This window comes from Helicobacter acinonychis (genome assembly GCF_900461455.1).
Classification (GTDB): domain Bacteria; phylum Campylobacterota; class Campylobacteria; order Campylobacterales; family Helicobacteraceae; genus Helicobacter; species Helicobacter acinonychis.
On record NZ_UGIA01000002.1, the window covers coordinates 1 to 50872 of the forward strand.

Annotated in this window: 30 protein-coding genes, 1 tRNA gene and 12 pseudogenes; 25 read left to right on the forward strand and 18 right to left on the reverse strand. The window is 38.6% G+C overall.

Annotated features, from left to right (window positions below):
• From DYI00_RS07500 to DYI00_RS07520, 5 genes and pseudogenes are all read left to right on the forward strand, one after another.
• Positions 1–515, forward strand: a pseudogene (locus DYI00_RS07500) (FAD-dependent oxidoreductase); the annotation flags it as partial.
• Between the two features lies 1 nt (position 516).
• On the forward strand, positions 517–705 hold the full coding sequence (locus tag DYI00_RS07505; RefSeq protein ID WP_011578327.1) for a DUF5408 family protein: 189 nt from the start codon (positions 517–519) through the stop codon (positions 703–705).
• A 278-nt stretch (positions 706–983) separates the two neighbouring features.
• Entirely contained in the window at positions 984–1409 is a 426-nt protein-coding gene (gene rplM / locus DYI00_RS07510; RefSeq protein WP_104687693.1) for a 50S ribosomal protein L13, read from the forward strand.
• A complete protein-coding gene (rpsI, locus tag DYI00_RS07515) occupies positions 1406–1795 on the forward strand; it encodes a 30S ribosomal protein S9 (RefSeq protein ID WP_011578329.1) in 390 nt (129 codons plus the stop codon). Before rplM ends, rpsI begins: the two co-directional genes overlap by 4 nt.
• 144 nt (positions 1796–1939) lie before the next feature.
• Positions 1940–3961: pseudogene (locus DYI00_RS07520) on the forward strand (methyl-accepting chemotaxis protein).
• Between the two features lie 263 nt (positions 3962–4224).
• Here DYI00_RS07520 and DYI00_RS07525 read toward each other — a convergent pair.
• From DYI00_RS07525 to rpsT, 3 genes are all read right to left on the reverse strand, one after another.
• On the reverse strand, positions 4225–6048 hold the full coding sequence (locus DYI00_RS07525; RefSeq protein WP_104709251.1) for a dentin sialophosphopreproprotein: 1824 nt from the start codon (positions 6046–6048) through the stop codon (positions 4225–4227).
• A gap of 110 nt (positions 6049–6158) precedes the next feature.
• Entirely contained in the window at positions 6159–7217 is a 1059-nt protein-coding gene (prfA, locus tag DYI00_RS07530; RefSeq protein ID WP_011578332.1) for a peptide chain release factor 1, read from the reverse strand.
• Between the two features lie 118 nt (positions 7218–7335).
• Positions 7336–7605 (reverse strand): 30S ribosomal protein S20, encoded by a 270-nt coding sequence (gene rpsT / locus DYI00_RS07535; protein ID WP_001273618.1) that lies wholly within the window; start codon positions 7603–7605, stop codon positions 7336–7338.
• Between the two features lie 90 nt (positions 7606–7695).
• Here rpsT and glmM point away from each other — a divergent pair, with 90 nt between their 5' ends.
• The 10 genes from glmM to DYI00_RS07585 all read left to right on the forward strand — a co-directional run bounded on the left by glmM (position 7696) and on the right by DYI00_RS07585 (position 15785).
• On the forward strand, positions 7696–9033 hold the full coding sequence (gene glmM, locus DYI00_RS07540) for a phosphoglucosamine mutase (protein ID WP_011578333.1): 1338 nt from the start codon (positions 7696–7698) through the stop codon (positions 9031–9033).
• Positions 9027–9500 carry a signal peptidase II gene (gene lspA / locus DYI00_RS07545; RefSeq protein ID WP_011578334.1) on the forward strand — a complete coding sequence of 158 codons (474 nt, stop codon included), beginning with the start codon at positions 9027–9029 and terminating at the stop codon, positions 9498–9500. The genes glmM and lspA overlap by 7 nt, the downstream gene beginning before the upstream one ends.
• 18 nt (positions 9501–9518) lie before the next feature.
• Positions 9519–9594: transfer RNA gene (locus DYI00_RS07550), tRNA-Val, on the forward strand.
• Positions 9595–9835: 241 nt separating this feature from the next.
• A complete protein-coding gene (gene ureA / locus DYI00_RS07555) occupies positions 9836–10552 on the forward strand; it encodes an urease subunit alpha (RefSeq protein WP_011578335.1) in 717 nt (238 codons plus the stop codon).
• Between the two features lie 3 nt (positions 10553–10555).
• Complete coding sequence (gene ureB / locus DYI00_RS07560) at positions 10556–12265, forward strand: urease subunit beta (protein WP_011578336.1); 1710 nt, start codon at positions 10556–10558, stop codon at positions 12263–12265.
• A gap of 223 nt (positions 12266–12488) precedes the next feature.
• Positions 12489–13076 (forward strand): AmiS/UreI family transporter, encoded by a 588-nt coding sequence (locus tag DYI00_RS07565; protein WP_104687699.1) that lies wholly within the window; start codon positions 12489–12491, stop codon positions 13074–13076.
• Between the two features lies 1 nt (position 13077).
• Positions 13078–13590 carry an urease accessory protein UreE gene (ureE, locus tag DYI00_RS07570; protein WP_011578338.1) on the forward strand — a complete coding sequence of 171 codons (513 nt, stop codon included), beginning with the start codon at positions 13078–13080 and terminating at the stop codon, positions 13588–13590.
• A 24-nt stretch (positions 13591–13614) separates the two neighbouring features.
• A complete protein-coding gene (locus tag DYI00_RS07575; RefSeq protein WP_011578339.1) occupies positions 13615–14364 on the forward strand; it encodes an urease accessory protein UreF in 750 nt (249 codons plus the stop codon).
• Between the two features lie 30 nt (positions 14365–14394).
• Positions 14395–14994, forward strand: coding sequence for an urease accessory protein UreG (gene ureG / locus DYI00_RS07580; RefSeq protein WP_104687700.1), 600 nt, complete (start codon positions 14395–14397; stop codon positions 14992–14994).
• The gene (locus DYI00_RS07585; protein WP_104687701.1) at positions 14994–15785 is read left to right on the forward strand and encodes an urease accessory protein UreD; all 792 of its coding nucleotides are present in this window, start codon (positions 14994–14996) and stop codon (positions 15783–15785) included. The genes ureG and DYI00_RS07585 overlap by 1 nt, the downstream gene beginning before the upstream one ends.
• 35 nt (positions 15786–15820) lie before the next feature.
• Here the strand turns inward: DYI00_RS07585 and DYI00_RS08615 are convergent.
• Positions 15821–17438 (reverse strand): annotated as a pseudogene (locus DYI00_RS08615) (FtsK/SpoIIIE domain-containing protein).
• Between the two features lie 22 nt (positions 17439–17460).
• Here DYI00_RS08615 and DYI00_RS08790 point away from each other — a divergent pair.
• Together DYI00_RS08790 and DYI00_RS07600 are read left to right on the forward strand one after the other, a co-directional pair.
• Positions 17461–17589 (forward strand): glycosyltransferase family 8 protein, encoded by a 129-nt coding sequence (locus DYI00_RS08790; RefSeq protein WP_324761479.1) that lies wholly within the window; start codon positions 17461–17463, stop codon positions 17587–17589.
• A gap of 13 nt (positions 17590–17602) precedes the next feature.
• Positions 17603–18676 carry a glycosyltransferase family 8 protein gene (locus DYI00_RS07600; protein WP_370447430.1) on the forward strand — a complete coding sequence of 358 codons (1074 nt, stop codon included), beginning with the start codon at positions 17603–17605 and terminating at the stop codon, positions 18674–18676.
• Between the two features lie 16 nt (positions 18677–18692).
• Here DYI00_RS07600 and DYI00_RS07605 read toward each other — a convergent pair whose 3' ends face one another.
• The 3 genes and pseudogenes from DYI00_RS07605 to DYI00_RS07615 all read right to left on the reverse strand — a co-directional run bounded on the left by DYI00_RS07605 (position 18693) and on the right by DYI00_RS07615 (position 20873).
• Positions 18693–18995 carry an SMI1/KNR4 family protein gene (locus DYI00_RS07605; RefSeq protein ID WP_104709328.1) on the reverse strand — a complete coding sequence of 101 codons (303 nt, stop codon included), beginning with the start codon at positions 18993–18995 and terminating at the stop codon, positions 18693–18695.
• Positions 18979–19447, reverse strand: a pseudogene (locus tag DYI00_RS07610) (HNH endonuclease); the annotation flags it as partial. The pseudogene DYI00_RS07610 and the gene DYI00_RS07605, both read right to left, overlap by 17 nt.
• Before the next feature lie 143 nt (positions 19448–19590).
• Positions 19591–20873 (reverse strand): annotated as a pseudogene (locus DYI00_RS07615) (RNA-guided endonuclease InsQ/TnpB family protein).
• Positions 20874–20924: 51 nt separating this feature from the next.
• Between DYI00_RS07615 and DYI00_RS07620 the strand changes: the two are divergent.
• Positions 20925–21144: pseudogene (locus tag DYI00_RS07620) on the forward strand (transposase).
• A 238-nt stretch (positions 21145–21382) separates the two neighbouring features.
• Here DYI00_RS07620 and DYI00_RS07630 read toward each other — a convergent pair.
• From DYI00_RS07630 to DYI00_RS07645, 3 genes and pseudogenes are all read right to left on the reverse strand, one after another.
• Positions 21383–21945, reverse strand: a pseudogene (locus DYI00_RS07630) (hypothetical protein).
• Positions 21939–22175: pseudogene (locus tag DYI00_RS08620) on the reverse strand (hypothetical protein); the annotation flags it as partial. The pseudogenes DYI00_RS08620 and DYI00_RS07630, both read right to left, overlap by 7 nt.
• Positions 22176–22901: 726 nt before the next feature.
• Positions 22902–23123: a hypothetical protein gene (locus DYI00_RS07645; RefSeq protein ID WP_011578357.1), complete on the reverse strand. Its 222-nt coding sequence runs from the start codon at positions 23121–23123 to the stop codon at positions 22902–22904.
• Positions 23124–23437: 314 nt separating this feature from the next.
• Here DYI00_RS07645 and DYI00_RS07650 point away from each other — a divergent pair, with 314 nt between their 5' ends.
• The 3 genes from DYI00_RS07650 (at position 23438) to DYI00_RS07660 (ending at position 29798) form a co-directional block, all read left to right on the forward strand.
• A complete protein-coding gene (locus DYI00_RS07650; protein ID WP_011578358.1) occupies positions 23438–26995 on the forward strand; it encodes a bifunctional proline dehydrogenase/L-glutamate gamma-semialdehyde dehydrogenase in 3558 nt (1185 codons plus the stop codon).
• A 26-nt stretch (positions 26996–27021) separates the two neighbouring features.
• A complete protein-coding gene (gene putP, locus DYI00_RS07655) occupies positions 27022–28518 on the forward strand; it encodes a sodium/proline symporter PutP (protein ID WP_011578359.1) in 1497 nt (498 codons plus the stop codon).
• 62 nt (positions 28519–28580) lie between these two features.
• Positions 28581–29798, forward strand: a complete 1218-nt coding sequence (locus tag DYI00_RS07660) for a glycosyltransferase family 8 protein (RefSeq protein WP_011578347.1) — start codon at positions 28581–28583, stop codon at positions 29796–29798.
• Between the two features lie 56 nt (positions 29799–29854).
• Here the strand turns inward: DYI00_RS07660 and DYI00_RS07665 are convergent.
• A pseudogene (locus DYI00_RS07665) lies at positions 29855–31095 on the reverse strand (Mrp/NBP35 family ATP-binding protein).
• Positions 31096–31098: 3 nt separating this feature from the next.
• Here DYI00_RS07665 and DYI00_RS07670 point away from each other — a divergent pair.
• Positions 31099–34224: pseudogene (locus DYI00_RS07670) on the forward strand (AAA family ATPase).
• A gap of 39 nt (positions 34225–34263) precedes the next feature.
• Positions 34264–34647, forward strand: a complete 384-nt coding sequence (locus DYI00_RS07675; RefSeq protein WP_011578364.1) for a hypothetical protein — start codon at positions 34264–34266, stop codon at positions 34645–34647.
• A 6-nt stretch (positions 34648–34653) separates the two neighbouring features.
• Here DYI00_RS07675 and asd read toward each other — a convergent pair whose 3' ends face one another.
• Both asd and hisS read right to left on the reverse strand, forming a co-directional pair.
• Positions 34654–35694: an aspartate-semialdehyde dehydrogenase gene (gene asd / locus DYI00_RS07680; protein ID WP_011578365.1), complete on the reverse strand. Its 1041-nt coding sequence runs from the start codon at positions 35692–35694 to the stop codon at positions 34654–34656.
• Positions 35681–37009, reverse strand: a complete 1329-nt coding sequence (hisS, locus tag DYI00_RS07685; RefSeq protein WP_011578366.1) for a histidine--tRNA ligase — start codon at positions 37007–37009, stop codon at positions 35681–35683. Before hisS ends, asd begins: the two co-directional genes overlap by 14 nt.
• 61 nt (positions 37010–37070) lie before the next feature.
• Here hisS and waaF point away from each other — a divergent pair, with 61 nt between their 5' ends.
• Positions 37071–38120 carry a lipopolysaccharide heptosyltransferase II gene (gene waaF, locus DYI00_RS07690; protein ID WP_011578367.1) on the forward strand — a complete coding sequence of 350 codons (1050 nt, stop codon included), beginning with the start codon at positions 37071–37073 and terminating at the stop codon, positions 38118–38120.
• A gap of 145 nt (positions 38121–38265) precedes the next feature.
• Here the strand turns inward: waaF and DYI00_RS07695 are convergent, their stop codons facing one another.
• Entirely contained in the window at positions 38266–38646 is a 381-nt protein-coding gene (locus DYI00_RS07695) for a flagellar protein (protein ID WP_115365296.1), read from the reverse strand.
• Between the two features lie 240 nt (positions 38647–38886).
• Between DYI00_RS07695 and DYI00_RS07700 the strand changes: the two are divergent.
• Positions 38887–39878 (forward strand): annotated as a pseudogene (locus DYI00_RS07700) (aldo/keto reductase).
• Between the two features lie 495 nt (positions 39879–40373).
• Here DYI00_RS07700 and fusA read toward each other — a convergent pair.
• From fusA to DYI00_RS09045, 4 genes and pseudogenes are all read right to left on the reverse strand, one after another.
• Entirely contained in the window at positions 40374–42452 is a 2079-nt protein-coding gene (fusA, locus tag DYI00_RS07705; protein WP_011578372.1) for an elongation factor G, read from the reverse strand.
• Positions 42453–42463: 11 nt separating this feature from the next.
• On the reverse strand, positions 42464–42931 hold the full coding sequence (gene rpsG, locus DYI00_RS07710; RefSeq protein WP_001254357.1) for a 30S ribosomal protein S7: 468 nt from the start codon (positions 42929–42931) through the stop codon (positions 42464–42466).
• Between the two features lie 12 nt (positions 42932–42943).
• Entirely contained in the window at positions 42944–43336 is a 393-nt protein-coding gene (gene rpsL / locus DYI00_RS07715) for a 30S ribosomal protein S12 (protein ID WP_001142324.1), read from the reverse strand.
• 87 nt (positions 43337–43423) lie between these two features.
• Positions 43424–50872: pseudogene (locus DYI00_RS09045) on the reverse strand (DNA-directed RNA polymerase subunit beta/beta'); the annotation flags it as partial.

The window sequence follows — 50872 nt, forward strand, 5'->3', positions numbered from 1 at the left end:
AAAGGCAAAACGCGAATCGGACCCACCGCTTTAGCGATGCCTAAATTAGAGCGCAACAAATGTTGGCTTAAGGGCATTAGTCTGGAATTATTGAAAATGGATTTGAATAAAGATGTGTTTAAGATTGCATTTGATTTGATGAGCGATAAAGAAATCCGTAATTATGTGCTTAAAAACATGGTTTTTGAATTGCCTGTTATTGGTAAAAGGGAGTTTTTAAAAGACGCTCAAAAAAATCATCCCCTCTCTTAGCCTAGAAGATTTGGAATACGCCCATGGTTTTGGCGAAGTGCGCCCACAAGTTTTAGACAAAACCAAGCGAAAACTAGAATTAGGCGAAAAAAAAGATTTGCACCCATAAAGGCATTACTTTTAACATGACCCCTTCTCCAGGCGCGACAAGTTGCTTACAAAACGCCCTTGTGGATTCCCAAGAAATCGTTGCGTATTTGGGCGAAAGCTTTGAATTAGAACGATTTTATAAAGATTTATCTCCAGAAGAGTTGGAAAGTTAAAATGCAAGAAGGACAAGAAGCCCAAGAAATCGCTAGAAAAGCCGTTAAAATTGTCTTTTTTTTAGGGCTTGTGGTGGTGCTTTTGATGATGATAAACCTTTACATGCTTATCAATCAAATCAATGCGAGCGCTCAAATGAGCCAAAAAATCAAAAAAATAGAAGAAAGACTCAATCAAGGGCAACAATAGGGGCTTTGGTTTATTAAGCAGTAACGAAAGTTTTGTTTTAAAATAGGGTTTTTTAAATTTAATTTTTATAGTAAAAACTCATTCCCTTAAGGGGTATTTTGAAATAATTCTCCCTACAACCCCCAACTAAAAACCCCCTAACCCAAGAAGACCGCTTAAGAAACTATCACTTGTTATGCAAACTCTTTATTATACTCAACTTTAAACTTTCCTTAAATTCAGCAATATTTAAGTTTATTTTCTTATAATAGTCGCTTTAATTTTATCAAAGGATTCTTATGACAAAGACTGCTAAAGTCAGTGACATCGTTCGTGATTGGGTCGTTTTGGACGCTAAGGACAAAGTTTTTGGCCGCTTGATCACTGAAATCGCCGTGCTTTTAAGAGGGAAACACCGCCCTTTTTACACCCCAAATGTGGATTGTGGGGATTTTGTAGTCGTTATCAATGCCAATAAGGTTAAATTTTCAGGCATGAAATTAGAAGATAAAGAGTATTTCACCCATTCAGGCTATTTTGGCAGCACCAAGAGTAAAACTCTCCAAGAAATGCTAGAAAAAACCCCTGAAAAGCTCTACCATTTAGCCGTTAGGGGCATGCTCCCTAAAACGAAATTAGGGAAAGCGATGATTAAAAAACTCAAAGTTTATTGTGATGATAAGCACCCTCACACCGCACAAACTAGCAAAAAGGACGCTAAATGAGAAAAATCTATGCTACCGGTAAAAGAAAAACGGCTATCGCTAAAGTGTGGCTCACTCCGGGTAAAGGCGAATTGAGTATCAATGAGCAAAGCCTAAACCAATGGTTAGGTGGGCATGAAGCCATTAAAATGAAAGTCATGCAACCCTTACTTTTAACCAAACAAGAGCAATCCGTGGATATTAAAGCGGTGGTTTTTGGTGGAGGGTATTCTGCACAAGCGGAAGCCTTAAGGCATGGCATTTCTAAAGCCTTGAACGCTTATGATATTGTTTTTAGAGCCATTTTAAAACCTAAAGGCTTGCTCACTAGGGATTCAAGGGTGGTCGAGCGCAAAAAATATGGTAAAAGAAAGGCCAGAAGAAGCCCGCAATTCTCTAAAAGATAATTTCTTTTACTCCCCTTTTTGGGGGGGCTTTGGCTCTCTCTTATTTTATTTATTTTATTCTTTTCTCTTTTCTCATTTTATTAAAGTTTCAAAATAATGTATAATGATCATTCGTTATTGAATCAGTTGTAAAAGGCAAGGGCGATGAAATCTACAAAAATTGGTTTTAAAATTGTCATAATGGTGTGTGCGGTTGTTGTTGCTATTAGTGCTATTATGGGCGTTATTATCAACTACAAGGTTGAAAGCGTGTTGCAACACCAAGCCACGGAATTGTTGCAAAAAGAAGCCCGACTGACTGGTTTTAAAATTCAAGGCATTATGAAGCGCATTTTTATTGGCGTTAATACCCTTGAAAAATTTCTAAGCGATGAAAACGGCTCTGTCAATGACGCTCTAAAAAGGCGCTTGCTCTCTGAATTTTTACTCGCAAACCCTCATGTGCTATTGATTAGCGCTATTTATACGAAGGACAATGAGCGGGTCATCACTGCGATGAATACCCGTTCAAAAATCCTTTATCCTAGCATCGCACTCAATCCAAACATGACCAATCAAGCCAAATCGCTCAAAGAGGCGACCCACTCAGACCCCTATTATAAAGAGATCAACGGCGATAAAATCTATGGCATGGATATTACTCTTCCTTTAATGGATAAAAATCAAAATTCTATGGGCGCGTTAAACCTCTTTTTAAACATTGATGCCTTTTATACAGATATAGTAGGCACAAGTAAAAGTAACACCTTTTTAATGGGGAAAGACGGTAGGCTTTTAATCAACCCCAATCATGAGATCCAAAGTAAAATTTTGAGCGCTATCAATCCGGATAAACGAGTGGCTAAAGCCGTAGAATATTATGACAAAAACGAAGCAGGCACTTTGAGTTACCATTCATTGAGCGGGAATACAGAAACCTTTTTAGCCATACAGCCCTTTGATTTTTTTGAAGAAAAAGGGGATAACAGCCATCATTGGCGTTGGGCTATTGGGAAATACATCAATAAGTCTTTAGTGTTTGAAGAAGCGACAAACACCAGATACATTATTATCACCACTTTGATTTTAGGCGTGTTGGTATTAGCTTTTTTAGTCTTTGTCATTATTTCCAATCTTGTCACCAAACGCATCAATGTGGTCAATAACACCCTAAATGATTTTTTCAACCTGCTCAATAACCCTAAAAATAATCATGCCATAAGCTTAACACCCCCAAACGCCTATGATGAAATCGGTCATATGCAAGCTTCTATCAATGAAAATATCCTTAAAACTCAAGAAAGCATTCAAGCCGATAATGAAGCGATTCAAAACAGCCTTGAAGTGGCTAATTTTGTGGAAAGTGGGGATTTCACCCAAGAAATCGCATGCGTGCCTAAAAACAAAGACTTGCAAGCCTTAAGAAACACGATTAATAGCATTATTCAGTATTTTCGCAACCAAATTGGCGCTAACATAGAAGCTTTAAATAACGCCCTAGAGCATTATAAAAATTTGGATTTTACCCACCATATCCAAGACCCTAAAGCCAACATGGAAAAAGCGCTCAACACTTTAGGGCAAGAAATTTCTAGCATGCTTAAAGCTTCTTTAGGGTTTGCTAACACGCTCAATAATGAATCCAAAGACTTAAAAACTTGCGTGGATAATTTGACCAAAACCGCCCACAAGCAAGAAAGAAGCTTGCAAAACACCACTAAATCCTTAGAAGAAATCACTAATATCATTACAACGATTGATTCTAAAAGCCAAGAGATGATCTCTCAAGGCGAAGACATTAAAAGCGTGGTGGATATGATTAGAGACATCGCCGATCAAACGAATTTATTAGCCCTAAATGCTGCTATTGAAGCCGCAAGAGCCGGCGAGCATGGGAGAGGCTTTGCGGTGGTGGCTGATGAAGTGCGAAAGCTCGCTGAAAGGACGCAAAAATCGCTCAGTGAAATTGAAGCGAATATTAATATTCTTGTTCAAAGCATCGCCGATAACGCTGAATCCATTAAAATGCAAAAATAAGGGCGTGGAAAATATCCACCGCTCCATAACGCCTTGCAACAAGATGTGCAAGATAATTTGACTATCGCTAACCATTCTTTACAAGTCAGCGATAAAATTGATGGGATCTCCCAAGATATTTTAGAAGATGTGGGTAAAAAGAAGTTTTAATTCCAAAAATGGTGGGTTAAGCTTTATTTTATCGTTTTAGATTTATTTTATTATCAAAATCACAAGAGAATATCATTTTAAATTTTATGATAAAAATCATAAGAGAATAAAGGGGCGTTTTAAAACTTCTCCCCCTACAGCCCCTTTTTAAAATCCCCCTAACTCCAAAAACCTCTTTTAAAGCGGTTATCGCTTGGATTCAAATCAAGCCCTTTTATAAGATTATAAAAAACGCTTTTTCTAGCGTTTTTTAAATTTTGTTATCAATTCCCCATATCGCCCATATCGCCCATGTCACCCATATCATCGCTACCACCCATATCATCGCTACCACCCATATCATCGCTACCACCCATATCATCGCTACCACCCATATCATCGCTACCACCCATATCATCGTTGTCCCCCATATCACCAGAATCGCCATTACCCATGTCGTTTGTGCCACTCATGTCGTCATTCATGTCATCGTTCATGTTGCTTGAATCGTCGTTGGTATCATTGGAGCTATCGTTCATGTTATTCGAATCATCAGCGTTATTATCGTTCATGTTATTCGAATCATCAGCGTTATTATCGTTCATGTCGTTCGCATCAGTGTTATTGGTATCGTCGGTATTATCCATGCCGTTGGTGTTTTTATCGTCGGTGTCGTTAGCGTTGCTGTTATCGTTAGCATCAATGTTAGTGTTATCATCTTTATTGTCAGTGTCGCTCCCCTTTGTGTCAGCGGCGCCATCGGTTTTAATATCCGTGGGGTTGTTAGGGTTTATGAGCGCGTTATTTCCCTTGTCTTTGTCATCATCTGTGTGCATATTGTCTGCATCATTGATGGGCGTTTGAATGGGGTTATTCGCCAAATCGTCTGCATTGTCTCTATCATCGCCATCAATTTTCAAACTCCCATCTAAATAGTTTCCTACCACATCGCTGCTATGGCTTAATTGTTGCACACTGTCTAGCGCTTTATCCACTTGAGCTTGTTGCTCGCTTGAAAGCCCTTTTTGAGAGTCTTTTAAGCTGCTATCTAGTTGATTAAGGTTATTATCCAGCTTGTCTCTAACTTCCATAGCTTTATTAACAACTGCATCAATCTTGCTAGGGCTCGCCCCATCTTGCTTCATTTCTCTGATTTGCCCCACTAAATGGTCCAGCTCTTTGGCTTGAGAAGTGATCGCATTGACGCTTTTAGCGGGCATGGCATTAGTTTTAAAAAGCGCGTTGTCTTTGAGCGTATGGCCATTGTCTAAATTGATTAGGGCATGGTTTAAGCGGTTGGTTTGAATATCTTTACTGAATTTAGGATCACGATAAAAGCTCATGAGATCGGTTGGTTGTTGGGATTTATCATCAGTAGGTGCATTCAACTGGTTGTCATCCTCATGCTCCAAGCTTTCTTCGTTGTCTATTGCATACATGTAATCTTCTAACATCAAGTAATCTTGAACCTGTGCCATGAAAAACATGCTAGGGTAAAAGCCATACAATCCATCAAAAAATCCCCCATACAAACCGCCATACATGCCATACATACCCATCCCATACATGCCATAATAAGGGTTATAGTAATTCATGGGGTTGTAGTAATCATTCTTGTAATAAGGACTTTGGACTTTTTGGCTTTCTTGTTGCTTTTTGAGATACGCCGTGACCACACTCAAATTAGCGAGCATTTTTTGAGCCGTTTTTTGATCTTTTAAAGAAACGCCTAAAGGGATATAAATACCGGTGCGGTAACTGTAAAAAGAATCCCTAGCGATGATCTTAAGGTAGTATTGCAAATCTTTTTGCAATTTTAAAGCCTGTTTTAAACGTGCATGCATTCCTAAAGTCCCCAATAAATTAGAGCCAAAACGCATTTTTTCCACCAATGCACTGAATTTTTTCGCATCGCCATTAGCCGCATTAATATAATTTAAAGCGGTAGCCCCCCACTCTTTAGTGTTGCTTTGATACCCCCCAATATCCACCGCTTTAGAGACTAAATCCCCTTTTAATTGCGCATCTTTTAAATCAAACAACGCCTTATTCACGCTTATAGCGTTTAGGCTAATGGTTATCATCAAAAATATTTTTATAATCTTCATCTATAACCTTAAAATATCTCTTATGAGCATTATAGACTATTTTTAGAAACCTAAACGGGATTTTAAAAAAATGGGTTTTTTAACTTTATTTGATTATCTTAGTGGGGATTTTATTCAAACTGGCTTTGAGCATGAGCGATTAAAGGGTTGATCACTTCATCTAAATTCCCTGAAAGCATGATTTCTTCTAAACTATATAAAGTTAAATTGATTCTATGCTCGCTCAAGCGGTTTTGCGGGTAATTGTAGGTACGGATCCTTTCGCTCCTATCCCCACTGCCGACTTGCTCTTTTCTGTCTTTAGCGTTAGCGAGTTGTTGCTCTTCAATTTGTTTTTCATAAAGGCGTGCTTTTAAGATTTTTAGGGCTTTGTCCTTGTTTTTATGCTGCGATTTTTCATCTTGCATGCTCACGCTGATATTAGTGGGGAGATGCGTGATGCGAACCGCAGAGTCTGTGGTATTGACGCATTGCCCCCCATGCCCACCAGCACGAAACACTTCAATCTTTAAATCGCTAGGATTGATAGAAATTTCCACATCATCTACTTCAGGCATGATCGCTACCGTGATAGCGGAAGTGTGGATACGCCCTTGAGATTCTGTCTCAGGGACTCTTTGGACTCTGTGCGTGCCTGCTTCAAATTTGAGCCTTGAATACACGCCCTTGCCCTTAATCAAAGCGATGATTTCTTTATAGCCCCCTACGCTATTTTCACTAGAGCTCACAATCTCTACTTTCCACTTTTTCAAATCTGCATAACGGCAATACGCCTTAAACAAATCCCCTACAAAAATGCCCGCTTCATCGCCCCCTGTACCAGCTCTTAATTCTAAATAGATATTTTTATCGTCATTAGGATCTTTGGGGATAAGGAGTTGCTTAATCGTAGTTTCTAGCTCGCTTTTTTTAATTTCTAAAATTTTCAATTCTTCTTTGGCGAGTTCGCTCAATTCTTTGTCTTCTAAAAGCTCTTTATTTTCTTTGATATTTTCTAAAACGCTCAAATACTCTTTACTCGCCACTGAAATTTCTTCAATAGAGCTTTGCTCTTTGCTCAATTCAGTGAGTTTTTTAATATCATTAATTACTTCAGCACTAGAGAGTAAGGCTGTGAGTTCGTCGTATCGTTTGAGAATGGAAGAAAGCTTTTCGGCTAGAATGGACATGCAAGACTACCTATAAAATTAAAAAAAAAGATGCAACAACCTAAAAAACGCAAAACTTAAAAAGAAGCCCAATAATAAAATTTCATTATGAGCTAAAGGAGTTAAACCACCCTTCAAACTAAGCGAGAGCGATTTTTTTCACTGAAGCGTTAAGCCTTGAAACTTTCCTAGAAGCGGTGTTTTTCTTTAAAATACCCTTGCTGACAAATTTATGCAACTCCTTATTAGCGATCTTCAAACGCTCTTGAGCTTTTTCGACATCATTGACAGCGACCGCTTCACGCACGGCTTTAATGATATTTTTAATTTTGGTTTTATAGAACCTATTTCTTTCGGTTCTTTTAATGGTCTGTCTGATTCGTTTTTCTGCGGACTTATGATTTGCCATAGCCTTGTTTTAATCCCTTTGTAATGTAAAATTTGGCATAATCCTATCTAAAAATTGATTAAAAATAGTTTAAAAGGTCTTTTAATAACGATGAAAATTTTTGGAACTGATGGCGTGAGAGGTAGAGCAGGGGTGAAACTCACCCCCATGTTTGTGATGCGTTTAGGGATTGCTGCAGGATTGTATTTTAAAAAACATTCTAAAACCGATAAAATTTTAATTGGTAAAGACACTAGAAAAAGCGGCTACATGGTAGAAAACGCTCTAGTGAGTGCACTCACTTCCATAGGCTATAATGTGATCCAAATAGGACCTATGCCTACCCCTGCAATTGCGTTTTTAACTGAAGACATGCGCTGTGATGCAGGCATTATGATAAGCGCGAGCCATAACCCTTTTGAAGACAATGGTATTAAGTTTTTCAATTCTTATGGCTATAAACTTAAAGAAGAAGAAGAAAGAGCGATTGAAGAAATCTTTCATAATGAAGAGTTATTGCATTCTAGTTATAAAGTAGGCGAGAGCGTTGGCAACGCTAAAAGGATAGACGATGTCATAGGGCGTTATATCGTGCATTTAAAACACTCTTTCCCTAAACATTTAAACTTACAGAGTTTAAGGATCGTGTTAGATACGGCTAATGGCGCAGCTTATAAGGTGGCTCCGGTCGTCTTTAGCGAGCTTGGGGCTGATGTGTTAGTGATCAATGATGAGCCTAATGGGTGTAATATCAATGAGCAATGCGGAGCTTTACACCCTAACCAATTGAGCCAAGAAGTGAAAAAATACCGCGCGGATCTAGGCTTTGCTTTTGATGGCGATGCTGACAGGCTAGTGGTGGTGGATAATTTAGGGAATATCGTGCATGGGGACAAGCTTTTAGGGGTGTTAGGGGTTTATCAAAAATCTAAAAACGCCCTTTCTTCTCAAGCGATTGTCGCTACTAATATGAGTAATTTAGCCCTTAAAGAATATTTAAAATCCCAAGATTTAGAATTAAAGCATTGCACGATTGGGGATAAATTTGTGAGCGAATGCATGCAATTGAATAAAGCCAATTTTGGAGGCGAGCAAAGCGGGCATATTATTTTTAGCGATTACGCTAAAACCGGCGATGGCTTGGTGTGTGCCTTGCAAGTGAGTGCATTAGTGTTAGAAAGCAAACTTGCAAGCTCTGTCGCTCTAAACCCCTTTGAATTATACCCCCAAAGCTTGGTGAATTTGGATATTCAAAAAAAGCTTCCTTTAGAAAGCTTGAAAGGTTATAGCGCTCTTTTAAAAGAATTAGACAAACTAGAGATCCGCCATTTAATCCGTTATAGCGGCACTGAAAACAAACTGCGAATCCTTTTAGAAGCTAAAGATGAAAAATTACTAGAATTAAAAATGCAAGAATTAAAAGAGTTTTTTGAAGGGCATTTGTGCTAAAAACCACCCAAACAAGCCTGTTTATTTTTATAGGGGTTTTTCTCCTTATTTTTGGCACAGATCAAGCGATCAAATACGCTATTTTAGAGGGGTTTCGCTATGAGAGTTCTATTATAGATATTGTTTTAGTGTTCAATAAGGGCGTGGCATTTTCGCTGCTTAGTTTTTTAGAGGGGAGTTTAAAATACTTGCAAATCCTTTTAATTTTAGGGCTTTTTATCTTTTTAATGCGCCAAATTGAGCTTTTTAAAGCCCATACGATAGAGTTTGGCATGGTGTTTGGTGCTGGGGTTTCTAATATTTTGGATAGGTTTGTGCATGGGGGCGTTGTGGATTATGTGTATTATCATTATGGATTTGATTTTGCTATTTTTAATTTCGCCGATGTGATGATAGATGTGGGCGTGGGCGTTTTATTAATAAGACAATTCTTTTTTAAGCAAAAACAAAACAAAATTAAGGCATAATCGCCCTTTTTAACAAAAGGTCGCGTAGCTCAGTTGGTAGAGCACTACCTTGACATGGTAGTGGTCGCTGGTTCAAGTCCAGTCGTGGCCACCATTATTACATTACTCCAATTTTAATTCTCATTTTGCAAATTTTTGATTGCCTCTAAAATGATATTCAAAAATCGTTAAACACGCTAAAATAACGCCCTTAAAAGATAACACTAATTTGTTACAAATAACATTCAATGATAATCACTTTTGTTAATCTTAGTTAATTGAAAATGGCTACAATCACTCCAACCTTGATGCTTATGTCTTCAAGGAAAACACTTTAAGAATGAGGAGAAGGAGAGATGAAACTCACCCCAAAAGAGTTAGACAAGTTGATGCTCCATTATGCTGGAGAGTTGGCTAAAAAACGCAAAGAAAGAGGTATTAAGCTCAACTATGTAGAAGCGGTAGCTTTGATTAGTGCTCATGTTATGGAAGAAGCGAGAGCTGGTAAAAAAAGTGCGGCTGAATTGATGCAAGAAGGGCGCACTCTTTTAAAACCCGATGATGTGATGGATGGTGTGGCAAGCATGATCCATGAAGTGGGAATTGAAGCGATGTTTCCTGATGGGACAAAACTCGTAACTGTGCACACCCCTATTGAATCCAAAGGTAAGTTAGTGCCTGGTGAATTGTTCTTAAAAAATGAAGACATCACTATCAACGAAGGCAAACAAGCCATTAGCGTGAAAGTTAAAAATGTGGGCGATAGACCCGTTCAAATCGGCTCTCACTTCCATTTCTTTGAAGTGAATAGATGCTTAGACTTTGACAGAGAAAAAGCTTTCGGTAAGCGATTAGATATTGCGAGTGGGACAGCGGTAAGGTTTGAGCCTGGCGAAGAAAAATCCGTAGAATTGATTGACATTGGCGGCAACAGAAGGATCTTTGGATTTAACGCATTGGTTGATAGGCAAGCAGACAATGAAAGCAAAAAAATTGCTTTACACAGAGCGAAAGAGCGTGGTTTTCACGGCGCTAAAAGCGATGACAACTATGTAAAAACCATTAAGGAGTAAGACATGAAAAAGATTAACAGAAAAGAATACGCATCTATGTATGGTCCTACCACAGGCGATAGAGTGAGATTGGGCGATACAGATTTAATCGCTGAAGTAGAACATGACTACACCATTTATGGCGAAGAGCTTAAATTTGGTGGCGGTAAAACTTTAAGAGAAGGCATGAGTCAATCTAACAACCCTAGCAAGGAAGAATTGGATTTGATCATCACTAACGCTTTGATCATTGACTACACCGGTATTTATAAAGCGGATATTGGCATTAAAGATGGCAAAATCGCTGGTATTGGTAAAGGCGGTAACAAAGACATGCAAGATGGCGTTAAAAACAATCTTAGCGTGGGTCCTGCTACTGAAGCGCTAGCCGGTGAAGGCTTGATCGTAACTGCTGGTGGGATTGACACACACATCCACTTCATTTCACCCCAACAAATCCCTACAGCTTTTGCAAGCGGTGTAACCACAATGATTGGTGGAGGAACTGGGCCTGCTGATGGCACTAACGCAACCACTATCACTCCAGGTAGAAGAAATTTAAAATGGATGCTTAGAGCGGCTGAAGAATATTCTATGAATTTAGGTTTCTTAGGTAAAGGTAACGCTTCTAATGACGCAAGCTTGACCGATCAAATTGAAGCCGGTGCGATTGGTTTTAAAATCCACGAAGATTGGGGTACCACTCCATCTGCAATCAACCATGCATTAGATATTGCGGATAAATACGATGTGCAAGTCGCTATCCACACAGACACTTTGAATGAAGCCGGTTGTGTAGAAGACACTATGGCAGCGATTGCTGGGCGCACTATGCACACTTTCCACACTGAAGGTGCTGGTGGCGGACACGCTCCTGATATTATTAAAGTAGCCGGTGAACACAACATTCTACCCGCTTCAACTAACCCTACTATCCCTTTCACCGTGAATACAGAAGCAGAGCATATGGACATGCTTATGGTATGCCACCACTTGGATAAAAGCATTAAAGAAGATGTTCAGTTCGCTGATTCAAGGATCCGCCCTCAAACCATTGCGGCTGAAGACACTTTGCATGACATGGGGATTTTCTCCATCACTAGTTCTGACTCTCAAGCAATGGGTCGTGTGGGCGAAGTTATCACTAGAACTTGGCAAACTGCTGACAAAAACAAAAAAGAATTTGGCCGCTTGAAAGAAGAAAAAGGCGACAATGACAACTTCAGGATCAAACGCTACTTGTCTAAATACACTATTAACCCAGCGATCGCTCATGGGATTAGCGAGTATGTGGGTTCTGTGGAAGTGGGCAAAGTCGCTGACTTGGTTTTATGGAGTCCAGCATTCTTTGGTGTAAAACCTAACATGATCATCAAAGGTGGGTTCATTGCGTTAAGTCAAATGGGTGATGCGAATGCTTCTATCCCTACCCCACAACCGGTTTATTACAGAGAAATGTTTGCCCACCATGGTAAAGCTAAATACGATGCAAATATCACTTTTGTGTCTCAAGCAGCTTATGACAAAGGCATTAAAGAAGAGTTAGGGCTTGAAAGACAAGTATTACCGGTTAAAAATTGCAGAAATATCACTAAAAAAGATATGCAATTCAATGACACTACCGCTCACATTGAAGTCAATCCTGAAACCTACCATGTGTTCGTGGATGGCAAAGAAGTGACTTCTAAACCGGCTAATAAAGTGACTTTGGCGCAACTCTTTAGCATTTTCTAGGATTTTTAATTTTCTAAAGATTTTTGGGAGCATCGCTCCTTAAAGTCTTAGTTTGAAAATCTTAATTTGGCTCTTTGACTTTTTGTTTTCAAAAAGTTAGGAGCTTATTTTTTTGTTTTATTTTTTGCCAATTTACTATTTTTTTTTATGATTAACTCAAGCAACAAAATGCTATTTATAAGGTGTGTTTGTTGTGAAATTTTTGTTTCGGAAGGATAAGGCAATGCTAGGACTTGTATTGTTATATGTTGCGATTGTTTTAATCAGCAATGGGATTTGCGGATTGGCCAAAGTCGATCCTAAAAGCACTGCGGTGATGAACTTTTTTGTGGGTGGGCTCTCCATTATTTGTAATGTGATCGCGATCGTTTATTCCGCGCTCAACCCCTCAGCCCCTATAGAAGGTGCAGAAGACATCGCTCAAGTATCACACCATTTGACCAATTTCTATGGACCAGCTACTGGATTATTGTTTGGTTTCACTTACTTGTATGCGGCTATCAACCACACTTTCAATTTAGATTGGAGGCCCTATTCTTGGTATAGCTTGTTCGTAGCGATCAACACGGTTCCTGCTGCGATTCTATCCCATTACAGCGACATGCTTGATGACCACAAAATGTTAGGCATCACTGAAGGCGATTGGTGGGCGATCATTTGGTTGTCTTGGGGTGTTTTGTGGCTTACTGCTTTCATTGAAAACATCTTGAAAATTCCTTTAGGGAAATTCACTCCATGGCTTGCCATCATTGAAGGTATTTTAACCGCTTGGATTCCTGCTTGGTTGCTCTTTATCCAACACTGGGTGTGAGATGATTATAGAGCGTTTAACAGGCAATTTAAGGGATTTAAACCCCTTAGATTTCAAGGTGGATTATGTGGATTTGGAATGGTTTGAAACGAGGAAAAAAATCGCTCGCTTTAAGACCAGGCAAGGTAAAGACATAGCCATACGCCTTAAAGACGCTCCCAAGCTTGGTCTCTCTCAAGGGGATATTTTATTTAAAGAAGAGAAGGAAATTATCGCCATCAATATCTTGGATTCTGAAGTGATTCACATTCAAGCTAAAAGCGTGGCGGAAGTAGCCAAAATATGCTATGAAATAGGAAACCGCCATGCAACTTTATACTATGGCGAGTCTCAATTTGAATTTAAAACACCATTTGAAAAACCCACACTAGCTTTATTAGAAAAGCTAGGGGTACAAAATCGTGTTTTAAGTTCAAAATTGGATTCGAAAGAACGCTTGACCGTGAGCATGCCCCATAACGAACCTAATTTTAAGGTCTCATTGGCAAGCGATTTTAAAGTGGTAATGAAATAAATAGGATAAGATAAAGGAAAAAGCGTGAAAAGCACTAAAAAAAATGCGAGCGTACCACAGAAAACCCCTACTCTAGAAGTAGATAGTAAGCATGTGGATAATGAATTTTTAATCTTGCAAGTCAATGATGCAGTGTTCCCTATTGGCTCTTACACGCATTCTTTTGGGTTAGAAACTTACATCCAGCAAAAAAAGGTTACCAATAAAGAAAGCGCTTTAGAATATTTAAAAGCCAATCTCTCTAGCCAGTTCCTTTACACTGAAATGCTGAGTTTGAAACTCACCTATGAAAGCGCTCTTCAAAACGATTTAAATAAGATCTTAGAAATTGAAGAGATCATCGCACTATCCACAAGCCCCATGGAATTAAGATTGGCTAATCAAAAACTAGGCAATCGCTTCATTAAAACCTTACAAGCCATGAATGAATTAGACATGGGTGCATTTTTTAATACTTACGCTCAAAAAACCAAAGATCCAATCCATGCCACTAGCTATGGCGTTTTTGTGGCGAGTTTGAATATTGAATTAAAAAAAGCCTTAAGGCATTATCTTTATGCACAAACTTCTAACATGGTGATCAACTGCGTTAAAAGCGTCCCTCTATCCCAAAATGATGGGCAAAAAATCTTATTGAGCTTGCAAAGCCCTTTTAACCGGCTCATAGAAAAAACCCTAGAATTAGACGAAAGCCATCTGTGTGTGGCAAGCATTCAAAACGACATTAAGGCGATGCAGCATGAGAGTTTATACTCGCGCCTATATATGTCTTAAATTTTAACCTCAACATTGAAAGGAAATTTTATGGTAAAAATTGGAGTTTGTGGTCCTGTAGGAAGCGGTAAAACCGCCTTGATTGAAGCCTTAACACGCCATATGTCAAAAGACTATGACATGGCGGTTATCACTAATGATATTTATACTAAAGAAGATGCAGAGTTTATGTGTAAAAATTCGGTGATGCCACGAGATAGGATTATTGGCGTAGAAACAGGGGGTTGTCCTCACACCGCCATTAGAGAAGACGCTTCCATGAATTTAGAAGCCGTAGAAGAAATGCATGACCGTTTCCCTAATTTGGAATTGCTTTTGATTGAAAGCGGAGGCGATAACCTTTCGGCGACTTTTAATCCGGAGTTAGCGGACTTTACGATTTTTGTGATTGATGTGGCTGAAGGCGATAAAATCCCAAGGAAAGGCGGTCCAGGAATCACGCGATCAGACTTGCTTGTCATCAATAAAATTGATTTAGCCCCCTATGTGGGAGCGGACTTGAAAGTCATGGAAAGAGATTCTAAAAAAATGCGCGGCGAAAAGCCCTTTATTTTTACGAATATCCGCTCTAAAGAAGGTTTGGATGATGTGATCGCTTGGATTAAGCGCAACGCTTTATTGGAAGATTGATGACTACTTACGCTCAAGATTCCAAGCTCAGGCTAAAAACCAAAATAGGAGCTGACGGACGGTGCGTGATTGAAGACAATTTCTTCACGCCCCCCTTTAAACTCATGGCACCCTTTTACCCTAAAGACGATTTAGCTGAAATCATGCTTTTAGCGGTAAGCCCTGGCTTAATGAAAGGCGATGCACAAGACATGCAATTAAACATCGGTCAAAATTGCAAGTTAAGGATCACTTCGCAATCCTTTGAGAAAATCCATAACACAGAAGATGGGTTTGCTAGTAGGGATATGCATATTGTTGTGGGAGAAAACGCCTTTTTAGACTTTGCACCTTTTCCCTTGATCCCCTTTGAAAATGCACATTTTAAGGGTAATACCACGATTTCTTTGTATTCTGGCTCCCAATTGCTTTATAGTGAAATCATTGTCGCAGGGCGAGTGGCTCGTAATGAATTGTTCCAATTCAACCGCTTGCACACTAAAATCTCTATTTTACAAGATAATAAACCTATCTATTACGACAACACGATTTTAGATCCAAAAACCACCGACATGACTAACATGTGCATGTTTGATGGCTATACGCATTATTTGAATCTGGTGCTTATCAATTGCCCTTTAGAGCTATTTGGTGCGCGAGAATTGATTGAAGAAGCTGAAGTGGATGGGGCAGTGAGTGAGATCGCTAGTTCTCATTTATGCCTAAAAGCTTTAGCTAAAGGCTCAGAACCCTTATTAGCTTTAAGAGAAAAAATCGCTCGTTTAGTCACGCAAAAGATTCAAAAAGACTAAAACCCTTTTAGTCTTTTTGATCCCCCTTTTTTTTTTCACTCTAACAAAATAAAAGGCCTAAACTCAGTAACGCTGTCTTTAGAAGCATTTATGAAGAGCGCGTTGCGTTTGTTTTTTAATGGTAAATCGTTTTCCATAGCGTTTAAGCTTTTGATAGCCCTTAAGTTTTCCTCATTGCACTCAAAAGCTAGGCATTGCTTGAAGTGGTCTTTCAACAAATCTTTTAAACTACCACCAGGATTGTAATTTGAAGAAATTTGTTTGAGATCATGCACAAAAATGACGCAATACTGCTCGTTGTCTGTGGCTTTTTCTTCCATTCTTTGTTTGCACTTTTGATGTTTTGGGCTAAAAGTCTCATTAAGGTTGCACGAGCTTCTATGTTATTGCTCACCACTAATAAATGCGATTGGTTATTTTCAAACCCAACTATAAAGTCCTTTTGTTCATAATCCACCCCTTTTCCTAGATGCAAGTGCATTACCTTATCCTCAAGCATGTTGGGTATTTTTAAAAGCAATTCGCCATTATAGATTTTATGCTCTATGGGGCAAGATTTCTTTTTCCAAATTCAGTATGAATTTTGTTAATAAAGGCTTTGAAATCATCAGGGGCTTTAGGGATACTCATCTTGGTGTGGTATTTTTATGCCCTCCATTGTTGTTAAAAGTGCCTTCTGATCCCACAAGCTCACAAGCCACACCATCGCCTAAAATACTATCGCTATCTTCTGCATCCATAGTCAAAGCGATGCAGTTAGCGATTTGAACCTTAAGGCTACTACTGATATTATCGCCGTGCATGGTTTGAGTGGCTGAGATTAAATGAATCCCATGGCTACGACCCTTTTTGAGCGAATTGGTTAAATGCCTCTCCACTGCACCTTTTTCTTTACTGGAGCTGTTAAAAAGATCCTGAAATTCATCAACCACTACGATAAATCTAGGCATTTCCTTATGCTTTCTGTAATCTTGTAAATCTTTCACCTCAAATTCTTTGAAACAATTGGCTCTTTCTTGCATTTCTTCACAAAGTCAACTTAAGAAACTCATGCCAAAACTTACCGAACTTTCCACGCTCACTAATCTCGCATGCTTTAAAATCGGATCTGCATACGCGTTAAATTCTACCCTCTCTTTAATAGTCTAATAAAAAGAGTTGGACTTCATCAAGCGCATAGTAGAAGGCTAAATTTTGAATCAACACATGCAAGAAATTGGATTTTCCGTTCCCGTTGCACCCACAAATAAGCGTGTGGTTTTGTTCATTACCAATTTCAAAGCGCACTTCTTTAATGCACTTCTTTATGGTTAATATCCCACCCCACCGGCACAACCATTTCATGCTGAGAGCTTTTAGTCCAAAATTCACTATCTCTTTGTAAGTCTTTCAACTCCCTTTTAATTTCTTTTTTTGCTTGCAATACGCTTTAATTACATCAGCGAAGTCTTGCATGTGTTAGGATTTAATGCTAGAATCACTCACTGCTTCTATGTCAAGGCATTTGAAACGAAAACCATTATCTTTAAAAGGCTCTGCATAGCGTTTCCATTCTTCTATGGACTTATTTTTTTCGCTCTCCAAATAAAGAAATTGAAAGCTTAAAACATTGAAAAAAGATATAATTACGAAAACCCTTTTTAGTGGGTTCAATTTAAAGATTTAAGGGTTGTGTGTGCAAGATAGTGTGATTATCCCTATTGTGGTGGCTTTTGATAACAATTATTGTATCCCAGCTGGTGTGAGCTTATATTCTATGCTAGCGAACGCTAAAACAGAGAGAGAGAGTAAAACTCTTTTATAAAATCCATTGTTTAGTGGATGGTTTAAGCGCTGAAAATATAGAAAAATTAAAAGAAACTCTCGCTCCTTTTAGCGCTTTTTCTAGCGTAGAGTTTTTGGAGATTTCTACTCATAACACGCCCAAAGAAAACCAAGAAATAAAAAAGAACCAAACCATTAAAAGCGATCATTATCAAAACATTGATCCAATAATAGCCAATAAGATTGAAGAGTTATTCACAAAACTCAGCAATTATTCTCAAAAACGCTTTTCTAAAATGATCATGTGCCGCTTGCTTTTGGCTTCCCTTTTCCCTCAATATGACAAGATGATCATGTTTGATGTGGATACTTTGTTTGTGGGCGATATTAGTGAGAGCTTTTTTATCCCCCTTGAAGCGCATTATTTTGGGGCTGTGAGAGAAAAAGATTTGATCGCTATGAATAGGAATTCGGCTAAGGATTTATACGAATTACGCCAAAGGCGAGCAAAATCTATCGGCGTCGCTAACGCTTTCCCTAATTTAGAAGAAGCTCAAATCCTTTTTGACAACTACTTTAATGCAGGGTTTTTAGCCTTAAACTTAAAATTATGGCGTAAAGAAAATCTTGAAAACCAATTGATTGGATTTTTCATTTTGAAAAATGAAAAACTTTTATTTAACGATCAAGATGCTTTGTGTTTTGTGTGCCGTGGCAGGATTTTAGAATTGCCTTACCCCTATAATGCCCACCCTAGCTTCCTTGACACCCCCTCATTCCCTAGCATTAAAGAAGTGTGCATGTTGCATTTTTGGGGCGATAAGCCTTGGAAAATCTTCAGCGTCTTTGGCGCGAAAAAATGGCATGAAGTTTTGATGCAAACGCCTTTTAAAGATAAATATTTTAACACTCCCTTTTTAGATCACCTCTTTAATCATATTCAAAACAAAAACAACAAACTCCGCACTTTCAACAAAGCCCTATCTTTTGTAGACAAACGGCGTTCTTTTGCATTCCTTTTGCCTAGACTTTCTTCTAGACTCCTTGTAGAATTTTTGCTTTTTAAAATCAAACAAAAAGTGAAGCGGTTGGTTAAAAAAATGCTAAAAGCGTTTTCTATAATCTAATCATAAAAGAGCTTGCTTAAAGCAAGCGGTAGCTTTTAAAAAAGCGATCTTTAAAAATCAATGCGAGCAAGCTTTGCATAAGGATAACCAATAAACTCTCGCTCTCTAAGTTGAAATTCAAAACATGTTTGAACGCATAAGTCTCATTGCCCACCATAAAAGAACGCCATTGACTAAAACCATAGTTCGCCAGCTTGATAAAATCCTTAAACGCATCGCTCAAATCCACTTTGAATTGATCTTTTACCCCTTTAAGAGCATTGTCATTGAGCGGCTCTACAAATTCCCAATTGATTTCTGTTCTAGGAATGTTTTCCATAATATCCTTTCGTGTGTTTCACCCCTAATAGCAACTCTTCTCTCACTAACGCCAAATTCCCTAAAATATTTGCGTCAAAATACCACAAATAGCCCCTAGGAATGAGTCCTTGCACGATTTACTCCAATTCTATTACATCAAAGCCCAAATCCTTATTCGTAGCTTGTAAAGCCTTTAAGGCATGATGAGTGCATGCGGTTTTATTTAAATTTTCTAAAGGCACAATCGTGCTAAAAACGCTATCAAACTCCGTTAAACGCCGATCATTGAATGCGACTTTTTGCGGATAAGGATTTTGCTCATCTACAATAAAGCTCTCTTTTTGGCTTTCTAAAAACTCGCCATAGTCCAACGCTCGTTGCTTATAAACTTCATAAAGTACTAAAAACAGGCTCTATTTTTTGGTTCAAATTTTGTGTGGATCGCTCTAACTCTATTTCTAAATTATCAAAGAATGCACGCTCAAATCGCTCGGTACTCATTTGCACTTTGCTCATGCGTTTTCCTTTCTTTTAATAATTGTCTCTGTTGCAATAACTTATTGAAAATTAAGCTGGATTTTGTCAGAATACACCTTAAGTGAATTACCCAACCGCTAAAGCGATTGGGCTTTTTCTTGCTTCATAGCTCCATAACTAGCTAGATCTAATATGTTGCCATATTTAGAACTAACCCCATTAGAGGAAGCTCCACAAGCTTTGATACGCTCATTAGTGTGATGAGCGTAATCAGTTCGGATAATCCCTACCCTACTTTTATCTATCTTTATTTTATGCCTATCATCTAGCATGCCTAAAGCGTAGTTTCTAATATTGACACTCGCATTGTAATCTCTGTGGTGTGTGATCTTACAATTAGGACAAGTGAATTGGGTAATCCTTTCATATTTTTTGCCTGTATTGAACCCACAATAAGAACATAACTGAGAGCTAGGGAAAAATCTGTCTATGCCTAATAGGGTTTTCCTTTTTCTTTGGGTTTTGTATTCTAACATAGTAAGGAATTTCCCCCAACTCGCATTAGCAAGGCTTTTAGAATGATAGGTTTTCATAAGACCTTTAACATTCAAAGTTTCTACCCCTATCAAATCGTATTGATTGGTTATCTCATTACTGATTTTATGCAAGTAGTCATCTCTAGTGTTTGAACAAGCTAAATGCAATCTGGCTACCTTTTTAGCTTGTTTTTTCCTGTTGTTTGAGCCTTTTACTTTTTTACTTAACCTCCTTTGCGCTTGTTTGAGTTTCTTTTCTAATTTTTGATAAAAACGAATGTGTGGGTATTCTATTTTATCGCTTGTAACAATGAGCGTTCTTAAGCCCATGTCTAAACCTACCGCTTTTTAATGATGGTAGGTTTAGGGATAGACTCTTTGGTTTCATAGGATATAGAACAAAAATATTGATCGGCTATGCAAGAAATAAAAGCCTGTTTGATAACGCTATCTTTAGGCAATTCTCTGTGTAATTTAGCCTTAATGCCCTCTTTGAATTTAGGGAGAGCGATTGTTTGAGTTTCTGTTTTGATTTCTATGTTTTGGGGGATTGCAAAAGATTGCTTAGCGTTTTTCTTGGATTTGAATTTAGGGTATCTCGCTCTTTTGCTAAAGAAATTATCATAAGCGCTCACAAGCTGTCTTAACGCCATTTGCAAGCTTTGAGAATTGCACTCATTGAGGTAATGGTATTTTTCTTGCCGTTTGATTTGGGTTAAGACTTTTTGCATGGTGAAGTAAGTTTCTTTAATGCCTTTTGCATATTGCTTTTGTCGGTAATCTAAAAAGTAGTTATACACCACTCTAGAACAGCCAAAATGTTCAGAAATAAGCTCTTTTTGTTGGGCGTTAGGATAAATTCTAAACTTAATAGCGTTAAGCAAAACGACTCCCTTGTTTTTATCTTGTATTATTATACAATGTTTTTATAAATAATGAATAGGGATAGAGGAATGAGAAAAAACCATTACCCATTAAGGGGGTATATTTCAACCAACCGAAGTAAGCATAATCTGGCGCGATAAAAGATTTATCCCCTTATTGCAAAAACACTTTTGGAAAGAAAAAACTTTTTGGACTGATGGATTTTTTGTTTGCTCTATCGGTGAAGCTAACCCTGAAACTATCAAGGCGTATATAGAAAATCAAGGTTAATTTTACTTAAGGTTTTTATATAGTTCCTAGCGGAACTAAAGCATTCATCCCAAACACTAAAGATATTTGGGATTTCTGCTTGAGTGGTTTAAATCATAATCGTTCAGTTGTTGGAATAGATAGTGCAGATAGAAGCATAGAAATTTCAAAAGAAAATATAATTAGCGAATTAAGGCTTTTTGCTTAATTTTTCTATTTTTAAAAAATGTTTTAAATCAATAAGTTATTGCAACAGAGCCTAAAAATTTTCTTCATTAGAATCAGGCTTTTTATCGCCACTTATTTTAATGCCTCCACCCCCATAACTAGGGGGTGGCGTTGGTTGGATCTCTGGTGTTTCGCCTCTTTCTCGTTTGTATTTTTGTTGGTGGTATGTTTTCATGTTTTCTACCTTATATTTTTTACTGATCGCTCCCTAAATCAGCATTGGTGAGCGATTTTTTGCACCATTGCCCAAACTATTTAAATGCCTGTCTTCTATCTTAAGAGACAAATTCAAACCCTCAAACCCCTCTAAAGCCTCCACAAGCTCTACCACAAGCTTTCTATCCCAAATAGAATTTTCCAAGTCTTTGCATAAAGAAAAAACCTCGTGCAAGGAATTATGATCATGCAAAAACAAAAGGTCTAGATTCCCTAAAGAATCTAAGTTGCAACACTCTTCAAAATCCTTTAAAAAAAACGCTCTTTTAAAGGCACAAAACCTTCAGTGGTATTAATTAGCCCCTTATCTTTGGTGTGTTTAAACACCATAACACATTCTTCCACTACGACAAACGCATACGCTAGCTTATTCATGATAGTTTCTCCACTGCACTTTCATCGATTTGCGTGTTGTCTTTAAGTAGCCCTACCTTAATGCTTTGTGAATCCACGCAACACACATTAACACCCGCTTCTTTGCATTGTTCTAGCGCTATGCGAAGAATTTGCGTGTCTTGAATGGGCAAAGTGTTTGTGTTTGCAAGGGATTTATCGCTATAGCGTATCTCTAAAGTGTCACAGCCTCCCCATTCTTCTTTAGCTTGCCGTAATTGATTGTTGGTGTTTTCTAAACTTTTTTGGGCACTCTCTAACTTTTTGAATAGATTTTCTTTTTGTGCAATTAGTTTTTTATATTTTTCAGTTAGTCCATCTTTTTCTTTGGATAGCTTGGTGTTTTCTGCAGTTAGTTCTGTTTTTTCTTTAGTTAGGTTTTCTTTTTCTTGTAACCAATCATTTTTTTCTCTTTTTAGGGCTTCAAGTTCACCGCTATTATTTTGTTTAAGCCCTACTGATTCTTTCTCTAGAGTTTTTAAATACTCGTCTAAACCTATTTTTTCTTTAGGTGGTTTCTCTTTTTGAGTGCCTTTTGAGTTTTCTTGGGTATCGTTAGAGAAATTTCCAAAAAAAAGAGCCTATAGCACGAGAGAATTTTCTAAGGGGTTCAAAACCTCCTAGTTTAAGGTCTTCTAACTTTTCAATTCAAGCTTCAAGCTCTTCAATTCGTTTTAAAAGCTCTTCATTTGTGGGGGGGTGGAACTTCTGTTAAAATGCATCACAAAACACATCCTTACCTTAAAATAAAAGATCGTTGCTCTAATCTAAAAACGCTTAAAATCAGCTTTATTATCAGCATACAAAAGCGCAAGCGTTGCAACTAAATAGTGCCGCAACAAACACCTAACGCATGGCGTTTGGTTAGAATGGGTTAAAAAGCGTTTTAAAGTGGGTTTAAGAGCGGGTTTAAAAAAGAGAAAACCCCCTAGAACCTAGGGTTATAGGCTAGTATTCCAGTGGTTTTGTTCAGAAGCAAAAGGGTCAAAAAGACCTGAAGGCACATTGGTAGTTGTTTGTTTTTCTGTGTGGTGGGCTTCTTTTTTCATCGCCTTGCCATCAACACAAGCACAAGCAAGACCTTGAGACTTAAAGCTAGAGCAACCACTCAATAACAACGCACCAAGTGCACCAATCATCAAACCGCTTCTAATTGTTTTCATTTTATATCCTTTTGTTTTTAAATTTTTTCGTTTAATTTAAAATCGCTTAATTGAATAAGCTAAACACTTTAAATTACACGATGCGAACGATATAATTTATTTTTAAACGAAAAGTAAATGAACTTTTTAAAGGATCAAAAATTCCTCCAATTTTGATGCTCAATCGGTAAATAATTACCACATTTAAATAAAACAATTTTAATAATTAAATTCATTTAGTATAAAAACAATCAAAAATTGAAAAGCATTATTAAAAAACGCCCATTTAAAACATGTTATAATCAAGCGAAAACCTTAAGCTTAAGGAGAAAGAGATGCAAAAGATCATTGATGATTCATTAAAATTGGCTGAAAAGCTGCAAAATCGTATCAGTCAGCATTTGAGCGAGCAAGAAAAGGCGTTCCATTCCAAAATGCAAAAGCTTTTAAACAACCCTGAAAACAAAGTCATGCTCATAGAACTTATGGATAGGAGTTTTAGGTGCTTGGACAATAAAGCCCGCTTTGAAATGATTGAGCATGTTTTAGACAAATACAAAAGCCGTGAGATTTTTTCTTCATTTGAAAAATTGCTTTTAATGGGGTTTTTAAGTTTTGGGAAAATGCTGCCCAATATGAGCGTGCCTTTCTTTGTCAATAAGATTAGAAGCGACACTAAAGCGATGGTTTTAGAGCAAGAAGAGAGCCAATTAAAAGAGCGGATTTTAAAAAGAAAAAATGAAAACATCATTTTGAATGTGAATTTTATCGGCGAAGAGGTTTTAGGCGAAGAAGAAGCTACCACGCGTTTTGAAAAATACTCACAAGCCCTAAAATCCAATTACATCCAATACATCTCCATTAAAATCACCACAATTTTTTCTCAAATCAATATCCTTGATTTTGAATACTCTAAAAAAGAGATTGTCAAACGATTAGACGCCCTCTACGCTTTAGCTCTAGAAGAAGAAAAAAAGCAAGGTATCCCTAAATTTATCAATTTAGACATGGAAGAATTTAGAGATTTAGAGCTAACAGTGGAGTCTTTTATGGAGTCTATTGCTAAATTTGACTTGAACGCCGGTATTGTGTTGCAAGCTTATATCCCTGATTCTTATGAATACTTGAAAAAATTGCACGCCTTTTCTAAAGAAAGGGTTTTAAAAGGGTTGAAACCCATTAAAATCCGTTTTGTTAAGGGAGCGAACATGGAGAGCGAAGAGACCATCGCTTCTGTGAAAGGCTGGGCGTTACCCACATTCTCTAGCAAGCAAGACACCGATTCTAACTACAATAAAATGTTAGATTTTATTTTAGAGGGCGATAATTACAAATACATCCACATTGGTACAGCGAGCCATAACATTTTTGAAATCGCCTATGTTTATACGCGCATCCATGCCATTAATGACCCTGTTGTGTTGGAGCATTTTAGCTTTGAAATGCTAGAGGGCATGAGCTTGCAAGCGAGCCAAGAATTAAAAGAGATGCACAAACTCATTCTTTATGCACCGGTGTGCGATGGAGCGCATTTCAACAATGCGATTGCTTATTTAGTGAGAAGACTGGATGAAAACACCTCAAGCGATAATTTCATGAAAGCTTTCTTCAATCTCAAAGTAGGCACGAGCGAATGGAAAGACCAAGAACAACGCTTTTTAAATAGCCTTAAAGGGATCGCTACTTTAGATAATTCCACTCACAGAACCCAAGATAGAAACGCCAAACAAAACGGGTATACGACTTACCCAAACAACTCTTTTAAAAACGAAAGCGATACCGATTTTATTTTAAAAGCCAACCGAGAGTGGGCCAAAAAAGTGCGTGAAAAAATGCATAACGCCCCTATTTTAGAGCTTTACCCAGAAATTGATGGGAGGTTTGAAGATCCTAACCTAACCCCTTTAGAAGTCTTTGATAAAATCCATCATAAAAAAATCGCTAGCGTGCATTTAGCGGATAAAGAAGCGATTTTAAAAGCCCTAGAAGTCGCTAAAAGCGATAAAAGCCGTTTCAGTCACAAAAGTTTTACAGAAATCCATGCTTTAATGAGTCAAACCGCCCAACTTTTTAGAGAAAGAAGAGGCGATTTAATAGGGATTTCGGCTTTAGAAGTGGGTAAGACTTTTGCTGAAACGGATGCGGAAGTGAGCGAAGCCATTGACTTTTTAGAGTTTTATCCTTATAGCTTAAGGGTGTTGCAAGAGCAAAACAAAAAAACGCAATTCACCCCCAAAGGCGTGGGTGTCGTCATTGCTCCGTGGAATTTCCCTGTGGGCATTTCCGTAGGCACTATCGCTGCCCCCCTAGCCGCTGGCAATCGTGTGATTTACAAGCCTTCAAGTTTGTCTAGTGTGACGGGCTATAAGCTTTGTGAGTGTTTTTGGGATGCCGGCGTGCCTAGAGATGCACTCATTTACTTGCCCTCTAAAGGGAGTGATATTAGCGAGCATCTTTTAAAAGATGAAAGCATCAAGTTTGCTATTTTAACAGGGGGCGAAGACACCGCTTATAAAATGCTTAAAGCTAACCCTACTTTAGCCTTGAGTGCAGAAACAGGCGGTAAAAACGCTACCATTGTGAGCAAAATGGCAGACAGGGATCAGGCGATTAAAAATGTTATCCATTCAGCTTTTAGCAATTCAGGGCAAAAATGCTCTGCGACTTCGCTTTTAGTGTTAGAAAAAGAAGTCTATGAAGATGAGAATTTTAAAAAGACTTTGATAGACGCTACTTTAAGCCTTAGCGTGGGCGATCCTTTTGATTTTAAAAACAAAATCGGCACTTTAGCAGACAAACCCAATGAAAAAGCCATTCAGGCGATGGAGGAGTTGAAAGGCTATGAAAATTACGAGATCCCAGTAAGCTTTGTGAATGATAACCCCTATTTGATGAAACCAAGCATTAAATACGGCACTAAAAAGGGCGATTTCACGCATACAACCGAGCTTTTTACCCCTATTTTATCGGTAATGGAAGCGCAAAATTTAGATGAAGCGATAGAGATAGTCAATTCTACCGGCTATGGGCTTACGAGCGCGTTAGAGTCTCTAGATGAAAGGGAGTGGGAGTATTATTTAGAACGCATTGAAGCCGGTAATATTTATATCAATAAACCCACCACAGGGGCTATTGTTTTACGGCAGCCTTTTGGAGGGATTAAAAAATCCGCTGTAGGGTTTGGGAGAAAGGTGGGTATTTTTAACTATATCACGCAATTTGTGAATATCCATCAAGAAGAAGAGGACGATCACGCTTTAACAAGCCCTTTAAGCGAAGCTTTAGAAAGCTTGATTCAAAAAGGCTATGATGAGCATACGCATGAGTTGAAGCGCGCGATTTTTATGGCAAAGAGCTACGCTTATCACTATAAGCATGAATTCAATCAAACTAGAGACTATGTCAAAATCAGAGGCGAAGACAACCTCTTTTCTTACACTAAAGTTAAAAGCGTGGGTTATCGCATCACAGAAAATGACACCTTAAGCGATATGTTAGGCGTTGCTTTGGCTTGCTTGATCTCTCAAATCCCTTTAATTTTTAGTGCAGAAAACGAGTATTCCAATAAAAATCTAACATTTTTCCTAGAATGCTTAAAAACGCTCCGAGCAAATACCCCTATTGTTTATGAAAGCTTGCAAGCTTTTAGCGAGAAATTAAACGCTTTTGATCGTGTCCGCTATTTAAAAAGCGATTTAGATTTATTACACGAGCAAGCGAGCGCTTTAGGGATAGTTTTAGCCACCGCTAAACCATGCTTGAATGGGCGTTTTGAATTGTTGTATTACCACTTAGAGCGATCCGTTAGCATCTCTTATCATCGTTATGGGAATTTAGGATCAAGGGTTTTAAAGCAACCCACTTGCCACAAGTCATGCTACGCTGAAAAATAAATATTGTATTAAATAAGGAGATAGAAATGGGACATGGACATGTTATTTTAAGCACCCCTATTGTTACGATGTTTGTCGCTTATTCGCTGTTAATGCTCTACATTGGTTTTTATTTTTACAAACAAAATGAAACAACCGAAGATTATTTCTTAGGCGATCGCTCCATGGGTCCTGTGATTAGCGCTTTGAGTGCAGGGGCGAGTGACATGAGCGGGTGGCTTTTAATGGGATTACCGGGCGCTCTGTATGTGGGAGGGCTTATCAACTCGCACATCGCCATAGGATTGAGTTTGGGGGCATTGATTAACTGGGTTTTTGTGGCTAAACGCTTACGCATTTACACGAGCGTGATCGCTAATTCCATCACCATTTCAGATTATTTTGAAACGCGTTTTAGCGATAACAAACACATTTTGCGCTTGATTTCAGCCTTTGTGATTTTAATTTTTTTTATCTTCTATATTTCTTCAGGGCTTGTGAGTGGGGCTAAACTCTTTGAAGCGACTTTTGGCATCCAATACGATTACGCTTTAACCATCGGCACGCTGATTATTGTTTCTTACACCTTTTCAGGAGGGTATAAGGCGGTGTGCTGGACGGATTTGATTCAAGGGCTTTTGATGATGAGTGCTTTAATCGTGGTGCCGGTTGCTATGCTCATTCAAATCGGTGGGATTAGAGAGAGCATTCAAATCATTAGAGAAATCAAGCCTGAAAACCTTTCTTTTTTACAAGGCTCTAGCACAGTCGCCATTATTTCAAGCCTTGCTTGGGGGTTAGGCTATTTTGGACAACCCCATATTTTAGTGCGCTTCATGTCCATTCGCTCCATTAAAGATGTCCCTAAAGCGACCACTATTGGTATCTCTTGGATGGTCATTTCTTTGATTGGGGCATGCGCTATGGGTCTTTTAGGCGTTGCGTATGTGCATAAATTTGATTTAAGCTTACAAGACCCTGAAAAGATTTTCATTGTGATGAGTCAATTGCTCTTTAACCCTTGGATCACAGGCATTTTATTGAGCGCGATTTTAGCTGCGGTGATGAGCACGGCTAGTTCGCAACTGCTTGTAAGCTCTTCTACCATTGCTGAAGATTTCTACACAACGATCTTTAACAAAAACGCCCCACAAAAACTAGTAATGGCAATTTCTAGGCTTTCGGTTTTAGGGGTGACTTGCATCGCTTTTTTCATTTCAATGGATAAAAACGCTAGCATTCTTAGTATTGTGAGTTACGCATGGGCTGGCTTTGGCGCGAGTTTTGGATCGGTGATTTTGTTTTCGCTTTTTTGGTCAAGAATGACACGAATTGGAGCGATTGCTGGCATGCTCTCTGGGGCTAGCACGGTGATTTTATACGATAAATTTGGTAAAAGCTTTTTGGATATTTATGAAATCGTCCCAGGCTTTATTGCAGCGAGTATAGCTATTGTTGTGTTCAGTCTTTTTTCTAGCGTGCGAGCAGACACTAAAGAAGCTTTTGAAACCATGCTTAAAGAAATTGAAAGCTTAAAACATTGAAAAAAGATATAATTACGAAAACCCTTTTTAGTGGGTTCAATTTAAAGATTTAAGGGTTGTGTGTGCAAGATAGTGTGATTATCCCTATTGTGGTGGCTTTTGATAACAATTATTGTATCCCAGCTGGTGTGAGCTTATATTCTATGCTAGCGAACGCTAAAACAGAGAGAGAGAGAGTAAAACTCTTTTATAAAATCCATTGTTTAGTGGATGGTTTAAGCGCTGAAAATATAGAAAAATTAAAAGAAACTCTCGCTCCTTTTAGCGCTTTTTCTAGCGTAGAGTTTTTGGAGATTTCTACTCATAACACGCCCAAAGAAAACCAAGAAATAAAAAAGAACCAAACCATTAAAAGCGATCATTATCAAAACATTGATCCAATAATAGCCAATAAGATTGAAGAGTTATTCACAAAACTCAGCAATTATTCTCAAAAACGCTTTTCTAAAATGATCATGTGCCGCTTGCTTTTGGCTTCCCTTTTCCCTCAATATGACAAGATGATCATGTTTGATGTGGATACTTTGTTTGTGGGCGATATTAGTGAGAGCTTTTTTATCCCCCTTGAAGCGCATTATTTTGGGGCTGTGAGAGAAAAAGATTTGATCGCTATGAATAGGAATTCGGCTAAGGATTTATACGAATTACGCCAAAGGCGAGCAAAATCTATCGGCGTCGCTAACGCTTTCCCTAATTTAGAAGAAGCTCAAATCCTTTTTGACAACTACTTTAATGCAGGGTTTTTAGCCTTAAACTTAAAATTATGGCGTAAAGAAAATCTTGAAAACCAATTGATTGGATTTTTCATTTTGAAAAATGAAAAACTTTTATTTAACGATCAAGATGCTTTGTGTTTTGTGTGCCGTGGCAGGATTTTAGAATTGCCTTACCCCTATAATGCCCACCCTAGCTTCCTTGACACCCCCTCATTCCCTAGCATTAAAGAAGTGTGCATGTTGCATTTTTGGGGCGATAAGCCTTGGAAAATCTTCAGCGTCTTTGGCGCGAAAAAATGGCATGAAGTTTTGATGCAAACGCCTTTTAAAGATAAATATTTTAACACTCCCTTTTTAGATCACCTCTTTAATCATATTCAAAACAAAAACAACAAACTCCGCACTTTCAACAAAGCCCTATCTTTTGTAGACAAACGGCGTTCTTTTGCATTCCTTTTGCCTAGACTTTCTTCTAGACTCCTTATAGAATTTTTGCTTTTTAAAATCAAACAAAAAGTGAAGCGGTTGGTTAAAAAAATGCTAAAAGCATTTTCTATGATCTAATCATAAAAGAGCTTGCTTAAAGCAAGCGGTAGCTTTAAAAAAGCGATCTTTAAAAATCAATGCGAGCAAGCATGCGTTTGCGTGGGTTGGATGTCCTTATTGTCGGCTAATTTTTCCTTTTCTACTTTGTCTAAAAACGTGCTTAAATCCTGCGCCATTTTTTCAAAAATCTTAGCGCTCACGCTAGTAGGGTGAGAGATCACAATCGGTTCGCCCCTATCCCCCCCTAAACGCACTTTAGGCTCTAAAGGGAGCTTGGCTAAAATCTGCGTATTATAAGCTTCTAGTAATTCTTTCATAGAATTTGATCCAAAAATCTCGCTCTCTTTCTTGCAATGCTCACACACAAAATTCCCCATATTTTCTACAATGCCTGCAATAGGAATGTGTAGTTTTTTAAACATATCCAAACTCCGTTTAGCGTCATCTAAACTCACGATTTGGGGCGTAGTAACGGTGATCCCTGCACTTAATGGCACGGCTTGGGCTAGAGTGAGTTGCGCATCGCCTGTTCCTGGGGGCATATCCACCACCAACACATCTAAATCCCCCCAAATAATATCGCTTATCATCTGCTCAATCGCTCGCATGAGCATAGGTCCTCTCCAAATGAGGCTTTGCCCTTCCTCATATAAAAGCCCCATGCTCATTACAGAAACGCCAAAAGCCTTTAAAGGAATGAGTTTTTTACCGCTGGGATCAGTGATCACATCAGCGTTTTGCAAGCCCATCATTCTAGGGATATTAGGCCCATACACATCAGCGTCCAATAACCCCACTTTTTGATTCAAATTCGCTAAAGCGATGCTTAAATTCACGCTAGTTGTACTTTTACCCACACCGCCCTTACCAGAGCTTACCATGACCACATGCTTGATATTTTTAGCCAAATTTTTGGTAGCGGACTTTGGGGCTTGCGGTTTGGGTGGGGTTTTAATATCTAAATTCAAAGCTTTCACGCCCATCTCTTGCATCGCTTTGGAGATATTTTCTCTTAAAATCGCGCTCGTTTCTTCAGAGCTTGAGGGGATTTCTATTAAAAGCCCTAATTGATTGTCATGCAAAGTGATGTTTTTAACAAAACCAAAGCTGACAATATCCTTTTCAAAATTAGGGTAGATAATCGTTTTTAACGCATTTAAGACATCTTCTTGTGTGAGCATTTTAATCCTTAGAATGATTTAAGGCTTCTTTATAGCATGTTTTGTTTAATTTTGCATTATAAATTGATGCATTGTCAAAAATTTGCCTTAAATGAGTTTGTGCTATATTAAGTAGCATGAAAAGAAAGGGGCAAGGCATGAAACTTTATAAGCGTGTTTTGAAATTGTGCAATTTTAGGAATTTGAGTAAAAATTCAGAATTGCTTTTAAATTCAGATTTTGAAAACAAGCATGGGGGGTTAGTGATTTTAGTGGGGGAAAATAATGTCGGCAAAAGCAATGTTTTAGAGGCTTTGAAGTTATTTGATGGTATGGATGTTAAACTTTGTAGTGAGGAAGATGATTTCAAACTCCTTGAAAATAAAGACACTATTTTAAGCTTGGAAGAAGAAACAAGCTTTAATAATAAAACCACAGATTTTTCTTGCGTGGATTTGAAAATCCAATTTAAAGAAATTAACGAAGAAGTAAAGGAATTATCAAAAATATTAATCATCTACCCTTTTAGTGTTTTTATAGGGGGTTTTATAAGTCTCATCATGTCTTATGGTACATTAGATTCGTTTTTAAAATTCTACAAAGAAAAATCAAAATTGAGCGAATTTGCAAAAGAAAAATCAAAATTGAGCGAATTTGCAACTAGACAAGCCAACAATCTGCTTTTCAAAGAATTAATTAAACATTTAAGTGGTAATAATCAATTGGTTAAAAATTTTTGTCAGTGTATAAGAGAAATTATAGAATACAACGCTCCTAATAGAGAATACAAACCCAATCAATTTTTTGTAATAGGGGAAGGCAAACAAAAACAATTAGTAAAAATTTATTCTTATTTAAAAGAACTTAGCGAAAGAGAAATTGAACCAAAAGATATGGGAACCATCTTAAAAAAGATAGAGAGTTTAGATAAATTTTTTAAAACTACTGACTCTAATGAAAAATTTGCACCAAAAATTGAAGTTTTACAAAATGTACAATCTCAAGAAAGATTATCAGAGTTGGTTAAGGATATTATTAAAGAGATAGATAAAAAATACCCTATCAATGAAAATTTTAAGAAACAATTTGAGCGGTTTGAATCAAATATCAATATACATGATAACATACATGATAAAAGAAAAAAGGATTTTGAGCGAAAAAAAGAGCTGTGGATCCAAGAAATTGAACACCACTGCAAAAATCAAAAAACGCTAGATCCTAATTTAAATTATGATGTTTTGCTGAATAATATCCAACAAATATGCAAAAAATATGTAGCAAGTCATGTTACTAATGATATATCTAAAGATATTAAATACATGATGTGTCAGTTTTATTTGAAACAGATAGACTTATTATTCAATTCAGAAATTAAGCGACACAGAGACAGGAATTTTTTTGAATCAGCAAGAAAATCTCTTTGGGAGACTATAAAAACTTTAGATGAAAAAAGCAACGCTCATTTGTTCCCTAAAAATATTGATGAAATCAAAAAAAAATTTGAAGCAAACAAGGAAAAATTCAAACAAAGTAAAAATTATTCTGAGTTCGCAGAGCATTGCCGAGAGTGTAACCCTTATACAGCGTTTCAACACTTACATTTCCCTTTAAGCGGTGGTTTATCTTATGAATTTGATAAACTCGTGCCAATCGTTAAAGAATATAAAGAGCTAAAAATCACAGATAATGACCTTGAGACTACATTATTGACTTGTATTGATTATTCTTCCCCTTCTGAATTTAACCAATCGGATTGGTTCTTTAGAAATTCATTGTTTAGGAAAATGGACTTTCACCCCAATACAATTTGGGATACTTTTGGGAGAATTTTAAATTATAAAAATTTTAATCAAAAAAACTTAAAATATGAGCAAGGGTTAGAAATAATGTTTGATAAAAATAATGATTTAGAAATTTATTCTATTTATAATAAATCGTTCAATATCCCTAAAAAATACTTGCAAGAAATAGACCAAGAATTACTAAAAGAAATTAAACAATCAAAATATCCTTTTCAAATTCAAATAAAAGGTGAGTGTGATAATGATATATGTCAACTTGAATTTTTTAATGATAAAAGCTCTCTTTTATTTAAGGTAAATTTTACAGAAATATTAGAAAATATTGCAGAAATTTTAGAATACAACTTGCAATTAAAAATGGATTCTTTAATCACAAAAGAATTTAACAGACTTTTAGCGATCGCTCAAGACGAGCGTCAAGATAGTTACCCATTAAAAATTCGTGTCGGACACAACAAGAAGCTTTTTAGAGAGAAATATACGGCATATGAAATGAAACTTGAAGTTTATGATTGCAGAAAATCCCACGAGCAAAATAAACCAATCATCTTAAGCCAGCAAAGCACCGGTTTTCAATGAGCGTTTAATTTCATGTTTGGTTTTCTCTATAATGTGGGATCAAGTTTTAGTTTTAACAATAATATTATTTATGTCATGGACGAACCAGCCACTCATTTAAGCGTGCCAGCCAAAAAAGAATTCAGGAAGTTTTTAAAAGAATACGCTCATCAAAATAATGTTACCCTTATCCTAGCCACCCATGACCCCTTTTTAGTGGATACAGATCATTTAGATGAAATAAGGATTGTAGAAAAAGAAATAAAAGGCTCTGCGATTAAGAATAACTTTAATTATTCCCTAAATAATGCACGCAGAGACTCCGATGCCCTAGATAAAATCAAGCGCTCTTTAGGGGTGGGTCAGCATGTTTTTTGCGACCCTAAAAAACACCGAATCATCTTTGTGGAAGGCATCACGGATTATTGTTATTTGAGCGCTTTTAAATTGTATTTCAATAAGCGAGAATACAAAAAACGCCCCATTGATTTCACTTTCTTACCCATTTCAGGGCTTAAAAACGATTCAAACGAGATGAAAGAAACCATTCAAAAACTCCTTGAGCTAGATAATAGACCCATTGTTTTGATAGATGATGATAGAAAAGATGATGCTGACCAGCAAGCAACTAGCGAACAATTTAAAGAAGCTAATGAAAGAATGGGAAATTCTATCATAATCCTACAACTCTCACAATGCGATAAAAAATTCAAGCAAATTGAAGATTTGTTCAGTGAACACGATAAAAAAGAATACGCCCAAAGCAAGCGTATGGAATTAGCCATAGCTTTTAAAACAAGGCTTTTGCATAGCAAAAAAGATGCGATAGAAGGCGAAACAAAAGATAATTTTTCATGCTTATTTGAATGGATAAAAGAAAAAACGCAACGACTCAAACGATCAAAAAAGGATAATAAAATTTGATTATAATACCCCACAAATATTACTAGCGAAAGGATTTTGATGTTTAAAAAAATGTGTTTGAGCTTGCTGGCTATAAGCGGTGTTTATTTGGGGGCGAAGGATTTGGATTTTAAGTTGGATTATCGCGCGACTGGGGGGAAATTGGTAGGGAAAATGACGGATTCTAGTCTTTTAAGCATCACTTCTATGAATGATGAACCGGTTGTGATTAAAAATCTCATTGTCAATAGAGGAAATTCATGCGAAGCGACTAAAAAAGTGGAGCCAAAATTGAGCAAGAAGTTTAAAAAAGAAAAGCTTTTTAACCATGAATTAAAATATTCGCAACAGATTTTTTATCGCCTGAATTGCAAGCCTAATCAATTGCTAGAAATTAAAATCATCACGGACAAGGGCGAGTATTACCACAAATTTTCTCAATAAAGCCTATCAAGCGTTTTTAATGTAATGCAAAGCGATTTTGAGTGCATTGGTGGCTGCCCCCACTCTTAGTTGATCTGCCACACAAAAGCCGTGCAAAGTTTTCTTGTCAAACAAATCCTTTCTCAAGCGCCCTATAAAGGTGGTATCAGTGTTACTCGCTTTTAAAGGCGTGGGGTAAAGATTATGGCTAGGGTCATCGCAAACAACCACGCTAGGGGCATTTTTTAGCACTTCATAGACTTCTTTAAGATCAAATTCTTTTTCAAAAGTGATACTCAAACTCTCGCTATGACTCCTTAATACCGGCACGCGCACGCAAGTCGCGCTGATAGGGAAATCCACGCCCATGATCTTATGGGTTTCGTGCACCATTTTTAGCTCTTCTTTAGTGTAGCCATTCTCCTTAAAAGCATCAATATGAGCGATCGCATTAAAAGCAATTGGATAAGCGAAAGCCTCCGCTTGCAAGACTTGGTTTAGATCGATAGTGGGGTCTTTTTCTAAACATTCTAAAGCGGTTTTTAGCTCTCTTTTCAAGCTCTCTATCCCCTTATTCCCTGCCCCACTTACGGCTTGATAAGTGCTAACCACCACGCTTTTTATCTTAAAATGAAGGTGCAAGGGGTTTAAGATTTGCGTCATTTGAATGGTAGAGCAATTGGGGTTAGCGATGATATTTAAGGGAGCGTTAAAAATTTCTTTGGCGTTGATTTCAGGCACGACTAAAGGCACTTTTTTATCCAACCTAAAAAAACTCGTGTTATCGATCACTAAAGAAGTTTTTGAAGCACTTGTGGCAAACTCTTCGCTCACGCTCCCCCCAGCGCTAAAAAAGGCGATGTCTATCTTTTCTTTTTCAAAAACCTCATGCATGGTTTCTAAAATTTCATAATCTTTATTGAACGCTTTGATCTTTTTACCGGCACTTCTAACGCTAGCGAGCGGGACAAACTTTTTAATAGGGAAAGAAGAATTTTCTAAACCCTTAATTAACTCTTGCCCTACCGCCCCACTAGCTCCAACAATGGCGATATTATAAGTCTTCATCGTTTTCTCCAATGATTTCAAGGGCTTTTAAAAAGCTCAAACAATTCAGTTGCATGCCTGAATGCATGTTTTTTAAGCTTAAAGTTTCGCTTTTAAATTCTTCTTCGCCAATGATGGCCACAAACTCATGCCCCTTATGGTTAGCATAAGAAAAGGGTTTTTTGATTTTTTGGGCTTCTGGATAGACTTCGCTAAAAATACCGCTTTGTCTTAAAGACTCCGCCAAGCGGTTTGCATAAGAAAAATATTCTTCATTCATGCAAGCGATTAGCACTTTAGCTTGTGTGGAACGCTCATCTAATAATTGCATTCCACTTAAAGCCACAATCAATCTATCAATCCCAATAGAAGCCCCCACCCCTTGCAAATCTTCTTTAGAAAAATTTTTAGTCAAATGATCATAACGACCCCCTGAACACACGCTCCCTAAAGACTTCATGTCATTAAGCGTGGTTTCATACACAATCCCTGTATAATACCCTAAGCCCCTAGCGATAGAAAAATCAATCTTATACAGGTTTTGAGAAATTTGTAAATCCCCTAGCAATTGGTATAGTTTTTCTAAATCCTGTATGCCCTTTTTTAGATTTTCATTACAGTCTTTCAAATAAGCAATTTTTTCAAAAAATTCCGCATGGCTTAAATCGTCTTGCTTGATTTGAACCATTTCTAAAAGCCCTTTAATGGTGTTTGGATTTAAATCGCACTCTTTTTTTAATTCTTCTTCAACCCCATTTAAGCCAATCTTTTCTAATTTATCCACAATGCGCAACACTCCAGTCACTTGAGAAATGCCAAAATATTCGCATATCCCATTCAAAATTTTCCTGTGATTGATAGAGACGCAAAAATCTTCTAAATCCAAAGCTTTTAAGGAAGCGATAACCACTTGGATGATCTCAGCATCGCACACCAAACTCTCGCTCCCTATAAAATCAAAATCGCATTGCGTGAATTCTCTATAACGCCCTTTTTGTGCCCTCTCACCCCTAAAGACATTGCCTATGGCGTAGCGTTTAAAGGGCATTCCTAACGTTTGATGGTACAAAGAGACAAAGCGCGCTAATGGCACGGTCAAATCAAACCTTAAAGCCACATCCCTACCCCCATGATCTTTAAAGCGATAAATCTCTTTTTGAATATCGCTACTCGCATCAGGTAATAGCGTTTCAGCGTATTCCAAATGAGGGGTTTCAATCGGCACAAAACCAAAACTTTGAAAAACAACTGAAACTTTAGAAAGCAACTGAGCCTTTTGTATCGCATCTTTAGGCAAGCGGTCTTTAAACCCACTCAACACTTTAGGGGTAATCATTCCATTTCCTTGTATTTGTATGTTAAAATTTTAGCTTAAAATCTTTAAAAAAGGGCTATTGATGAGCGTAAGTGCACCCAAACGCATGCGCATTTTATTGCGTTTGCCTAATTGGCTGGGCGATGGGGTGATGGCAAGCTCGCTTTTTTACACCCTTAAAAACCACTACCCTAACGCGCATTTTATCTTAGTGGGTCCAAAAATCACTTGCGAACTTTTCAAAAAAGATGAGCAAATAGAAGCCGTTTTCATAGACGACACCAAAAAATCCTTTTTTAGGTTATCAGCCACCTACAAACTCGCTCAAAAAATAGGGCGTTGCGATATGGCCATCGCTTTAAACAACCATTTTTATTCCGCTTTTTTGCTCTATGCGACAAAAACGCCTATTCGCATCGGTTTTGCCCAATTTTTTCGTTCTTTTTTCCTTAGCCATGCAATAACTGTTGCCCCCAAAGAGTATCATCAAGTGGAAAAATATTGCTTTTTGTTTTCACAATTTTTAAAAAAAGAATTAGATAAAAAAAGCGTTTTACCCTTAAAACTAGCCTTTAACCTTCCCACTCACACCCCAAACACCCCTAAAAAAATCGGCTTCAACCCTAGTGCAAGCTATGGGAGCGCTAAAAGGTGGTTAGCTTCTTATTACGCTGAAGTCGCTGCTATTTTGTTAGAAAAAGGGTATGAAATTTATTTTTTTGGGGCTAAAGAAGATGCTATCGTTTCTGAAGAAATTTTAAAGTCCATTAAAGGCTTGTTGAAAAACCCCTTATTATTTCATAACGCTTATAATCTGTGTGGGAAAACCAGCATTGAAGAATTAATAGAGCGCATCGCTACTTTAGATTTATTCATCACTAATGATAGCGGTCCTATGCATGTGGCTACTGGCACACAAACCCCCTTAATCGCTCTTTTTGGCCCCACTAATGAAAAAGAGACTAGCCCCTATAAAGCCCAAAAAGCCATTGTATTAAACCATCATTTAAGCTGTTCGCCTTGCAAAAAACGAGTCTGCCCCTTAAAGAATGGAAGAAACCATTTGTGCATGAAATCCATCACGCCCCTTGAAGTTATTCAAGCCGCCTCTACTCTTTTACAAGAAAGTTAAACGCCTTTTTTAGAAACACAACTATATCGAACAAAAATTAAAAAATCTGTATACGAAAAATTTAAAAAGTAGTAAAAATTGATAGAATTGATAAAGTGGGTTTAAAGAAAGCGTTTTTTAAACGCTCCCCTTAGATTTAAAGCCCTTAAGCTACTGATTTTTTGGGTTTTTTAGTGTCTTCTTTGCCTTTGTGAGCCACTAATTGAGAGCTTAACTCAGGTTTTTTAGTGTCTTCTTTGCCTTTGTGAGCCACTAATTGAGAGCTTAACTCAGGTTTTTTAGTGTCTTCTTTGCCTTTGTGAGCCACTAATTGAGAGCTTAACTCAGGTTTTTTAGTGTCTTCTTTGCCTTTGTGAGCCACTAATTGAGAGCTTAACTCAGGTTTTTTAGTGTCTTCTTTGCCTTTGTGAGCCACTAATTGAGAGCTTAACCCAGGTTTTTTAGTGTCTTCTTTGCCTTTGTGAGCGTATGCAGAACTCACCGCTAAAACTGATAACAAAACGCCTGTCAAGATTTGCTTTTTCATACGAAAACTCCTTCTCATGTAAATTTAAAAAGCGAACGAATTATATTTTTCAAAAGTAAATGAATAGAAACCAATCAAATTTTTGACGAGTTTGGTGGTTTTTCTGTCTTAAAAATCTACAAAAAACCCACAAAATCCACAATGTGCAAAACTTGATAGATTATCTCTGAGTTTAGAAAGTTTGACAAAAATTGGGATTGTGGTTATATTGAAAACCCAATATGAAATTAAGGAATTTGTATGCAACAGCGTCATTTAAGCCCTTTAAAAGTGAGTGCCCTAGCTTTAGGGTACATGGGCATGACTTATGGGTATGGGGAAGTCCATGATAAAAAGCAGATGGTTAAGCTTACCCATAAGGGTTTGGAATTGGGCATTAACTTTTTTGATACCGCAGAAGCTTATGGGGAAGATAATGAAGAGCTTTTAGGCGAAGCGATCAAGCCTTTTAGAGACAAGGTTGTGGTGGCGAGCAAATTTGGGATTTACTACGCAAATCCTAACGACAAATACGCAAGCATATTTTTAGATTCCAGTCCTAGCCGCATTAAGAGCACTATTGAAGGGAGTTTGAAACGCTTAAAAATAGAATGCATTGATTCATACTACTAGCACCGCGTGGATACTAACACGCCTATAGAAGAAGCGGCAGAAGTTATGCAAGCTCTTATTAAAGAGGGGAAAATTAAAGCTTGGGGGATGAGTGGAGCAGGGTTTTATCCAGCATCCAAAAAGCCCATCAAATTTGCCCTTTAAGTGCGTTGCAGAGCGAATATTCCTTGTGGTGGTGCGAACCTGAAAAAGAGATTTTAGGATTCTTAGAAAAAGAAAAAATTGGTTTTGTCGCCTTTTCGCCTTTGGGTCAAGGGGTTTTTAAGCGCGAAATTTGAAAAAAATACCACCTTTGCTAGTTGGGGATTTTAGAAGCGTTTCTCCTAGGTTTAATCAAGAAAATCTAGCCAAAAATTACGCCTTAGTGGAATTAATTCAAGATCACATGCACGCTAAAGGCGTTACACCAGTCCAACTAGCCCTTTCATGGATTTTGCACACCCAAAAAATCATTGTCCCTCTCTTTGGCACCACTAAAGAATCCAGACTCATAGAAAATATAGGGGCTTTGCAAGTTTCTTGGAGTCAAAAAAAATTGGAGTTTTTCCAAAAAATTGGCCGCAATCAAAATAGAAGGGGCTCGCTACCCTGAAAGAATCAATAAAATGGTGGATAAATAAGAATAATGGATATTTATATTGCGTTGGATCTTTTAAAAAAGATTGAAGCGTTATTTTCTGTTTGTCAGTGTGTTTTCTCCCTAACAAACTTTTTAAGGCATTTTAATAGGGCTTTGTTTGAAAAATGCCAAAAAGCGTTTTTTAAGCTTAAACGCAAAAAATTTTGTCGTTAGCCAAGTGAAATTTCTTGTAAGGCAGTCTATGATCTAGGGAGGTTTTTAAGGGCATTGTCGCAAAAACACCCCCCACCCCCTTAAGAAAATGAATTTCACCATAAAATAAAATCTAAACGATCAAACCAAAAAACCCATTTTTAAAAAGTTTAAAAAAGTCTCAGTTACCCCTACTTGATGAGAACAAAGCCAAAAAGAAATTTTATAGCAAATTAAAATGAAGAAAGACTCATTAAGGGATAACCCATAAAAAGTCTTTTTAAATTCAAAGGAGAAGTTTTAAATAGTGCAACACCCTTTTCAAGAGAGTGTTATAATAAAACTAGCCTTTGCGTTTTTCTACAATTTCCTTAGCGATATTGCTAGGCACTTCGCCATAATGGTCAAACTCCATAGAGTAAGTCCCACGCCCTTGAGTGGCTGAACGCAAATCCGTAGAATAACCAAACATTTCCACTAACGGCACAAAAGCATTCACGATTTTCAATCCTAATCGGTCGTCCATAGAATTGATTTGCCCCCTTCTTCTATTGAGATCGCCAATCACATCGCCCATGTATTCTTCAGGGACTTCCACTTCCACTTTCATCATAGGCTCTAGTAAAACGGGATTGGCCGCACGACTCGCTTCTTTAAACGCCATAGAACCTGCGATTTTAAACGCCATTTCTGAAGAATCCACATCATGATAGCTCCCATCATAAAGGGTAACTTTAAAATCCACCACCGGATAGCCTGCCAAAACGCCATTTTGCATCGCTTCTTGGATACCCTTATCCACCGCAGGGATATATTCTTTAGGGATCACACCGCCAGAAATTTCATTCACAAATTCATACCCACTGCCCGGCTCTTTAGGCTCAAGCTTGATAAACACATGCCCATATTGCCCACGACCACCGCTTTGTTTGGCGTATTTATGCTCTTTGCTCACGCTTGATCGGATAGTCTCTCTAAAGGCAACTTGCGGCTGACCGATTTCAGCTTCCACCTTAAACTCTCTTTTTAGCCTATCCACGATGATTTCCAGGTGCAATTCACCCATACCACCAATGAGAGTTTGTCCGGTTTCTTCTTGAGTCATCACCCTAAAGCTTGGATCTTCTTCAGCAAGCTTGCCTAACGCTACGCCCATTTTTTCCTGGTCTGCTTTAGTTTTAGGCTCTACGGCGATATGAATGACCGGCTCAGGGAATTCCATTCTCTCCAAAACGACCGCATTTTTCTCATCGCAAAGCGTATCCCCAGTTAGCGTGTCTTTTAAACCCACAAACGCACAAATCTCGCCCGCATAAACTTCTTTAATGTCTTCTCTCTTGTTAGAGTGCATTTTAAGAAGTCTTCCCACGCGCTCTTTTTTGTCTTTGGTGGAGTTATACACATAGCTACCGGACTCTAGCTTGCCACGATACACGCGCACAAAAGTGAGTTGGCCCACAAAAGGATCCGTCATGATTTTAAACGCCAAGCCGGCAAATTCGCCATCATCACTAGATTTAACAAAAACTTCTTCTTCAGTTTTTGGATCAATCCCCTTAATATCCACCACCTCTGTAGGCGCTGGCAAGTAATCAATCACTGCATCTAATAAAGTCTGCACGCCTTTGTTTTTAAAAGAAGAGCCACAAAGCATAGGGACAAGACTCATGTTCAAACACCCTATTTTAATGCCTTTTTTAATTTCTTCAACGCTCAATTCTTCACCGCCCAAATACTTTTCCATCAAGGCTTCATCTTGCTCAGCTATAGCTTCTACAAGCTTTTCTCGGTATTCTTTAGCCCTTTCTAATAAATCGCTAGGGATTTCTTCTACATCGTATTTGGCTCCCATGGTTTCATTATTCCAAACGATCGCTTTCATTTGGACTAAATCAATCACGCCAATAAAAGTGTCTTCAGCCCCAATGGGGATATTGATAGGCACAGGATTAGCTTTCAAGCGTTGTTTGATCTGGTTTTCTACATTGTAAAAATTCGCCCCAATCCTATCCATTTTATTGACAAAAACAATCCTAGGCACGCCGTATTTATTGGCTTGACGCCACACAGTCTCACTTTGAGGCTGCACGCCCCCCACCGAGCAAAACACCGAAACCGCACCATCTAGCACGCGCATGGATCGTTCCACTTCAATGGTAAAATCCACATGCCCTGGAGTGTCAATCAAATTGATTTGGTGATCCTTCCAAAAGCAAGTCGTTGCCGCAGAAGTGATGGTGATCCCTCTTTCTTTTTCTTGCTCCATCCAATCCATTGTCGCCGCGCCATCATGCACTTCGCCAATCTTATGGCTCACGCCTGTATAGAACAAAATCCTTTCAGAAGTGGTAGTTTTCCCAGCATCAATGTGAGCGGCGATACCGATATTTCTGATCCTATTTAATGGGGTTTTTCTAGCCATTCTAACTCCAATTACCAACGGTAGTGTGCGAATGCTTTATTCGCCTCTGCCATTTTATGCACATCTTCTTTTTTCTTAAAAGCCGCACCTTTATCGCTAGCTGCATCCATAAGCTCATTAGCCAATCTATCCACCATCATTCTTTCGTTGCGTTTTCTAGTGGCTTCTAAAATCCAACGGATTGATAGCGACTGCTGGCGACTCGCTCGCACTTCTACCGGCACTTGATAAGTAGCCCCACCCACTCTTCTGCTACGCACTTCCACTAAAGGACGCACTCTCTCTAGGGCTTTTTCAAACACTTCAATGCCCTTTTCACCACTTTTTTCTTCAATCTTATTAAAAGCTTTATAGATGATTTTTTCCGCTACGCTTTTCTTGCCATCAAACATCATCTTATTGATAAATTTAGTCACTACCTTGTTACCATAAACAGGATCGCCTAAAACCTCCCTAACAGGTGCTTTTCTTCTTCTCATTTCTTATTCCCTTTACTTTTTCTTATTGTCGGTTGCTTTAGCTTTTTTAGTCCCATATTTAGAGCGTGAAACCGTTCTTTTATTCACCCCTGCAGTGTCTAAAGCACCACGAACAATATGGTACTTCACACCAGGTAAATCCTTAACCCTGCCCCCACGCACTAACACAATGGAGTGCTCTTGCAAGTTATGCCCTTCACCAGGAATATAACTAATCACTTCAAATTTACTGGTCAAACGAACTTTAGCAACCTTTCTTAACGCCGAGTTAGGCTTTTTAGGGGTAGTTGTATAAACCCTAGTACAAACCCCTCTCCTTTGAGGGCATTCCACTAATGCAGGTGATTTGGTTTTTTTAACCACCTTCTTCCTTTCTTTTCTAATCAATTGATTGATAGTAGGCACTATTTTTCCTTATTCTAAAAATTTAAAATTAAAAGTTTCTCCATTTTACCCTAATTTTTCTTTTAAAAATCTTAACCGATTTTTTTGTCAAATTTTAGGGCTATCTTCAATCGTTCTTAAAACGATTTTCTTATTCTTGTACATACCCGTTCCCACAGGGATCATCCTTCCTAATACCACATTTTCTTTCAAGTCTTCCAAAAAGTCTTTTTTCATAGCGATACTGGCTTCTGTTAAAACTTTAGTCGTTTCTTGGAAAGAGGCCGCTGAAATGATACTATCGCTCCCAATAGCCGCTCTAGTGATCCCTAAAAGCACCGGTTCAGCAATCGCTGGCTCGCCTTTTAAAGCGATCACACGAGCGTTTTCTTCTTTGAATAGTTTTTTACTGACCAAATCCCCTTCAATAAACTTGCTGTCCCCACTGTCTAAGATGCGCACTTGCCTTAACATTTGAGACACAATGATTTCAATGTGTTTGTCCGCAATGCTTACCCCCTGCCTGCGATACACTTGCTGGACTTCGCTCACAATGTATTTATAAAGCTCTTTTTCGCCACTGATCCTTAAAATATCATGGTTTGAAACCACCCCATCCGTCATCGCTTCTCCTGCATGCACAAACTCATCTGCATGCACTAAAATTTGCTTGCCTTTATCCACAAGATAATCCATCTTACGGCCGTCTTTAGAAGTCACAATGATGTGTTCTTTATTACGGATCGCTTTACCAAAGCTTACAATCCCATCAATTTCAGAAAGGATCGCCACATCTTTAGGTTTGGGTTTTCTCGCTTCAAACAATTCTGAAACCCTTGGAAGACCTCCGGTAATATCTTTAGATTTAACGGTCGCTTTAGGGATCTTTGCTAACACTTCAGCCTGTTCTACGCTAGAGCCATCGCTAATGGCGATAGAAGTTTTTGGCTCTAGGAAATAACGCACTTCTTCGCCATTAACCCCCTCTAAAAACAAGCTTGGTTTGTATCCGCTTGGAATGTAATCATTCACCACCAAACTAGTGATACCGGTATTTTCATCCTCTTTTTCAGCGACCGTAACCCCTGCGATAATATCCACAAAACTCACTTTACCCTCAAAGTCCGCAATAATGGGGGTATTGTAAGGATCCCATGTAGCAATCGTTTTAAGGGTGTTAGTCGTGGGTTTAGAAATAAGGCTATTAGCGCTCACTTCACTATTATCATCAATTAAAATCTCAGAACCTCTAGCGATATAATGGCGAGCAGCTTCTCTACCATTATCATCAGCTATAACCGCAAACAAGCCTTTTTCGCTCACCATATCGCCCTTTTTGATCCCATGGGTGCGCTCTAAATGATTGACCTCTAAAACATAGTATTTGATCACACCTTTTTCTTTCACATACACATCTTGCACGATGGGGTCATTATCTTTAACCAACAATTCGCTTGCATAAGGGATGCGATTTGGCACATTCCAACCCTCTTGGATGATATCAGCGATACTCCCCCTTTATGTATCTTATGCCCATTAGCATAATGCAAATACACCTTGCCTTCAATCTTACCGCCAACGCCAGCCAATTCGCTTGGTTTGACAATATCGCTTCTTCTTAACACAAACTTAGCTTCTTGCTCGCCATTTTTCACGCTCACAATTACTTCTTCATAGACCGTTTCAATGCTCAATTCCCCATCAAAAGGCGCTTTAATTTTAGGCTCTACCACTAAAATAGAAGCGTTACGGCGGTTAGCGATAATGTTTTTACCCTCTTTGTTCGTGTAAGTTTTGAGATTGTAGAAACGCACAAAACCTTCTTTGCTCGCTACAATTTCGCGCTCATCTTGGCTCCTGCTCGCTGTCCCACCCACATGGAAAGTCCTTAAAGTGAGCTGAGTTCCAGGCTCCCCAATAGATTGCGCAGCGACCACGCCTACCGCTTCGCCAGGATAGCTCATCTTGCCTTCGCCTAAATTCAAGCCATAGCATTTCGCGCACACGCCCTTTGGCGCCTTACAAGTTACTGGTGTGCGGATCGTAATGGATTTAATCCCAGCTTCCACCACCTTTTAGCGCTCTCTTCATCAATCAAAGTGTCCGCATAAAGCAAGATTTCATTGGTAATGGGATCGATCACATCTTCTAATAAAACGCGCCCAAAAATACGCTCTTCTAAAGGCTCAATCAACTCACTCCCTACCGCAATATCCGTGATTTCAATCCCTTCATGCGTGCCGCAATCATCAGATACCACCTTGACATTTTGGGAAACATCAATGAGTTTTCTTGTCAAATACCCCGCATTGGCGGTTTTTAGTGCCGTATCCGCTAAGCCCTTTCTAGCACCATGGGTGGAGTTAAAGTATTCTAAAACATTCAACCCCTCTTTAAAGTTAGAAATAATGGGCGTTTCAATGATACTGCCATCTGGTTTAGTCATAAGACCTCTCATCGCTGAAAGCTGACGGATTTGTGCCGCGCTCCCCCTTGCACCGCTATCCGCCATCATATAAATGGAGTTAAAGCCCTCTTTATCTTTTGCGATAGCGGTCATCATTTCTTTACTCATTTTGTCATTGACTTCAGTCCAAGTGTCAATGATTTTATTGTAACGCTCTTGGTCAGTGAGCAACCCTTGATCGTATTGTTGTTGGATTTTTTTAACCTCTACTTTGGCTTTTTCCACCATTTTTTGCTTGTCTTTGGGCGTGATAATATCTTCCATAGAGATAGAAATACCAGCCTTAGTAGCATACCTAAAGCCAAGCGTTTTTTAAATTATCCAAAAAGGTTGCGGTAATGCCGATACCACCGACTTTATGCACATAATCCACAAGCACACCAATATCTTTTTTTTTCATAGGCCTGTTCCACAAATCCGTGGGAATAAAATCAGGCAAAATGGATCTAATGATCATGCGCCCTGCGCTCGTAGCGATAATATTCCCTTTATCCAAAACCCTAATCTTTGCATGGATGTCTAATTCTTTGGTATCAATAGCGGTGATGATTTCATTCACGCTAGAGAAAAGCTTATGCTCGCCCTTGACCCCACTCTTTTCTAAAGAAAGATAATAAAGCCCTAAAACCATATCCTGGCTAGGAATGGCTACGGCTTTACCGCTAGCGGGCAAAAGGATATTCATAGAGCTTAGCATAAGCACCTTGCATTCAGCGATCGCTTCCTGGCTTAAAGGCACATGCACCGCCATTTGATCCCCATCAAAATCCGCATTAAACGCTGAACACACTAATGGGTGCAATTGGATCGCTTTGCCGTCAATGAGTTTTGGGTGGAACGCCTGAATGGATTGCTTGTGCAAAGTAGGCGCGCGGTTGAGTAGCACCGGATACCCTTCTGTGATTTCTTGCAAACACTCCCACACTTCACTGCTTTTTTGCTCAATCATGCGTTTAGCCTGCTTGAGCGTGGTGGCATAGCCTCTTTCTTCAAGCTTGGATAATAGATGCGGTTTGAAGAGTTCCAACGCCATGTTTTTAGGCAACCCGCATTCATCCATTTTAAATTGGGCCCAACGACAATTACGCTCCTGCCTGAAAAATCCACGCGCTTACCTAAAAGGTTTTGCCTGAAACGCCCTTGCTTACCCTTAATGATTTCACTAAGCGATTTTAAAGGGCGCTTGTTAGCTCCTTTAACCGCATTGGTACTACGGCCGTTATCAAAAAGCACATCCACGGCCTCTTGCAACATCCTTTTTTCATTGCGCACAATGATTTCTGGTGCCCCAAGCTCCATTAAGCGTTTCAAGCGTTGGTTACGATTGATGACACGACGATACAATTCATTCACATCGCTGACTGCAAATTTCCCACCATCTAGTGCGACTAACGGCCTTAAATCCGGTGGCAATACCGGTAAAACGGTGAGCATCATCCATTCAGGTCTGTTACCAGAATTCAAAAAGCTTTCTACCACTTTCAAACGCTTGATGAGTTTTTTCTTTTTGGCGTCCGAATTGGTCTCTTTCACTTCTTCTTTCAAGCTTTGCAACAACACGATCAAATCAATTTCTTCTAATAAATCCTTGATTGCTTCGCCACCCATTTGTGCCACAAAGCCCCTGTCTTCGTATCTTCGTGAGATATTTTGATACTGCTCTTCATTCAAAATATCATATTTAGCGACCAATTTAGTGCCCTCATTGTCATAAGCGGCTTCGCCTGGCTCTTTAACGATATAAGCTTCGTAATAAAGCACGCGCTCCAAGTCTTTCATTTTAACGCCTAAAAGCGTGCCGATACGGCTAGGCAAGGAATTGACATACCAGATATGCGCTACAGGAGTGGCCAATTCAATATGCCCCATTCTAAAACGCCTAACTTTAGAGTGTGTGATCGCTACGCCGCATTTTTCGCATGTGCCAATATCTTTGAAGCGAGGCTTTTTGTATTTACCGCACAAGCACTCATAATCTTTAGTGGACCAAAGATTTTCATGCAAAACAAACCGTCTCGTTCAGGTTTTAGGGTGCGATAGTTGATCGTTTCAGGCTTTTTAACTTCCCCATAGCTCCACGAATGGATTTTTTCAGGGCTGGCTAGAGTGAGCTGGAAAGAGCTAAAGTCTTTAGGTCTGTCATCTTCTTTAATGACAATGGGTTTAGGCATCCCATCTTCATCCATTTCATCTCCAAAGATATTAATGTCTAAAGCGAGCGATTGCAATTCTTTAGTCAAAACATAGAAAGTCTCGGGGATTTCGCTCTCACCCACTTGCTCGCCCTTAGCGATAGCCCTATAAGCGTTTTCCCTACCCCTAATATCATCGGATTTAATGGTAAGCATTTCTTTTAGAGTGTGCGCTGCACCATAAGCTTCTAACGCCCACACTTCCATTTCCCCAAATCTTTGACCTCCAAAAAGCGCTTTACCCCCCACGGGCTGGTGCGTTACTAAACTATAAGGGCCTGTGCTTCTGGCATGGACTTTTCATCCACCAAGTGATGGAGTTTGATCATATACATGTAGCCCACATTCACGCGCTCTCTCATTTTCTCGCCTGTGCGCCCATCATACAAATCCATTTTGCCATCCATAGCAATTTTAGCTAATTCAAATAGCTTATAAAATTTTTCTTGCGAAATGCCTTCAAACACAGGGATAGCGAGCTTAACGCCCCTACTCCAATCTTTTGCGTATTCCAAAAGCTCTTCATCAGAGCAGTTTTCAAGGTGCATGGATAGTTAAGAGATCTTTTTCGTTGATAGCGTTAGCGATTTCTAGCATTTTAGTGCGCAATTCTTTGACAAAATCTCTAGTTTGATTTTCTAGCATGCTAGCGATTTGTTTGCCAAACTCTTTACCCACCAACCTAAATGCATTTCTAAAATTTGTCCGATATTCATACGGCTTGGCACACCCAAAGGGTTTAAGACAATATCTACAGGCTCGCCATCAGCGGTATAAGGCATGTCCGCAACCGGCACAATATTAGACACAATGCCTTTATTCCATGCCTTCCTGCCATTTTATCGCCCACTTTAAGTTTTCGTTTTGTAGCGATATAGAGCTTGACTTTTTTGATCACGCCATTAGGCAAAATATCATTTTTTCTAAAATAGAAAGCTTTTCTTCATGCTCTTCACCCAAGACTTTCTTTTGCTCTAAGAAATTATTTTTAGTGATTTCATACTGGTTTTTGCACTTCTTAGAGTATTTTTTCACCAAACTAGCCAGAGTGAAGCGATTGATTGAAGCGATTACTTCTTTAGGATCTGATCGCCTTCTTTATAATCCTTACCATTATGGCTGAAAGGCTCTTCTAAAATCGCTTGAGAAAGGAGCGAGCTGACGCGCAACAATTCTTCTCTATTGAGCATGGTCAAGCGGTCAAAATGCTCCATGTCAAGCTTGGCTTTTTCTTCTTCATACGCGCTCAAAACTCGTGCATCTTTCTCATAGCCTTTTTTGGTGAAGACTTTCACATCAATCACCGTGCCTTCTAAACTTGGGGGGCAATACAAACTCTTATTGACCACATGCCCAGCTTTATCCCCAAAAATAGCCCTTAAAAGCCGTTCTTCAGGCGTGCTTTTGATTTCGCCTTTAGGGGAAGTCTTACCCACTAAAATCATGCCAGCGCTCACATAAGTGCCTACTTTAACGATTCCGCTTCATCAAGATGTGCAAGCGCTTCTTCTTTCACATCAGGAATATCAGCGGTAATTCTTCTACGCCATGCTTAAGCTCTCTAGCATCCACTCTTTTTCATAAATGTGCGTGGAAGTGAAATATCGTCTTTAGTGATGCGCTCACTCACCACGATCGCGTCTTCAAAGTTATAACCATTCCATGGCATGAACGCTACACGCACATTTTTCCCTAACGCTAATTCGCCCCTGTCCATGCTAGGGCCATCAGCGATGATTTGCCCAGCTTCTACTTTATCGCCCACTTTAACGATAGGGACTTGATTGAAGCTAGTGTTTTGGTTGGTACGCAAGTTTTTTTGCAAAGAATACGCATCAATATAAGCTTCTTCTTTGCCTTCGCCTAAAATATAAATATTTTTAGAATCAATTTTTTCTACGACGCCTGCACGATTAGCTTTGATCGCTCCCCAAGAATCCCTAGCGATGATTTTTTCCAATCCCTGTGCCTACAATGGGAGCATCGCTTCTTAACAAAGGCACCGCTTGGCGCTGGCATGTTAGTCCCCATTAGAGCACGGTTTGCATCATCATGCTCTAAGAAAGGAATGAGCGATGCGGCTACCCCTACTAGCATGCTAGAGCTTAAATCCATTAAGGTTACTTTACTTTTTTCGTTTAAACGATCTCGCCTTCTACACGCGTTTCAATCAAATCGCCTAAAATATTGCCTTCTTCATCAATGGGGGTGCTTGCGGGAGCGATCACATGGCTGTCTCTTGAATAGCCGTTAAATAAATCGTCTCGCCCATTACCTTGCCATCTACAACCTTTTTATAAGGGGCTTCAATAAAGCCAGAATCATTCACTCTTGTGAAAGTGGAAAGGGTGTTGATCAAGCCGATATTCTGACCTTCTGGGGTCTCAATAGGGCAAATTCTGCCATAATGCGTTGGGTGCACATCTCTGGCTTCAAACCCTACTCTGTCTTTGACTAACCCCCCCTCACCGAGTGCTGAAAGGCGGCGCTTGTGGCGTGACTTCACTCAAAGGGTTAGTTTGATCCATGAATGTGAAAGCTGACCGCCCTGAAAAATTCCCATGATCGTGCTTGTGATCATTTTAGAATTGACCAAGTCATGGGGCATGAGCGAATCAAAAGCCCCACTCATGGTAGTAGCTTGTCTTTAATGGTCTTTTGCATTTTCACTAAACCTGAATGCAATTCATTAGCCAACAATTCCCCTACGGCTCTGATCCTACGATTGCCTAAGTGGTCTCTGTCATCAATCTTGCCTGATTGTTTTTAATCTTCATGAGATATTTAACGGTGGTGATAATATCTTCATGCGTTAAAGTCGTGATGTAATCAGGCACATGCAAGCCCAATTTATGATTCATTTTCATACGACCCACCATGGTCAAATCATAGCGTTCT

Coding starts and splice junctions, on each gene's coding strand:
- DYI00_RS07505 (WP_011578327.1), top strand. CDS start 517: ATGCAAGAAGGACAAGAAGCCCAAGAAATCGCTAGAAAAGCCGTTAAA.
- rplM (WP_104687693.1), top strand. CDS start 984: ATGACAAAGACTGCTAAAGTCAGTGACATCGTTCGTGATTGGGTCGTT.
- rpsI (WP_011578329.1), top strand. CDS start 1,406: ATGAGAAAAATCTATGCTACCGGTAAAAGAAAAACGGCTATCGCTAAA.
- DYI00_RS07525 (WP_104709251.1), bottom strand. CDS start 6,048: ATGAAGATTATAAAAATATTTTTGATGATAACCATTAGCCTAAACGCT.
- prfA (WP_011578332.1), bottom strand. CDS start 7,217: ATGTCCATTCTAGCCGAAAAGCTTTCTTCCATTCTCAAACGATACGAC.
- rpsT (WP_001273618.1), bottom strand. CDS start 7,605: ATGGCAAATCATAAGTCCGCAGAAAAACGAATCAGACAGACCATTAAA.
- glmM (WP_011578333.1), top strand. CDS start 7,696: ATGAAAATTTTTGGAACTGATGGCGTGAGAGGTAGAGCAGGGGTGAAA.
- ureA (WP_011578335.1), top strand. CDS start 9,836: ATGAAACTCACCCCAAAAGAGTTAGACAAGTTGATGCTCCATTATGCT.
- ureB (WP_011578336.1), top strand. CDS start 10,556: ATGAAAAAGATTAACAGAAAAGAATACGCATCTATGTATGGTCCTACC.
- DYI00_RS07565 (WP_104687699.1), top strand. CDS start 12,489: ATGCTAGGACTTGTATTGTTATATGTTGCGATTGTTTTAATCAGCAAT.
- ureE (WP_011578338.1), top strand. CDS start 13,078: ATGATTATAGAGCGTTTAACAGGCAATTTAAGGGATTTAAACCCCTTA.
- ureG (WP_104687700.1), top strand. CDS start 14,395: ATGGTAAAAATTGGAGTTTGTGGTCCTGTAGGAAGCGGTAAAACCGCC.
- DYI00_RS07585 (WP_104687701.1), top strand. CDS start 14,994: ATGACTACTTACGCTCAAGATTCCAAGCTCAGGCTAAAAACCAAAATA.
- DYI00_RS07605 (WP_104709328.1), bottom strand. CDS start 18,995: ATGGAAAACATTCCTAGAACAGAAATCAATTGGGAATTTGTAGAGCCG.
- DYI00_RS07645 (WP_011578357.1), bottom strand. CDS start 23,123: ATGAAAACAATTAGAAGCGGTTTGATGATTGGTGCACTTGGTGCGTTG.
- DYI00_RS07650 (WP_011578358.1), top strand. CDS start 23,438: ATGCAAAAGATCATTGATGATTCATTAAAATTGGCTGAAAAGCTGCAA.
- putP (WP_011578359.1), top strand. CDS start 27,022: ATGGGACATGGACATGTTATTTTAAGCACCCCTATTGTTACGATGTTT.
- DYI00_RS07675 (WP_011578364.1), top strand. CDS start 34,264: ATGTTTAAAAAAATGTGTTTGAGCTTGCTGGCTATAAGCGGTGTTTAT.
- asd (WP_011578365.1), bottom strand. CDS start 35,694: ATGAAGACTTATAATATCGCCATTGTTGGAGCTAGTGGGGCGGTAGGG.
- hisS (WP_011578366.1), bottom strand. CDS start 37,009: ATGATTACCCCTAAAGTGTTGAGTGGGTTTAAAGACCGCTTGCCTAAA.
- waaF (WP_011578367.1), top strand. CDS start 37,071: ATGAGCGTAAGTGCACCCAAACGCATGCGCATTTTATTGCGTTTGCCT.
- DYI00_RS07695 (WP_115365296.1), bottom strand. CDS start 38,646: ATGAAAAAGCAAATCTTGACAGGCGTTTTGTTATCAGTTTTAGCGGTG.
- fusA (WP_011578372.1), bottom strand. CDS start 42,452: ATGGCTAGAAAAACCCCATTAAATAGGATCAGAAATATCGGTATCGCC.
- rpsG (WP_001254357.1), bottom strand. CDS start 42,931: ATGAGAAGAAGAAAAGCACCTGTTAGGGAGGTTTTAGGCGATCCTGTT.